This is a genomic window from Bacteroides sp. AF25-5LB (assembly GCF_003602965.1).
In the GTDB taxonomy this organism is placed as follows: Bacteria; Bacteroidota; Bacteroidia; order Bacteroidales; family Bacteroidaceae; genus Bacteroides; species Bacteroides uniformis.
Window position 1 is genome coordinate 115,344 of record NZ_QTMC01000009.1, and the last position, 57,671, is coordinate 173,014.

The 57,671-nt window shown below is 48.6% G+C and carries 45 protein-coding genes (2 of these 45 cut by a window edge); 18 read left to right on the forward strand and 27 right to left on the reverse strand.

The genetic code is table 11. The features are described 5' to 3' along the window. Positions 1-291, reverse strand: partial view of a DMT family transporter gene (locus DWY57_RS11665; protein WP_119961793.1) — the 5' portion only. It extends 621 nt beyond the left edge of the window; 291 of the gene's 912 nt are visible here — the first part of the coding sequence; its start codon is at positions 289-291; its stop codon lies off the left edge, out of view. Between the two features lie 139 nt (positions 292-430). On the opposite strand from DWY57_RS11665, the gene DWY57_RS11670 reads away from it, so the two are divergent. The 4 genes from DWY57_RS11670 to DWY57_RS11690 all read left to right on the forward strand — a co-directional run bounded on the left by DWY57_RS11670 (position 431) and on the right by DWY57_RS11690 (position 4,352). Beyond that, positions 431-1,261, forward strand: coding sequence for an AAA family ATPase (locus tag DWY57_RS11670; protein WP_119961794.1), 831 nt, complete (start codon positions 431-433; stop codon positions 1,259-1,261). An 11-nt stretch (positions 1,262-1,272) separates the two neighbouring features. Beyond that, the gene (locus tag DWY57_RS11675) at positions 1,273-2,286 is read left to right on the forward strand and encodes a DUF4435 domain-containing protein (protein ID WP_119961795.1); all 1,014 of its coding nucleotides are present in this window, start codon (positions 1,273-1,275) and stop codon (positions 2,284-2,286) included. Between the two features lie 27 nt (positions 2,287-2,313). Beyond that, complete coding sequence (locus tag DWY57_RS11680; protein WP_165853602.1) at positions 2,314-3,591, forward strand: mechanosensitive ion channel domain-containing protein; 1,278 nt, start codon at positions 2,314-2,316, stop codon at positions 3,589-3,591. A 335-nt stretch (positions 3,592-3,926) separates the two neighbouring features. Continuing rightward, positions 3,927-4,352: a DNA-binding protein gene (locus DWY57_RS11690; protein ID WP_087332919.1), complete on the forward strand. Its 426-nt coding sequence runs from the start codon at positions 3,927-3,929 to the stop codon at positions 4,350-4,352. 120 nt (positions 4,353-4,472) lie between these two features. Here DWY57_RS11690 and DWY57_RS11695 read toward each other — a convergent pair whose 3' ends face one another. Continuing rightward, the gene (locus tag DWY57_RS11695) at positions 4,473-5,645 is read right to left on the reverse strand and encodes a hypothetical protein (protein ID WP_119961796.1); all 1,173 of its coding nucleotides are present in this window, start codon (positions 5,643-5,645) and stop codon (positions 4,473-4,475) included. A gap of 120 nt (positions 5,646-5,765) precedes the next feature. Beyond that, positions 5,766-8,471: a TonB-dependent receptor gene (locus DWY57_RS11700; RefSeq protein ID WP_119961797.1), complete on the reverse strand. Its 2,706-nt coding sequence runs from the start codon at positions 8,469-8,471 to the stop codon at positions 5,766-5,768. Positions 8,472-8,706: 235 nt separating this feature from the next. Here DWY57_RS11700 and DWY57_RS11705 point away from each other — a divergent pair, with 235 nt between their 5' ends. Next, positions 8,707-11,490, forward strand: coding sequence for an ATP-binding protein (locus DWY57_RS11705; RefSeq protein WP_117599322.1), 2,784 nt, complete (start codon positions 8,707-8,709; stop codon positions 11,488-11,490). Between the two features lie 135 nt (positions 11,491-11,625). On the opposite strand, the gene DWY57_RS11710 is transcribed toward DWY57_RS11705, so the two are convergent. The 14 genes from DWY57_RS11710 to dxs all read right to left on the reverse strand — a co-directional run bounded on the left by DWY57_RS11710 (position 11,626) and on the right by dxs (position 27,133). Next, the gene (locus tag DWY57_RS11710; RefSeq protein WP_117599323.1) at positions 11,626-13,065 is read right to left on the reverse strand and encodes an NADH-quinone oxidoreductase subunit N; all 1,440 of its coding nucleotides are present in this window, start codon (positions 13,063-13,065) and stop codon (positions 11,626-11,628) included. 39 nt (positions 13,066-13,104) lie between these two features. Then, positions 13,105-14,583 (reverse strand): NADH-quinone oxidoreductase subunit M, encoded by a 1,479-nt coding sequence (locus DWY57_RS11715; RefSeq protein WP_117964860.1) that lies wholly within the window; start codon positions 14,581-14,583, stop codon positions 13,105-13,107. A 51-nt stretch (positions 14,584-14,634) separates the two neighbouring features. Continuing rightward, positions 14,635-16,548, reverse strand: a complete 1,914-nt coding sequence (nuoL, locus tag DWY57_RS11720; RefSeq protein ID WP_119961798.1) for an NADH-quinone oxidoreductase subunit L — start codon at positions 16,546-16,548, stop codon at positions 14,635-14,637. A gap of 58 nt (positions 16,549-16,606) precedes the next feature. Then, complete coding sequence (gene nuoK, locus DWY57_RS11725; protein WP_005823972.1) at positions 16,607-16,915, reverse strand: NADH-quinone oxidoreductase subunit NuoK; 309 nt, start codon at positions 16,913-16,915, stop codon at positions 16,607-16,609. A 5-nt stretch (positions 16,916-16,920) separates the two neighbouring features. Continuing rightward, positions 16,921-17,433 (reverse strand): NADH-quinone oxidoreductase subunit J, encoded by a 513-nt coding sequence (locus DWY57_RS11730; protein WP_005823970.1) that lies wholly within the window; start codon positions 17,431-17,433, stop codon positions 16,921-16,923. A gap of 30 nt (positions 17,434-17,463) precedes the next feature. After that, positions 17,464-17,967 carry a 4Fe-4S binding protein gene (locus DWY57_RS11735; protein WP_117599326.1) on the reverse strand — a complete coding sequence of 168 codons (504 nt, stop codon included), beginning with the start codon at positions 17,965-17,967 and terminating at the stop codon, positions 17,464-17,466. A 57-nt stretch (positions 17,968-18,024) separates the two neighbouring features. Further along, on the reverse strand, positions 18,025-19,101 hold the full coding sequence (gene nuoH, locus DWY57_RS11740) for an NADH-quinone oxidoreductase subunit NuoH (RefSeq protein WP_009037156.1): 1,077 nt from the start codon (positions 19,099-19,101) through the stop codon (positions 18,025-18,027). 133 nt (positions 19,102-19,234) lie between these two features. Then, positions 19,235-20,824 (reverse strand): NADH-quinone oxidoreductase subunit D, encoded by a 1,590-nt coding sequence (locus tag DWY57_RS11745; protein WP_119961799.1) that lies wholly within the window; start codon positions 20,822-20,824, stop codon positions 19,235-19,237. Positions 20,825-20,839: 15 nt separating this feature from the next. After that, the gene (locus DWY57_RS11750; protein ID WP_005823959.1) at positions 20,840-21,421 is read right to left on the reverse strand and encodes an NADH-quinone oxidoreductase subunit B; all 582 of its coding nucleotides are present in this window, start codon (positions 21,419-21,421) and stop codon (positions 20,840-20,842) included. After that, on the reverse strand, positions 21,412-21,762 hold the full coding sequence (locus DWY57_RS11755; protein WP_005823956.1) for an NADH-quinone oxidoreductase subunit A: 351 nt from the start codon (positions 21,760-21,762) through the stop codon (positions 21,412-21,414). The genes DWY57_RS11750 and DWY57_RS11755 overlap by 10 nt, the downstream gene beginning before the upstream one ends. Positions 21,763-21,874: 112 nt before the next feature. Then, positions 21,875-22,246, reverse strand: a complete 372-nt coding sequence (locus DWY57_RS11760; protein ID WP_117599328.1) for a hypothetical protein — start codon at positions 22,244-22,246, stop codon at positions 21,875-21,877. Positions 22,247-22,348: 102 nt separating this feature from the next. After that, positions 22,349-23,800, reverse strand: a complete 1,452-nt coding sequence (locus tag DWY57_RS11765; protein WP_117599329.1) for a TrkH family potassium uptake protein — start codon at positions 23,798-23,800, stop codon at positions 22,349-22,351. Between the two features lie 21 nt (positions 23,801-23,821). Further along, positions 23,822-25,162 (reverse strand): Trk system potassium transporter TrkA, encoded by a 1,341-nt coding sequence (gene trkA / locus DWY57_RS11770; RefSeq protein WP_005823949.1) that lies wholly within the window; start codon positions 25,160-25,162, stop codon positions 23,822-23,824. A gap of 66 nt (positions 25,163-25,228) precedes the next feature. Then, positions 25,229-27,133: a 1-deoxy-D-xylulose-5-phosphate synthase gene (gene dxs, locus DWY57_RS11775; protein ID WP_165853604.1), complete on the reverse strand. Its 1,905-nt coding sequence runs from the start codon at positions 27,131-27,133 to the stop codon at positions 25,229-25,231. Between the two features lie 566 nt (positions 27,134-27,699). Between dxs and DWY57_RS11780 the strand changes: the two genes are divergently transcribed. From DWY57_RS11780 to DWY57_RS11805, 6 genes are all read left to right on the forward strand, one after another. Next, positions 27,700-28,797, forward strand: a complete 1,098-nt coding sequence (locus DWY57_RS11780; RefSeq protein WP_034525358.1) for a hypothetical protein — start codon at positions 27,700-27,702, stop codon at positions 28,795-28,797. A 162-nt stretch (positions 28,798-28,959) separates the two neighbouring features. Further along, complete coding sequence (locus DWY57_RS11785; RefSeq protein WP_117599331.1) at positions 28,960-29,949, forward strand: GSCFA domain-containing protein; 990 nt, start codon at positions 28,960-28,962, stop codon at positions 29,947-29,949. After that, complete coding sequence (locus DWY57_RS11790; RefSeq protein ID WP_117599332.1) at positions 29,925-32,450, forward strand: bifunctional UDP-N-acetylmuramoyl-tripeptide:D-alanyl-D-alanine ligase/alanine racemase; 2,526 nt, start codon at positions 29,925-29,927, stop codon at positions 32,448-32,450. Before DWY57_RS11785 ends, DWY57_RS11790 begins: the two co-directional genes overlap by 25 nt. Positions 32,451-32,561: 111 nt before the next feature. Then, complete coding sequence (tatA, locus tag DWY57_RS11795) at positions 32,562-32,777, forward strand: twin-arginine translocase TatA/TatE family subunit (RefSeq protein ID WP_119961801.1); 216 nt, start codon at positions 32,562-32,564, stop codon at positions 32,775-32,777. Positions 32,778-32,914: 137 nt separating this feature from the next. Continuing rightward, on the forward strand, positions 32,915-33,736 hold the full coding sequence (gene tatC / locus DWY57_RS11800; protein WP_005823936.1) for a twin-arginine translocase subunit TatC: 822 nt from the start codon (positions 32,915-32,917) through the stop codon (positions 33,734-33,736). Continuing rightward, positions 33,733-37,197: an AAA domain-containing protein gene (locus tag DWY57_RS11805; RefSeq protein ID WP_119961802.1), complete on the forward strand. Its 3,465-nt coding sequence runs from the start codon at positions 33,733-33,735 to the stop codon at positions 37,195-37,197. The genes tatC and DWY57_RS11805 overlap by 4 nt, the downstream gene beginning before the upstream one ends. A 320-nt stretch (positions 37,198-37,517) precedes the next feature. Here DWY57_RS11805 and DWY57_RS11810 read toward each other — a convergent pair whose 3' ends face one another. The 4 genes from DWY57_RS11810 to DWY57_RS11825 all read right to left on the reverse strand — a co-directional run bounded on the left by DWY57_RS11810 (position 37,518) and on the right by DWY57_RS11825 (position 42,892). Beyond that, a complete protein-coding gene (locus DWY57_RS11810; protein ID WP_117964847.1) occupies positions 37,518-39,002 on the reverse strand; it encodes an MFS transporter in 1,485 nt (494 codons plus the stop codon). 140 nt (positions 39,003-39,142) lie between these two features. Further along, positions 39,143-40,099 carry a 5-dehydro-4-deoxy-D-glucuronate isomerase gene (gene kduI, locus DWY57_RS11815; protein ID WP_117964845.1) on the reverse strand — a complete coding sequence of 319 codons (957 nt, stop codon included), beginning with the start codon at positions 40,097-40,099 and terminating at the stop codon, positions 39,143-39,145. A 20-nt stretch (positions 40,100-40,119) separates the two neighbouring features. Beyond that, positions 40,120-41,511, reverse strand: coding sequence for a PTS transporter subunit IIC (locus DWY57_RS11820; protein WP_117964843.1), 1,392 nt, complete (start codon positions 41,509-41,511; stop codon positions 40,120-40,122). Between the two features lie 727 nt (positions 41,512-42,238). Further along, positions 42,239-42,892: an HAD family hydrolase gene (locus DWY57_RS11825; RefSeq protein ID WP_119961803.1), complete on the reverse strand. Its 654-nt coding sequence runs from the start codon at positions 42,890-42,892 to the stop codon at positions 42,239-42,241. A 383-nt stretch (positions 42,893-43,275) separates the two neighbouring features. Here DWY57_RS11825 and DWY57_RS11835 point away from each other — a divergent pair, with 383 nt between their 5' ends. Both DWY57_RS11835 and DWY57_RS11840 read left to right on the forward strand, forming a co-directional pair. Next, positions 43,276-44,133 (forward strand): enoyl-ACP reductase, encoded by an 858-nt coding sequence (locus tag DWY57_RS11835; RefSeq protein WP_025835705.1) that lies wholly within the window; start codon positions 43,276-43,278, stop codon positions 44,131-44,133. Continuing rightward, positions 44,133-44,837: an SAM-dependent methyltransferase gene (locus DWY57_RS11840; RefSeq protein WP_117599337.1), complete on the forward strand. Its 705-nt coding sequence runs from the start codon at positions 44,133-44,135 to the stop codon at positions 44,835-44,837. The genes DWY57_RS11835 and DWY57_RS11840 overlap by 1 nt, the downstream gene beginning before the upstream one ends. On the opposite strand, the gene DWY57_RS11845 is transcribed toward DWY57_RS11840, so the two are convergent. From DWY57_RS11845 to DWY57_RS11870, 6 genes are all read right to left on the reverse strand, one after another. Beyond that, positions 44,803-45,921 carry a hypothetical protein gene (locus DWY57_RS11845; RefSeq protein ID WP_117599450.1) on the reverse strand — a complete coding sequence of 373 codons (1,119 nt, stop codon included), beginning with the start codon at positions 45,919-45,921 and terminating at the stop codon, positions 44,803-44,805. The two genes, DWY57_RS11840 and DWY57_RS11845, sit on opposite strands and share 35 nt — an antisense overlap. Positions 45,922-45,967: 46 nt before the next feature. Further along, positions 45,968-46,849 carry a lipoyl synthase gene (gene lipA / locus DWY57_RS11850; protein WP_117599338.1) on the reverse strand — a complete coding sequence of 294 codons (882 nt, stop codon included), beginning with the start codon at positions 46,847-46,849 and terminating at the stop codon, positions 45,968-45,970. Next, the gene (locus tag DWY57_RS11855; RefSeq protein WP_117599339.1) at positions 46,849-49,062 is read right to left on the reverse strand and encodes a S9 family peptidase; all 2,214 of its coding nucleotides are present in this window, start codon (positions 49,060-49,062) and stop codon (positions 46,849-46,851) included. Before DWY57_RS11855 ends, lipA begins: the two co-directional genes overlap by 1 nt. A 201-nt stretch (positions 49,063-49,263) precedes the next feature. After that, the gene (locus DWY57_RS11860; RefSeq protein ID WP_005823892.1) at positions 49,264-50,025 is read right to left on the reverse strand and encodes a sugar isomerase domain-containing protein; all 762 of its coding nucleotides are present in this window, start codon (positions 50,023-50,025) and stop codon (positions 49,264-49,266) included. Between the two features lie 31 nt (positions 50,026-50,056). After that, on the reverse strand, positions 50,057-51,208 hold the full coding sequence (locus tag DWY57_RS11865) for an MFS transporter (RefSeq protein ID WP_117588650.1): 1,152 nt from the start codon (positions 51,206-51,208) through the stop codon (positions 50,057-50,059). Then, positions 51,201-52,160 (reverse strand): ROK family protein, encoded by a 960-nt coding sequence (locus DWY57_RS11870; RefSeq protein ID WP_117599342.1) that lies wholly within the window; start codon positions 52,158-52,160, stop codon positions 51,201-51,203. Before DWY57_RS11870 ends, DWY57_RS11865 begins: the two co-directional genes overlap by 8 nt. 315 nt (positions 52,161-52,475) lie before the next feature. On the opposite strand from DWY57_RS11870, the gene DWY57_RS11875 reads away from it, so the two are divergent. The 5 genes from DWY57_RS11875 to DWY57_RS11895 all read left to right on the forward strand — a co-directional run. Continuing rightward, positions 52,476-53,405: a TIGR01212 family radical SAM protein gene (locus tag DWY57_RS11875; protein ID WP_119961804.1), complete on the forward strand. Its 930-nt coding sequence runs from the start codon at positions 52,476-52,478 to the stop codon at positions 53,403-53,405. A gap of 61 nt (positions 53,406-53,466) precedes the next feature. Next, a complete protein-coding gene (locus tag DWY57_RS11880; protein ID WP_119961805.1) occupies positions 53,467-54,666 on the forward strand; it encodes an FprA family A-type flavoprotein in 1,200 nt (399 codons plus the stop codon). Positions 54,667-54,744: 78 nt separating this feature from the next. Next, positions 54,745-55,557 (forward strand): glucosamine-6-phosphate deaminase, encoded by an 813-nt coding sequence (gene nagB, locus DWY57_RS11885; RefSeq protein WP_005835260.1) that lies wholly within the window; start codon positions 54,745-54,747, stop codon positions 55,555-55,557. A 465-nt stretch (positions 55,558-56,022) separates the two neighbouring features. Continuing rightward, positions 56,023-57,588 (forward strand): ATP-binding protein, encoded by a 1,566-nt coding sequence (locus tag DWY57_RS11890; protein WP_119961806.1) that lies wholly within the window; start codon positions 56,023-56,025, stop codon positions 57,586-57,588. Between the two features lie 32 nt (positions 57,589-57,620). Next, on the forward strand, positions 57,621-57,671 hold the 5' end (the start) of the coding sequence (locus DWY57_RS11895; RefSeq protein WP_119961807.1) for a BF3164 family lipoprotein. It continues 1,020 nt past the right edge of the window; only the first 51 of its 1,071 coding nucleotides appear in the window; the start codon lies at positions 57,621-57,623; its stop codon lies off the right edge, out of view.

A 57,671-nucleotide genomic window follows, 5' to 3' on the forward strand; every position in this document is an offset into this window, starting at 1 on the left:
GGAGGCGTCTATGGGCGAAGTCATGGAGAGGCCGAAGATATAGACACCCTGATTGAATACCAGGGCGAAGAGTGCGGCGAAGAATATCTTCAGCATGTCCCGGTGGTCCACCTGTTCGCGTTTGCAGAACAAGGAAAGGAGCCAGAAGCAGGCGGCTGCGCCTACCATGCGGAATGTGGTTACTGACAACGCGGAAAACTCCACCAGAGCCGACTTGCCTATAGGTGCCATCAAGCCCCATAAGATATTTGCGGTAAGGGCGAACAGATGCCCTTGAATGTTCTTGTTCATACTCTTTTGTTTTTTGCGGGTGCAAAAGAACAACTATTTTCTGAAAAGAGAAAATCTTTCATTATATGATTTTTCTGGTTCGTGGGCGTAGAAATAAGAGATTATCGTGTATATTTGCTTTTAATTAAAGCAAGAAACCATGGAAGTACAAGCCAATTACATCAAGCGTATCGAAATACACGAATTGTGGCATCGGTACGATATTGCCTGGGACCTGCGTCCTGACGTCAATATACTTTCCGGCATCAACGGAGTGGGGAAGACCACTATCCTGAACCGTTCGGTCAACTATCTGGAACAGACATCGGGTGAAGTGAAGAGTGACGAGAAGAACGGCGTACACGTCTACTTCGACAACCCCGCAGCCACCTTTATCCCTTATGATGTAATCCGTAGTTACGACCGCCCCCTTATCATGGGCGACTTTACGGCACGCATGGCCGATGCCAACGTGAAGTCGGAACTGGACTGGCAGCTCTATCTGCTCCAGCGCCGTTATCTGGACTACCAAGTGAACATCGGCAATAAGATGATAGAGCTGCTCAGTGGTGATGAAGAGCAGCGCAGCCTAGCTCCCTCCCTTTCCCTCCCGAAGCGGAAGTTCCAGGATATGATTGACGAGCTTTTTAGCTATACCCATAAGACGATAGACCGCAAAAGCAACGACATCGTTTTCTATCAGAACGGCGAGCGCCTATTGCCTTACAAATTGTCTTCGGGCGAGAAGCAGATGCTCGTCATCCTGCTGACCGTGTTGGTGCGTGACGATGACCACTGCGTACTCTTCATGGATGAGCCGGAAGCCTCCCTGCACATCGAATGGCAGCAGAAGCTCATCGGCATGATACGCAACCTGAATCCCAATGTGCAGCTTATTCTCACCACCCATTCGCCTGCCGTCATCATGGAAGGCTGGCTGGATGCCGTGACCGAAGTGAGCGAGATTTCATCCCTAATCCCTAATCCTTAATCCCTGGATGCGTGGCTACTTCCCTAAGACATAACCTTACTTCCTCCTATCTGGATGCCGCCCGCAAGTTGTCTCCCAAGAGGGCACGCAGGCGCATAGTGGCGTATGTGGAAAGCTATGATGACATCGCTTTCTGGCGGACGCTGTTGTCCGAGTTCGAGAACGAGGAACGTTATTTTCAAGTGATGCTTCCCTCGGCCACCTCTCTGGCAAAGGGCAAGAAAATGGTACTGATGAACACGCTGAATACGGCAGAGCTGGGCCGCAGCTTGATAGCTTGTGTAGACAGCGACTACGACTTCCTGCTGCAAGGTGCCACCAAGGTGTCGCATAAGATAAACAAGAATCCCTATATCTTTCAGACTTATGGCTATGCCATCGAGAACTTCCACTGCTTTGCCGACAGTCTGCATGAAGTCTGTGTGCAGGCCACGCTGAACGACCGGCATATCCTGGACTTCCCTGCTTTTCTGAAGCGTTATTCTCAGATTGCCTATCCGCTGTTTCTGTGGAATGTCTGGTTCTACCGCCAGCACGACACACACACTTTCCCGATGTACGACTTCAACGCCTGCGTGCGTTTGCAGGAGATAAGCCTGCGTCATCCTTACCGTAGTCTGGACGAGATGCAAAAGACGGTGTCGGCAAAGCTGTCCGAACTGCAAGCCCGTTTCCCCCACTACATCGACCGGGTGGAACAGCTGGGCACGGAGTTGGAACGTTTGGGACTGACTCCGGACAATACCTATCTTTATATCCAGGGACACCATATCATGGATTGTGTAGTGCTGAAAATCCTTATCCCGGTATGTACCGTCTTGCGTCGCGAGCGCGAGCAGGAGATAAAGCGCCTGGCAGAGCATAACGAACAGTTCCGCAACGAACTGACGGGGTATGAGAACAGTCAGGTCAATGTATCCGTGATGCTGAAAAAAAACAGCGGCTACAAGAACCTTTATCTTTATCAGTGGTTGAAAGAAGATATCATGGAGTTCCTTGAGCGGGAGGAGCAGTCGCGTAGATAAGATTGCCGTTATGATAAACATATGATTATGGAGATATTGAAGAAGATAGACGACCTTTTAATCGGGTGGGGCATATCCCCTTCCCGTGCCGACATGTTCGACCAGTTCATAGCCTTCGCACTGATACTTGCCGTTGCTTTTCTGGCGGATGCCCTATGCCGGAAAATTCTGCTGAAAGTAGTGGCACAACTGGTGAAGAAGACCAAAGCTACATGGGACGACATCGTATTCGACCGCAAAGTGATGGTGCACCTCAGCCGCATGGTGGCTCCCGTCATCATCTATCTGTTTGTCCCATTGGCATTTGTCGAAGTCGGTTCATCGGCAATGGATTTTATCCGGCGTATCTGCCTTATTTACATTATCATTACTTTCCTGAGCTTCGTCAACTCCTTCCTGAAAGCCGTTTATAGCGTATACAGCGAGAGGGAGCAGTTCCGCGACCGCCCTTTAAAGGGGATGTTGCAGACCATGCAGGTCATTCTGTGGCTGGTGGGTGGCATTGTGGTTGTGGGTGAGCTGATAGGCCGCGACCCGCTTTCGCTGCTTGCCGGATTGGGTGCTTCGGCAGCCATCCTGATGCTGGTGTTCAAGGATTCCATTATGGGCTTTGTCTCCGGGGTGCAGCTTTCGGCGAACGACATGCTGAAGGTGGGCGATTGGATTGCCATGCCCAAGTATGGCGCCGACGGCACGGTGATAGAAGTGACACTGAACACCGTAAAAGTGCGCAACTGGGACAATACCATTACCACCATCCCTCCTTACCTGCTTGTCAGCGACTCCTTCCAGAACTGGCGCGGCATGCGCGAGAGCGGTGGGCGGCGAGTGAAGCGCAGCATCAATATCGACATGACCAGCGTCCGTTTCTGCACCCCGGAGATGCTGGCAAAATATCGCAAGATACAACTGCTGAAAGATTATGTGGAGCAGACGGAGGAAGTGATTGAAAAGTACAATGCAGAAAACGGCATCGATAACTCCATCCTCGTCAACGGACGCCGCCAGACCAATCTGGGTGTGTTCCGGGCGTATCTGACGGCTTATTTGAAAAGTCTTCCCGATGTAAATCAGGAACTGACCTGCATGGTGCGCCAACTCCAGCCTACCGACCGCGGTATCCCGATAGAGCTTTATTTCTTCTGTGCGCTGAAGGATTGGGTGCCCTATGAAGGGGTGCAGGCGGATGTGTTCGACCATGTGCTGGCAATTATCCCCGAATTCGATTTGCAGGTATTCCAGTCTCCGTCCGGCAGAGATTTCCAGCGGATACTGCCTGTTGCTTCCGAAGAAAAAGGAGCTTGATTCCGACCATCAAAAAGACCTATATCTATTGTATTTCTCATAGGGAGTCATTACCTTTGAACCCTATACTGAAAGGTCAGAACATCCCTATCTTTTCTCCCAAAACATCCCCATGTTTTGGGGTATTACATCCGGGTGTTTTGGGTGAAAACATCCCCATGTTTTGGGGCAATACATCCGGGTGTTTTAGGTATTCAGTTATATAGTGAAAGGTATTCGGTCACGGAGTCTTTACCGTAAGGTATAGGCTTTGTGTGCGTAGGCTGTAGATGTGTTTCACGCCGGGTGGGAATATCTTTCGTTTTTTTGCTAACCTAATTAAAAGAAAGATTGGTATGTCAATGAATTATGTGGTCCGCAAGAAGGTGGACAAGAGTGGAGACAAGGAAGTGGTGCGCTACTATGCGGCATCAAAAGTGCTTCAGCCTGAACCGGTGAGCAACGATGAACTTGCCAAGAGACTGGCTTTTGTCAGCTCCCTGCAGGTGGGCGATGCCCAGTCCGTGCTGGTGCAACTGCCGGATATTATAGCGGACTATCTGGCCAGTGGACGCACGGTGAACATCAAGGGACTTGGAAATTTTTTCCCCTCCATCACCAGCGAACCGGTGGAACGGATAGAGGACTGCACGGCAGATAAAGTGCGCATTTCGCGTATCTGCTTCAGGGCGGCAGGCAGTTTCATGCAGCGCGTTTGCCGTCGTCTGGACTTGTTCAGCTTTCAGGTTCAAGAATTGAAGAAGGAGCTGAAGAAGAAGTAAACGGTATTTTTAGTTTCTTTCTTGAAACAGCACGTACCCCTTGAAGCAGGAAAGGCATTCGAGGGGCACGCTGTTGAAGAAGTTGTGTGTTTTTTTATAGTCTTGCGAGTGCTTCTTTTTTTACTTCACCCAGCTTCCGTTCATCCAGCTGCATTCTTTCCTGATGTCCTCGAAAGAGCTGTAGCTCAGGTTGGCGTTCACCTTGTTGCTTGTCACGGCGATGAAGTCGGCATGGGTGTAGATGCCTTCTTTGCTGCTCAGCTCGGCGGTGAGGGTGATGTTGGTCAGCTTGGAAGTGCCGTTCTTTAGGGCGTTTTCGGTAAGGGCGGTTTCCACGGTCAGGGGTTGGCCTTTGCCGCAGATCTTGGCGTTGTCTATTTCCACTTCCGTGCCGGCACGCAGACGGATGCCTTGCTTGCTGCCGCCGTTGCCGACGAGGATGAGGTTCTTCAATACGGGGTGGGCAACGGGAGTGGCGGCGTTGTTGCTGCCGTTGTTGTCGCACTCCATCAGGCAGTCGCAGTCGTAGCCCAGTGTGGATTCGGCTTCTTGGTAAGCCACGAGGTTGGTGCCTTTGCCGTTCCAGCCTTCGGTCCAGTCGAAGGAGTCGTCGCTACAGCTTACGGCTACGAGGTTGCTCACGTTTACCGAGCCGCCGAAGAACTCAAAGCCGTCGTCGGAACCTTTGTAGGCTTGGCAGTGGTCCACGATGGTACCGTTGCCTACGCCGTAGAAAGAGATACCGTTGGCTTCATGCTCTTCATCGAAGGCAAAGCCGGTGTATTCCAGACGAATGTATTGCAGCGTGCCCGAGTTGTCGGCATCATCGTTGCCGCCGTAAACGGCGCCACCTATTTCAGAACTTCCCTTGCCGCCTTCGGCATTGGTGTGGGCGCGTCCGCAGATGTGGATGCCTCCCCATGCGCCCGGTTCTTCTTTTTCGCTGGTCATTACGATGGGTTTGTCCGGCGTGCCTACGGCGTTGATTTTACCGCCCTGTTTCACGAGGATGTAGTCTGCGATGTCATCGTAGACGGCGATAATCTTCACGCCTTCCTCTATGTGGAGCGTGGCGCCTTCTTCTACGATGTATTCGCCGCTCAGCTTGTAGGTGTTTCCGGCAGCCAGGGTCACGTCGGAGGTGATGGTACCTTTCAGTATCGTACCGTTTTCGATTTCATTGCCGTTTCCGTTGCCGTCATTGTCGTTGTTGTCGTCGCTGCTGCAAGCGGTGAGGATAGACATTCCGGCTACAAAGGCCAGAGAGTAGAATTTCCATTTCATTGTTTTCATAATTCAATTGTTTTAGTTGTTATATCCAATTTATCTATCTGTCATTCAGATTGATTCTCTTAAATCAGCTTGTTTGTCAAAGAGTGTTCTCCGTTCTCTTCAGGGGGAGGGTGGGAGACTTTATAGGTTGTAGCTTATTCCCACCTCAAAGTTCGTTCCCTTGTGGTAGCGTTCCACTTCCATTTCCTGCCCCGTGGTGGGCACATCTTGCTTGAAGATGACATCGCGGTTCAGCAGGTCGTTCACTTGCAGCTTCAGGTTGAAGTGTTTGTTTAGGCTATATCCGGCGCTGAAGTTCAACGTGTGCAGCGTCTGTTGCCTGACATCGCCCAGACCCGACACGCCTACTGCATGGATGCGGCTGCCTTGCAGATTGTAGAGCAGGGCGAGGTTGAGTTGCCTGTCTTCACCGAAGCGTGTCGAGTAGGTGAGGTCGGCATTGGCAAGGATGGGCGATGCACCTTGCAGCGAACGTTCCTTGTTGGTGTAGGCACCGCCTTGGGGCAGCTTCACGTTGGTGTACATGTAGCTGATGTTGGCACCCAGGTGCAGGTCTTTGACGAGCCGTTTGCGCATCTCCAGCTCCACGCCGGCAGCCATGCCGTTGTCGGCATTCTTGAAACTGTGCAGCGTGGCGCCGCCTTGCAGGTCTTGGATGCGTTCGATGGGGCTGTCGAGGTATTTGAAGTAGCCTGTCACGGAGAGCATGTCGCCGTCCTTGCCGAAGCGTTCGTAACGTAGGTCGAAGTTGTAGTTGTAACCGTTCTGCAACTCTTCGTTACCGCGGATTTGTGCCGAACCGTAGGACTCTTGGTAGAGGAAGGGTGCCATCTCGATGAACGAGGGGCGGGTGACGGTGCGCGAGGCAGAGAAGCGGATGCTGTTGGCGGGGTTCACCGCATATTTCAGGTTCAGGGCGGGGAAGAGGTCGTTCTTGTCTAAATTGCGTCGACGGGAGTACCAGTCGCCGCCGTCGCTGGCGTAGCGCACCCATTGCTTGCTCATTTCGTAGCGCAGGCCGAGGTTCACCAAGAGGGCTTCGGTGGGATAGAAATCGGTCAGCAGGTAGGTGGAGTAGATTTCGTTTCCGGCACGGTAGCTGTCTTTGGGCTGCATCACACGCTGTACCACGATTTGTCCGTCGGCAATGTTCTGCTGGTTGAGGAAGCCGTCGGTGTTGTAGATGTCGGTGATGACGGGGTTCAGTTTGTTCAGGTTGTAGTAGAAGCGGGTAGCGCTATAGTCGCGGTTCTTGTCCTTGTAGTTGAAGCCGAGCTTGAGGTGGCTGGTGTCGTTCCACTTCCAGCGCATGGCGAGGTTGGCGTTCCACTCTTCTTCGTCCAGGCTGCCGAAGTAGCGCATGGTCTCTTGGCGGTTCAGCTTGAAGAGCCTGAGGCTGCCGTCGTTGTCCCTGACGTACATCACTTGGCGGCGGTCGGGCTCTTCACTGCCGGTCTTGCTGTACGAGCCTCCCCAAGTCAGTTGCCACCTGTCGCTCTCGCCGAAGTTATGGATTCCGTTCAGTTGATGGTTTTGCAGGGTGTATATGTGCATGATGTTGTTGCTGCCGGTCAGCTCGTGTCCTTCGGCATCAGTACCTTCGCGGCGCTGATAGGTGTCGATGGCGTTGCGGGCGTAGAAGAAAGTGTAGCCTATGCGGTCGCTCCGGCGCAGGGTATAGCCCAGGTAGCCGAGGGCGGCGAGCTTCAGTTCCTGCGCAAAGCTGTCGTAGGAGAAGTCGTCCTGCACGGTGCCGGTGGCTTCGAGTGTCTTGTAGAAGGCATCTTCCATGTTCTGGTAGCCGTTGCTGGCGCTGAAGGAGGCAAGCAGGCTGAGTGTCTGGTTGCCTATACCGAAGTTCTTGCCGAAACCGAGGTTTCCGCCCAGTTCGGGCAACGAACTCTTCTTGCTGGCGGCAAAGGAGGTATCGAAGATATTGTGGGTCTTCACGTATTTGTCAAACTCCATCAAGGGCATGTCGAGGGCGGCCGCGTCTACGCCGGGTGTCTTCAGGAGCGAGCCGCTGCGGTCCATCTGATAGCGGTCTTTGCCTAAGGTGTTGAACTTCCCACCCGTGTTGAGGCTCAGTTGGAAGAAATCTTCCGGTATGTTTTCTTTGGTGCTGATGTTGATGTGCGCACCGCTGTAGTCGGCAAAGGCGGCTGCGTCATACACTTTACTGACAGTGATGTTCTGTACGGTGGACGAGGGGAACAGGTCGAGTGGCACCAGCTTGTTGTCCGGGTTGGGCGAGGCGATGGGCAGTCCGTTCAGCGTGGTGGTGCTGTAGCGGTCACCCAGTCCGCGGACGATAAGCTGTCCGGCGCTGGCGATGGAGATACCCGTTATTTTCTTTACTCCTTCTTCCACATTGCCGATACCTTTGAGGGACATCTCTTTGGAACCGAGGTTTTCGATGGCGAGGGTCGCTTTTTGCCGTTCCATTTGCAAGGCGCGTTCGCCTTCGAGGTTCTTCTTGGCGGTAACCTGCACTTCGCCCAGGGTTTGCGTGTCCGGCTCCATGTCGAAGTTAAGCACGGTTTCACCCTTTATCTCTACGGCTTTTATCGTCATGTCTTTGTAGCCGATGTAACGGACGGTGAGGGTATAGGTCCCGTTTTTCAGCTCCAGTGTATAGTTACCATCCAAATCGGCGACGGCGCCTTGTACCGTTCCGCTCACTTGCACGGTGGCTCCCGTCAGCGGTTCTTTGGTTTGTCGGTCGGTGATTGTCCCTTTGATGGTTCCCGCCGTGGCAGCCATGACGGAAAGTGTGAGGAATAAAATAAGGAAGAAAATCTTTCCCAAGTCTAATTTCATGCTCATCTCTTTTTTTTGTACGTTTTTTTAATCCGCTGCAAAGATGAGGCAATGACGTTACACCGGTGATACATGGAACATACGTTTCATTTTCAAATCTATTACGATTCGGTTACCGCACATTTTTCCGGATTGTTTGTTATCCTTATATATAGGCTGCTTGGGACGAAAAAAGTTTCTAATGGTTGCTTATTAGAGTTTTATGGCTATTTTTGTATCTCAAACCAATATTGATAAATATATGGCTGTTCATCGTGACGATAGTGAACGTTTCCGGCGTCTTTCCATCCTTGGCCGGATAGGTTGGTGGGAGGCTGATTTTTCTTCAAGGCAGTATCTCTGTTCCGAATATGTCTGTAAGTTGTTAGGCTTGGAAGGGGAATACCTGAGCTTTGAGGATTTCGGTAAAATGATACGCGAAGACTATCGGGCGCGTATCAGCCGGGAGTTCCTTGCCATTCAGAATATGGAGGTCTATGAACAGACGTTTCCCATCTATTCTACCGAAGGAGTGGTCTGGGTCTATTCGCGCGTGGGATACAAGGAGTATTTGCCGGATGGTACGTTGAAGGCTTTCGGAGTGTTGCAGCGCGTAGAGATGCCGAAGGAGGAGGCTGCGAAGCAGGCTTTGCAAAGAGTGAACGATTTGCTTTATCGGCAGACCTCAATATCCCATTCCCTATTCCGCTTCCTGAAAGACGAGGATATAAGCGCGGGCATTTACGACATATTGAAAGATATTCTTGATTTCTTTCGCGGCGGACGTGTCTATATATTCCAATACGATGAGATGTGCCGGTACCAGAGCTGCACATACGAGGTGGTGGCTCCAGGAGTGGCTCCTGAGAAAGAAATGCTTCAGGGAGTCCAAGCCGACAGCCTGCCGTGGTGGACGTCACAGATTATGGCACAAAAGCCCGTTCTGCTGGAAACACTGGGGCAACTGCCGGAGCACGCCTATGCCGAATATGAAATTCTGGCGAAACAGAATATAAAGTCCTTGATGGTAACTCCGCTGGTTGCCAATGACCAGGTATGGGGATATATGGGCATTGATTTGGTAGACCGTATCCGAATGTGGACTAACGAGGATTACCAATGGTTTAGTTCGTTGGCAAATGTCATCAGCATTTGCATAGAGTTGCGCAAAACGAAGGATGAGGCTGTGCGCGAACGTACTTTCCTCAGCAACTTGTTCCGCTATATGCCTTTGGGGTATGTGCGGATGTCCATTGTCTGTGATGAAAAGGACAACCCCTACGGGTATTATGTGACAGATGCGAATTCTATCTTTGCCGATTTTCTGGGAAAACCCGCGTCGGCGTTTATCGGCAAGACTGCCTCGTCTTTTTCAAGGGAGGCGGCCCCCAGACTGGAATATCTGCTTGAGATAGTGAACACCGGGACACATAAGGAAATGGACATGTGTTTTGAGCTCACCAACAAGCACTGCCATGTGGTGATATACTCTCCGGAAAAGAATGAAGTGGTGGCGTTATTCCTCGATACGACAGACTCGGTACAGACTCATCTGGCTTTGGACCATAGCGAAAAACTGTTCAAGAATATCTTTGCCAATATACCAGCCGGAGTGGAAATCTATGACAAAGACGGATTCCTGGTAGACATCAACAATAAGGATATGGAGATATTCGGGGTCCGTGACAAACAGGATGTCATTGGAGTGAACTTATTCGAGAACCCGAATGTGTCCGCCCAATTGGCAGAACGTATACAGACCGAGGATATGGTCGACTTCCGCCTGAATTATGCTTTCGACCGGACTGAAGGGTATTACTCCACTTCCAAACAGCCGAAGGATGTGATACATCTTTATACGAAAGTGAGCAAGGTGTATGACAGTAAAGGTAACTTTACCGGCTATGCCATGATTAACATTGACAATACGGAACGGATTGATGCCATGAGCCGTATCTGTGATTTCGAGAATTTCTTCTTGCTTATATCGGATTATGCGAAGGTAGGTTATGCCAAGCTGAACTTGCTTGACCGGAAAGGCTATGCCATCAAGCAATGGTATAAGAATATGGGAGAGGACGAGAATACCCAGTTGGCGGATATTGTGGGGATATATAGCAAGATGTACCCCAGCGACCGCAGAAGGATGCTCGATTTCTTCTGTAAGGCCCGTGTGGGTGAAGCCAAACATTTTCAGGGAGAGATGCGTATTGAGCGTCCGGGCGAGAAGGGGAAATGGAATTGGGTACGTACCAATGTGGTCGTCAATCTGTTTGAACCGGAGAACGGACAAATAGAACTGATAGGAGTCAACTATGATATTACGGAATTGAAGGAGACGGAAGCTATGTTGATTGAAGCCAAAGAGAAGGCAGAAACCGCCGATCGTTTGAAGAGTGCCTTCCTTGCCAATATGAGTCATGAGATACGTACGCCTCTGAATGCGATTGTCGGTTTCTCCAGTCTGATGGGAGAGACCGGGGACATGGAGGAAAAAAGGCGGTATATGGCGATTATCGAAGAAAACAATGACTTGTTGTTGCAGCTGATTTCCGATATACTGGATTTGTCCAAGATAGAGGCCGGGACATTTGACTTTGTGAAAAAAGAGCTGGACGTGAACGTGCTGTGTGAGGACATCGTGCGCTTCATGAAGATGAAGGCTAAACCGGGGGTGGAAGTTCTTTTCGACCGTCATCTGCCGGAATGCCGGATTGTCAGTGACCGTAACCGTTTGAATCAGGTCATAGCCAACTTTGTCAACAATGCCATCAAGTTCACCACTGCGGGAAGTATCTGTGTAGGATATGACAAGGTAGATGAAACTCGTTTACGTTTTTATGTGGCCGATACGGGCATTGGCATCGAGCCGGAAATGCAGGATCAGATATTCGGTCGTTTTATAAAGCTGAATACGTTTGTACATGGTACGGGTCTGGGGCTTTCTATCAGCAAGAGTATTATAGAACAGTTGGGTGGCACAATCGGTGTGGACAGTGAGCCGGGGAAAGGCTCATGCTTTTGGTTTATGCTGCCGGTTGTATAGTATGAAAATATGCCCAAATACACACTCACCACAGATTATGCAGATTAATATAACTCAAAGCTCTTGATTATCAGAACTTCTAAAGATAATTTGTGTCAATCTGCGTAATCTGTGGTGAGTGATGATACCCTCCGGTTATAATCCGAATGAGAACTTATCGATGGATTGATATACCACACTTGCAATGCTCAGTACCACAATACCCAGCGTGCAAATGGCCAGGCTGGCACGTGTATAGTTGTCGCTGCGGAATGCTGCAATCGGTTCGTCGCTCTTGTTGATGTACATTGCCTTTACAATCTTCAGATAGTAATAAAGCGAGATGATTGTATTGATAAGGGCAATGAATACCAGCAGATGGAAGCCGCCTTCGAAAGCTGCCGCAAAGATGAAGAACTTCGAGAAGAAGCCCGCAAACGGCGGGATGCCTGCCAGAGAGAACAGTGCCAGCGTCATCAGGAACGCCAACTTCGGATTAGTGGTATACAGCCCGTTATAGTCTTCAAGTGTGAACTTGCCTGCCCGCAGTGCCACAATCGTGATAACGGTAAATACGGCAAGATTGGCGAACATATATATCAGCACGTAGTATACCAGCGACGTCATACCTTGTGCGCTTCCGCTGATGACACCCAGCATGATGTAACCTGCTTGCGAGATACTGGAGAAAGCCATCAACCGCTTCAGGTTCTGCTGGCGCAGGGCGAAGAGGTTGGCGATTGTGATGGAGGCGATGATAACCCAGTACAGCACTTCCTGCCATTGCTCCACCATCGGAGCGAATACCTTGATGAGGATAGTCATCAGTACGAAAGCGGCAGAGCCTTTAGAGATGACACTCAGATAGGCTGTCACCGTGCTTGGAGCACCTTCGTAAACGTCTGCTGTCCAAAGATGGAAAGGCACCAGTGATATTTTGAATCCCATGCCAGAGAAGAAGAATACGAATGCCATAATCTGCAACGGGTCACCGGTGAGGCGTGCCGGTATGTCGGCAAAGTAGAGAGTGCCTACCGTACCGTAAATCAAAGATAATCCGTATAGCAGCAATCCGCTGGAGAACAGTGCCGTGAGAATATATTTGGCACCTGCCTCGGCAGAGTGATGGCGGTATTTGTCGAAGGCAACCAATGCTGCCATTGGGATACTTGCCGTTTCCAGGCCGATAAAGAACATCAGGAAGTGGCCGGCGGAAATCATGAAGTACATACCCAGCAGGGTGGAAAGTGTCAGAATGTAGAACTCACCTTGTTTGATGGCAGTGTCCGGACGGCGCATCCATTCGTGGGCCATCAGGAATACAATCAGTGTACCTATACTGAGGATGGATTTCACGATGCTTTGTATAGGCTGGTTGTGGTACATGCCGCCAAAGGCATCGGCCATAGGACCGGGAACGATGGTGATAAGTGTATGTATGGTCAGCAGAACAACTGGCAGCATTGTGTTCAGCACCGGTTTGCCGTCATTCTTGTGTGCATCCGGACTCATGAAGAGGTCGGCGACAAAAAGGATGACGATGACCAATATCAGCGAAAGCTCTTCTTTGAGCAGGAGGAATTGAGAATAATCCATGACTATGTATTTATTGTTTTACAATTTTCTATTTACAATTTACAGTGCATTAACTATCGGCAATACGCTGTCTCCAATCATGCCGCTAATCCACCATGGTGCCATACCAAGGGCGGCAACGCATGCTATGAGGATAATGACCGCTGTGCGTTCATCCCAGGTAGCGTCGCTCAAAGTGAGGTGATGTTTGTTAGTGCAGGTGCCATAGAGAATCTTTCCTACCAGTCGCAGGATATAGACTGCTGTAATCACGATGGAACTGCATGCAATGACTGTCCACACGCGGTGGAACGTATCGGGATGCTGGAACGAACCGGTGAAGATGGTCATTTCGGCAATGAAACCGCTGAGTCCGGGTAATCCCAGATTGGCAAGACCGGCGATTACATAGCAGACAGCCAGGAAAGGCATAATCTTCATCAGACCGGAGAGTTCGCGGACGTCACGCGTATGGGTACGTCCGTATATCATACCGATAAGGGCGAAGAACAAGGCTGTCATCAGTCCGTGAGAGAGCATCTGCAGAACAGCACCCGTGCAAGCTGTTTGGTTCATCATCAGAATGGCGAACAACACCAGACCGCAATGGCTGACGGAAGAGTAGGCGTTGATATACTTCAAGTCGGTTTGTACACAAGCGGAGAATGCGCCGTATACTACGGAGATTCCGGTAAGAATCAGGAATATCCATCCCAGTTCCTGTGCAGCTTCGGGCATCAGGTACATGGCTATGCGGAAACAACCGTAACCTCCCAGCTTCATCAATACACCGGCATGGAGCATGGATACGGCAGTCGGTGCGGAGGCGTGACCGTCGGGGCTCCATGTGTGGAACGGGAACAGAGCGCCCAGCACACCGAAACCGAGGAAAGTGAGCGGGAACCAGATACGTTGCTGTTCGATGGGAATATTGTGCATCTGTGCTATTTCCAATAGATTCATAGAGGTGGCTCCGGCACCGTAGTAGATACCCAGGATACCGATAAGCAGGAAGGCGGAGCCGCCCATCAGCATCAGTGTCAGCTTCATGGCAGAGTACTCCTTGCGTCCCGACCCCCATACACCGATAAGCAGATACATGGGAATGAGGGCTACCTCGTAGAACATGAACATGGTGAACAAGTCTATTGAGATGAAGAACCCGAACACACCGATGGAAAGGAAGGTGAACCAAAGGAAATATTCTTTAGTCAGCGGTTGCAGCCTCCAGGAGGCGAATGTTCCGGTAAAGACAATGATGGCCGAAAGCAGCAGCATGGCTACCGAAATACCGTCTACTCCTACCGAATAGTGGATGTTGAGTGCAGGATACCAGGCCATGTCGGCACGGAACAGCATTTCATCCGTGGCACCGGCGTGGCGTGCATTGAGGTACATTACGGTCAATGCTGCAGAAAGAACCAGCAGAGCCGATGCACCGGTCACCATCACCGCACGTATTTGTGCGATGTTGCGGCTGAGCCAAAGACCCAGCAACATCAGCAAGGGGATGAGTACAAATAATGATAAAAAGTTCATCTTTATATTTACGATTTAACGATTTACGATTTACGATTGAAAGATCTCGGGTTATAGCAATAGTAGCAGTATCAATGCCAGCGTGCCCAGCAGGAATACAAATGTATATTGCTGGATGCGTCCGCTCTGCAGACCGCGTATCTCGTCACTGGTAGCCTCGGCACTCCAGGCAAGGAAGTTGAAGAAGCCGTCGACCACGTGGCGGTCCCACCAGGCGATGGGGCGGCAGATGCAGCCGAAGATGATGCGGTGGGTGATGAACTGGTAAACTTCATCCAGGTAGAAGCGGTGGTAAGCTGCTGTCCATAGGCCTTTGAAACGGCGTGCCAGTGCGTTGGCAACGGGCTGCCGGCTACCTGCATAGATGTAGGTGGCAATGGCTATGGCAACCACTGCTACGACGATACTTGTACCTGCCACACTCCAATCAAGATGGATGCTATATGCTTCACCGTTGGAACTGATGAAGTGTCCGAAAGGAATGAAACCGGCAACTATCGTAACAACAGCCAGGAGCATCAGGGGCAGGGTCATCGCCAGTGGACTCTCGTGGGGGTGAGGCACGTGGCTGTCGCCCCCATCACTTGCCGACTTTTGTCCCGGCTCTGAGCCGGCCCAAAAGATACCATAATAAAGACGGAACATATAGAATGCTGTCATACCTGCAATCACTGTCATAATCCATCCCATAGTGGGGCTGAACTGGAAGCATGCCGTCAGGATTTCATCTTTGGAGAAGAATCCGGAGAACGGCGGGATACCTGCAATGGCAAGGCAGGCGATGAGGAACGTGATATGCGTAATGGGCATATACTTCCGCAGTCCGCCCATGGCAGACATCTCGTTACTGTGTACGGTATGGATGATGCTACCCGCTCCGAGGAACAGCAATGCCTTGAACATGGCATGTGTGAACAAGTGGAACATGCCTGCCATGTAGCCCAGTCCCCCTTCGTGCGGGTCGGCTGATGTACATACACCCAGCGCCACCATCATGAAACCGATTTGGGAGATGGTGGAGAATGCCAGTACACGTTTGATATCACTCTGCACACATGCCACACTGGCGGCATAGAATGCCGTGAAAGCTCCTACGTATGCCACGATGTGCAGCACGCTGGGAGCATACTCTATGAACAACGGGAACATGCGTGCCACCAGATAGACCCCTGCAACCACCATCGTGGCGGCATGAATCAGTGCACTGACTGGCGTAGGACCTTCCATGGCATCGGGCAGCCAGATGTGCAACGGGAACATGGCACTCTTTCCGGCGCCACCGATGAACATCAGTCCCAAGGCAAGCGGAATCATGGCCGCACCGCCCTTTGCCAGCGCCATCTCATTGGGGCTGAAGGTGTATGTGCCGGCATAATATCCATAGACAAGGATACCTATAAGGAAACCTAGGTCAGCAAAACGGGTAACGATAAATGCTTTCTTCGAAGCAGCAATAGCTGCGGGTTTCGTATAGTAGAAACCAATCAGCAGGTAGGAGGACACGCCCACCAACTCCCAGAAAAGATACATCTGGAAGATATTCGTAGCCACTACCAGTCCGAGCATGGACATGGTGAAGAGCGACAAGAAGGCGTAGTAGCGCTGGAAACCGCGTTCGCCCTTCATGTAACCGAAAGAGTATATGTGTACTAGCAGCGAAACGGTGCTGATGACTACGAGCATCATGACCGAAATCGGGTCAAGCAGAATGCCCATGTCGATACTGAGGCTTTCTGTGAAGGGCAGCCATTTGAAGTTATAGGGCATCAGCGTCTCGTACGTACCGTCAGCAAGGCGGGGAGCGCTGAAGTACATTCCTGCGGTGAGATAGGAAAGCACTGCGACCAGGCCCAGTACTGCAGTTCCGATAAGGCCGGCAATGCGGTGCGACATCCATTTACCTCCAAGTCCCAGGGCGAGGAAAGAGAGGAAAGGGAGCAGAAGGATTAATATTGTATATTCCATATATACTATGTTTATCAATTATTACTATTCAAGAAACATCGTTTGGCGATTTTGGCTCTTACCATTTCATCTCATCCAGTTTGTTCACCTGGATGCTGCGGATGTTACGGTAGATGTTGATCATGATGGCAATGGCTACAGCCGTTTCGGCCGCCGAGATGGCAATGGAGAATAAAGAGAAGAAATATCCTTCCAGTCCTCCAGGGAATAAGAAACGGTTGAACACCGCAAAGTTGATGTCCGTGGCATTCAGAATCAGCTCGATGCTGATAAGTATCGCCAGTGTGTTGCGGCGGGTAAAGAACCCATAGATGCCTGCGAAGAACATGATAGCCGAAACTATCAGATAATATTCCATGTGTATCATAATTCTTATCTTTTACGTGCTATTAATAATCCGCCTACGATACATGCCAATAATAAAATGCTGACAGCTTCGAAGGGAAGCAGATAACCATACTTGTCACCGCTCAGCATGTGGTGACCGATGGTCTTGATGTTGACTTCCAAAGGCTCCACGTCGGTAGTGGCAATGAACTTATGCTTTAAAGTGATGAATACTACGATGATGGCACCGCCCACGGTGGCACCCAGTCCGGCAAGGAATCTGCTACGCTTTAACTTCTCGATGACATCGCCTTCGCCACTGGTAAGCAGTATGGAGAAGACGTAGAGTACCACGATACCGCCGGCATAGACCATAATCTGCACGGAACCGAGGAAGGTGTAACCCAGCAGAAAGTAGATGCCTGCCGTACCGAAAAGCACGAACAGCAGGTAGGTGGCCGAGCGCACCATGCGGTGGGTCGTTACCGTCAAGATGGAAAATACGGTGATAAAGGCCGCAAGGAAGTAGAATACTACTGTTTCAAGAGTTATTTCCATGTTGTTTAATTACAAGTTACTATTAACGAATTACTTTGTTGTCTCTTCTTTGGGAGCAGCGGGTTTCTTTTTTTCTTCTACATGGCTGCCCGGACGGTTCAGCGTCATGACCAGTTTCGTGCGGTCGAACACAGCATGCTCAAAATCCTGGTCGAACGTGATGGCATCGTGAGGGCAGGCATTCACACAGAGTTGGCAGAACATGCACGAACCGAGGTCGTACTCGTACTTAGCCAATATCTTCTTTTTCTTGCCGTCTTCCGTTTCAATCATCTCGCCGGTCACCTTGATGGTGTCGTTGGGACAAGCCATCTGGCACAAGCCGCAAGCCACGCACCGATGTTCATTTTTGTCATTATGGGGCATGGTCAGCGTGCCACGGAAACGGTCGGAGAGTTTCAATGTCGAGCGGTTTTCCGGATATTGTTCGGTAGTCTTTCGTCGGCAGAATACGGTCATGGTTGTCTTCATACCCGTCAGCAGAGAAGTGACGCCGTGTATGAGTCCGCCGATATAAGAGTTCTTTTCTTTCATTACTTTTGCCTTTATTAAAATTATCCGCAAGGAAATCTTGCTCCGGCGCTACGCCGGTTAGAAATGCAATTTAAATACTACAATTAATACCATCAAAATCAAGTTCACCATAGAGATGGGTACCAGGTACTTCCACTCCAGATTCAGAATCTGGTCAATACGCAGGCGGGGGAAAGTCCACTTTATCCACATCAGCAGGAAGACTACGAAGAAGGCCTTTCCGAAGAACCATACAAAGCCCGGAATGTAATCCATCACTGCGTTGAAGCCGTCCAGACCTACGATGTGTAGCGGCATCCAGCCTCCCAGGAAGATGGTGGCTGCCACGGAGGCTACGATAAACAGATTCAAATATTCCGCCAGATAGAAGAATCCGAAGCCCATACCGCTGTACTCCGTATGGTATCCGGCAGTCAACTCGCTTTCGGCTTCGGGCAAGTCGAAGGGACCACGGTTGGTTTCCGCATTTCCGGCAATGAGGTAGATGATGAAGGCTATCAATGCAGGGATATGTCCCTTGAAGATGAACCAGCCGTCAGCTTGTCCTTCTACTATTTCGGAGAACTGCATGGTTCCCATCAACACTACCATTGTCAGTATGCTCAATCCGCAGGACAACTCGTAGCTGATAATCTGCGCACCGCTTCGCATGGCTCCAATCAGCGAGAATTTATTGTTGGAGCTCCAGCCTGCCAGCAGGATACCCACTACGCCGATACTCGATGCAGCCAGCAGGAAGAACACTCCTACATTGAAGTCCAATACCTCCAATCCCTTGTTGATGGGCAGGCAGGCAAATGTCAGGAAAGAAGCGATGATTACCATGAACGGTGCCAGATTGTAGAGGAACCGGTCAGAAAATTTCAAATCAATGATTTCCTTCGTCAACATCTTGATGACGTCGCAGGGCACTTGGAGCAATCCCCATTTCCCCACGCGCATCGGACCGAGGCGGCATTGGAAGAAGGCGCATATTTTACGCTCCATGTAAATCAGGATGATGGCAAGCACGGCATACATCAAGATGATGCATACGCCAATCACCACGCATTCGAGGAATATTGCCAGACCTTCCGGCATCAGGGAAGTCAGCATCTGGTGTATCCAGTTGGTTACTATACTAAAGTCAAACACGTTGTTCATTTACTATTTACTATTTACAATGTACAATTTACGAGGCGCTTTTTGATTTACAATGTACAATTTACAATTTGGCTGCGCTGTAATTCCGCATGGTAAATTGTGAATTGTCAAATCGTAAATTCTTTTATCTATCAATATCTGGTACTACATAATCTAATGTTCCGCCAATGGCTATAAGGTCGGCGATTTTAGCTCCGCGGCAAATCGTGTTTACGGTCGATACCAATGGCAAACCCGTACTGCGGAAGTGCAGGCGGTAAGGCGTTTTGTCACCGTGGCTTTCGAGGAAGACGCCGAATTCACCGCGGCTACCTTCTACGGCTGCATAATAAGTGCCTTCCGGTACGCGGATAATAGGTTTCATCTTTTCCTGGTAGGCTCCTTCCGGGATGTTGTCTATCAGTTGCTCGATAATCTTCAGGCTCTCCAAAATTTCATCCATACGGATAAGGTAGCGTGCCCATGAATCACCTTCGGTGCGGATGACTTCTTTAAAGTCCACCTTGTCATATACGGCATACGGCATACGCTTACGCACGTCGCAGGCCCATCCGCTGGCGCGTCCGGTGCCTCCGGTAGCTCCAAAGGCGATGGTATCTTCCCGTGAGAGTATACCCACACCTTTCAGACGTTGCTGGGCAATGATGTTTCCGGTGAATACGTCGTGATATTCGTGTAGGATACCGCGGAGGTAGGGGATGAACTCCTTCACTTTCTTTACGAAGCCGGGAGCAATGTCCGCCTGCACGCCACCGATGGTGTTGTAGTTCATGATGAGGCGTCCGCCACAAGTTTCCTCAAAGATGTCGAGTATCTTTTCGCGGTCGCGGAAACCGTAGAAGAAGGCCGTTAATGCACCCAAGTCCATAGCAAGACAAGAGTAGAACAGCAGATGAGAGTCTATTCGCTGCAACTCGTCCATAATGGTACGTATGTACTGCACGCGTTCACTAACTTCCACGCCCATTGCCTTTTCGATACACATGCACAAGGCATGGCGGTTCTGGTGTGCACCCAGATAGTCCAGACGGTCGGTCAGAGCCAAAGTCTGCGGATAGGTCAGGCTTTCGCACATCTTCTCGATACCCCGGTGGATGTAGCCGCAGTTGGCATCAATCTTGTCGATGACTTCACCCTCCAATGATACACGGAAGCGCATTACGCCGTGGGTGGCCGGATGTTGGGGACCGATGTTCACCACATATTCTTCATCACCAAAAAGTTGCATCTCCTTATTTTTGATGCTACCGTCGGGATTCAGCTCCAACTCCATGGTGGTGTCTACCGTTTCTTCGTTGTCCATACGTAACGGATTATCTTTTTCCGGTTCATTGTCCTTACGCATGGGATAGCCTACCCAGTCATTGCGCAGATAGAGTCGGCGCATATCCGGGTGACCGATGAAAACGATACCGTAAAAGTCGTAGACTTCGCGTTCGTTGAAATCCGCAGCTTTCCAGATATCGCTGACGGAAGGGAGTTCGGGATGTTCCCGGTTTAGAGTGGCGGTACGTACCGCTATCCGTTCGCTGGTAACGGTAGATTCCAACAGATAGACTACACCGAGTCCGCGGGGAGTGTCCGGTGTGTCTTTCTCGTCGGGTATTCCCCAATCCATACCGCTGAGGCATTCCAGAAAGTCCATCTGTTTCTCTTTCCGCAGACGCAGCATTTCGTCGTGCAGGGCTGAGGGCTCTATGTATTTTATTTCCATATATTTAAGTGCTGATTAGTGGTTTTCTTCTTTTCTGTTTACTCCACCGAAGTATTTTTCTATTTTCACTTTACGCTGCAATTGCATCATGCCGTAGTAGAATGCTTCCGGACGCGGAGGGCAACCGGGAATGTAGACATCCACCGGCAGAATCTTGTCCACACCGTTCACCACATGATAGGATTTCTTGAACGGGCCTCCGCTGACGGCACAGCCGCCTACGGCTACTACATATTTTGGATCGGCCATCTGGTCGTAAAGACGTTTCAGAACGGGAGCCATCTTGTTGGTTATTGTCCCGCAAACCATAATCATATCTGCCTGGCGCGGACTGGCACGGGCTACTTCGAACCCGAAGCGCGCCATATCATAGCGGGCTGCGCCGAGGGCCATGAATTCGATACCGCAACAGCTGGTTGCAAACGTAAGAGGCCACAGTGAGTTGCTGCGTCCCCAATTGACGAAATCGTCCAGTACGCCAAGGGCAACATTGGCGCCTCCGGCATTAAGTTCCCGAACCAGTTTCTCCAACGTTTCGTTGTCTGTAAACTCCTCATAAGGGATAGATTTAATTTTCGGCTTCTTTGTTACTTCCATTCCAAAGCTCCTTTCCTCCAGGCATAAGCAAGACCCAGAATCAATATAATCAGGAAAAATAAAACACTGAAAAGTCCTGCCACGCCAAGTTCGCGGGTGATGACTGCCCAAGGGAACAGAAATACCGTTTCCACTTCGAACATCAGGAACAAGATGGCAAACAGATAGTAACCTACCCGGAATTGCATCCACGATTTACCGCGGGTAGGGATGCCACACTCGTACGGTTCCATCTTCTGTGCATTGTACGAACGGGGTGCTATCGCATTGGAGAGCGCGATGACGATACCCACGAAAGCGATTGCCGTCAATAAGACGACCACTAACAAAGTAAAGTTCATAAACCTGATAAGATTTTAGATATATAATAATAGATACATCGTACCAGAGGACAAAAAACTGAATGTTGTCCGGGGCGAGGTCAAGGGGCAAGCATTTGCGCTTGCAGGCCTTCTAAATGATAATCTTTCTTAGTCCGAACACATAATAGTTTGCGTCGGGTACGGGATGAGGAGACAGATTTAACAAACGGTCGCATTCCGGTGCATAAGCATACTGCTGCATCTTGTAGATGTACATGCGCAGGAGTACGTTTTTATTGGTTGGTACTTGCGTATGATCCACATGCTCTATGCAGAGGGAGTTTGGTGAAAACAAGTCGTAGAACTTCTGGACTACTTGTTGGGTGGTAGGAGCTTGTGACAGCGTACAGCATTCTGCTTGTCGGGTGGCAGGAACACACAAAATGTCCGCAACTCCTATTGCACTGTCGTGCAATAGGGCTGCAAAGATAATGATTAAACAGTATTTGATGCATTGCTTCATACCACAAATCTCTCTTTCAAGGGCGCAAAGATATAATAAGTCTTGCTCATTTTGCTATCCCCGCATAACAAAAATGGTTATTTTTACACTTTTTATCCTAAATCAATTTCGTTTCCAGAAATCAGGTGTGAAAAGCAGTAGTACGGTGAATAACTCAAGACGTCCCAGAAGCATTAAAAGGGATAATAGCCATTTAGCTGCATCGGGCAGGGCATTCCACGAATAGGCAGGTCCGGTTTCACCCAATCCGGGTCCCATATTACCGATGCTGGAAATAACGCAGCCTATTGACTCTTCAGCTCCGACTCCCATAGTCATCATAAGCAGTGTGCTGATAACTATAATGGTGATATAAATAAAGCAAAAAGCCAGTACGGTGGAGACAATGGAGGAAGATATGACTTGCTTGTTTATTCGTACCGGAAGTATGGCATTGGGGTGTAGGATGTGTTTGAATTCGTTCCGTGATACTTTGGTAAGAATTACCATACGTATGCATTTCAAGCCTCCGGTGGTACTGCCTGCACACGCTCCCATCAGCATGATGATGGTAAGCAGGCCCCATAGGACGGGCGACCATTGCATGTAGTCATCCGTTGCAAAGCCGGTGGACGTATGAAGGGAAATTACCTGGAACAAGGATTTGCGGAAGGATTCTTCCATCCCCATGGGACTGGTATAATAGAGCGCGATGGCTATGACTGCAGTGAAAAATACGACTGAGCTGAAATAGAATTTCAGCTCGGCGTTGCTGATGAATTTCTTGAATTTCCGGTTGACGAACAATAATACTAAAGTGAAGTTGATACCGGAGATAAACATGAAGATGGAGATGACATATTCTATATAAGGAGAATTATAGTAGGCAACGCTGGCCTGCTTGGTAGAGAATCCACCGGTGCCGGTAGTGGCAAATGCATGGCAGATGCTGTCGAACCAGTCCATGCCTCCAAGCATCAGCAGGCAGACAAGTAAAGTGGTTATGCCGGTATAGATGCTCCAAATCCACTTGGCGGTGATACCGATACGCGGATGAACCTTGTCATGTGTGGGGCCGCTTGCTTCGGCTGCGAATACCTGCAGACCACTGACTCCGAAGATAGGAAGCACTGCAATGGTGAACATGATGATTCCCAAGCCGCCAATCCACTGTGTCATGCTGCGCCAGAACAGTATTCCATGAGGAAGTGACTCGATGTCGTCCAAAATAGTGGCACCCGTACTGCTGAAACCGGACATGGTCTCGAAGAATGCATCGGCAATGTCGGGTATGTATCCGCCTATATAGAAAGGCAGCATTCCGAAAAGAGAGAATGCCACCCAGGCAAAGCTGACCAGTACATATCCGTCACGGCGCGTCAGTTGCCGTTCACCTCCTTTACCGAGAGCTGCCAGCAATAAGCCTATCCCTGCTGTGATACCTCCTGCTTTCCAGAAATCGAGCATATCGCTTTCTCTGTAGTAGAAAGACACGCTCGAACAGACCAGAAACATGACTGTTTCCAGCAATAGCAGAATACCGATAATCCGTATGATTGTCTTGAAGTTAATCATTTACCAACGACTCATTCTCTATTAGTTAAAGTATTTTTCGATTTTCTTAATCATCATGTTTAGACAGAATACCACCACATGGTCACCCGGTTGTATCAAGGTATTACCCATAACCACGACGCCTTCCCCCTGACGGATAAGTCCGCCGATGGTGGTTCCTTTCGGGAGGCCGAGGTCTTTTACCGGATGTTTGGTAATCTTTGAGCCGGCCTTAACGGTAAATTCCGCTACATCGGCATTGGCAAAGGTCAGGCATTTCACATTGCTGACGTCCGCATCCAGCATCATCTGATAAATGTGGCTGGCGGCAATCATCTTTTTGTTGATGACAGTGCCGATGTCAAGGCTTTCAGCCATGCCTATGTAGTCTATATTCTCCACTTCTGCTACGGTTTTGCTGACTCCCATGCGTTTGGCGGCAAGGCAGGCTAGAATATTGGTCTCCGAATTGCCGGTCAAGGCAACGAAGGCTTCCGTGTTTTTCAGTCCCTCTTCCACAAGTAAGTCCATATCCCGCCCGTCGCCATTGATAATCATGGTGCGGTCGTCAAGCAACTCGGTCAGACGGTTGCAGCGGTTCAAGTCGTTGTCCACGATTTTCACCTGCATGTAGTCCGGGACGTATTGGGCGGTGCGTACGGCAATTCGGCTTCCACCCATAATCATTACGTTGCGCACATCAGCATAATCTTCCTTGCCAGCTATTTTGCGGATGTAGGGGACGTATTTCCTGATGGTGGTAAAGTATACGATGTCATGTAGCTTGATGGTATCGTCACCGCGGGGAATCAGTGTCTCGCTTCCCCGTTTGATGGCTACCACGTGATAGGGCAGCTCCGGTCCGCCCAGTTTGTGGAGAGGGATGTCCAGTATCTCGGCTTTTTCGCGTATTTTGGTGCCTATCAGTATCAAGGCGCCTCCGCAGAATTCCCACCATTGGCGTACCCAGCTCATGCGGATGGAGGATACGATCTCTTTGGCGGCAAGCATTTCCGGGTAGATGAGTGAATCGACACCCAGCTTCTGGAAAAATTCCTTGTTTTTGGGCAGCAGGTATTCGTAGTTGTCAATGCGGGCTACGGTCTTCTGTGCTCCCAGATTGTTTGCCAGCATGCATGCGGTCATGTTCCGGCTTTCATCAGGGGTGACGGCTATGAACAAGTCGGCTTCTCTCACTCCCACTTCTTTCAAGCCTTTTATGGATGTAGGGGAGGCCGTAGCCGTCATTAAGTCAAAGTTGGAGTTTAGGGTGCTCAACTTTTCTTCGTTGTCGTCCATCAGAATGATGTCCTGCTTCTCGCGGGACAGCAATTTAGCCAAGTGTGTGCCTACTGCGCCGGCACCTGCAATAATTATTTTCACTTTTAATTAGTTGATAGTTGATAATTAATAGTTGACATATGGGGTAGATACTTAAACGGTCAATTTTCAACTATCAATTATCAATTGATTATAGATTCCTTCTTCGTCCATTCCGCAAAGATGATGCAACTCTTGTATGGTGCCGTGCTCTATGAAGGCATCGGGTACACCGATACGTCTGATATGGGGGATATAGTCATTGTCTGCCATGAACTCCAGTATGGCACTGCCCATTCCTCCTTTTTTGACACCGTCTTCTATGGTGACGACATGCTGGAAGTTGAGTCCTACCTCGTGCAGCAAGGCTTCGTCGAGCGGTTTGAGAAAACGCAGGTCGTAATGGGCTATGGAGATCCCTTTGTCTTTCTCTGCGCGCTCTATGGCACGTGCGGCTACGTTGCCTATGGGCCCGAGGGTGATGACTGCCAGGTCTTTACCTTCCTTCAGTTTACGCCCTTTACCTACGGGGATTTCTTCCAGCGGACATTTCCAGTCCAGTAATACGCCGCGTCCGCGGGGATAGCGGATGACGAACGGACCTTTGTCCGACAATTGTGCCGTGTACATCAGGCGGCGCAATTCATGTTCGTCCATCGGTGAAGATATGGTCAGGTTGGGAATCGGACGGAAATAGGCCAGGTCGAAAACTCCGTGGTGGGTCGGTCCGTCTTCTCCCACCAGTCCGGCGCGGTCCAGACAAAGTACGACGGGGAGGCGGAGCAGGGCGATGTCATGGATGACATTATCGTATGCCCGCTGCATGAAGGAGGAGTAGATGTTGCAGAAAGGCTGCATTCCTTCTTTTGCCATACCGCCCGAGAAAGTGGCTGCATGTCCTTCGGCAATACCCACATCGAAGGCACGGTCGGGCATGGTGTCCATCAGCTTGTTCATGGAGCAGCCAGTGGGCATGGCGGGGGTTACTCCGACGATTCTCGGATTTTCCTTTGCCAGTTCTACCAGTGTTTCCCCAAACACGTCTTGATAAAGCGGAGGCAGGTTGCTGGTATCTGCCTTGAGGCGTTCTCCGGTTTTCGGATCGAACTTGCCCGGTGCATGCCAGATATCGGGATTCTTCTCGGCAGGTTCGAATCCTTTTCCTTTTACAGTGTGCAGATGCAGTATTTTCGGTCCCTGCATATCTTTGATGTCCCGCAGGACACGGGCTATGTTTTTCACATCGTGTCCATTGATAGGACCGAAGTAGCGTATGTTCATCCCTTCAAAGATATTCTGCTGCTGGGCGGCCATTGATTTCAGACTGTTGGCGAAGCGAATCAGCGCTTTGCGGCGGTCCTCGTTCAAAAGTCCCATTTTGAACAGCAGTCTGGATGTCTTGAAGCGCAGCTGGTTATAGCGGTTGCTGGTAGTCAGGTTGAAAAGGTACTGCTTCATGCCACCTACACTTCTGTCTATCGACATGTCATTGTCGTTGAGAATGATAAGAAGGTTGTTGGGGGTGGACGAAGCGTTGTTCAGTCCTTCAAAAGCTAAGCCGCCGCTCATGCTTCCGTCGCCGATGATGGCCACTACATGGCGGTCCTTCTCGCCTTTTTCGGCAGCGGCAACAGCCATGCCAAGGGCGGCGGAGATTGAATTTGACGCATGTCCGCAGGTGAATGTGTCATAATCGCTTTCCTCTGGTGAGGGAAAAGGACGAACTCCCTTGAATTTACGGTTGGTGGAGAATGCTTCACGGCGTCCGGTCAGTATCTTGTGCCCGTATGCTTGATGGCCTACATCCCAGACTATGCGGTCGTACGGAGTATTGAATACGTAGTGCAAGGCAACGGTCAGCTCTACCGTGCCCAGACTGGCTGCGAAATGTCCGGGGTTACACGAAACCTCCTTTATAATGTCTTGCCTCAATTCTTTACAGACTTCAGGAAGCTCTTCTACGCTGAGTTGGCGTAAATCCTCGGGAAATGTAATGGTGCTAAGCAAGTTATATGTTGTTGGTTCTGTTCTCATTTCTAATCTGAAGATTACAAAATGCAAAAATAGCAAAAGAAAACGGATGACGGGAAGTTTTAGAAGGAAAAAAAGCCTCTTTTGTTCACTTCTGTTTTTACTTTCTCTGTATAAATTGCATTTCTTGTTCTGCCTATAATTAAGGAAAAAGATGCCTGATGGTAAATCGTTCCTCCATGGAGAAAATATTGTTCCATCCTGGTAGAAAAATCGTTCCACCATGGTGGAACGATTTTTTCTCCATATAGGAATGATTTAGTTTTGGCAAGCAAAGATATTAATCCTTTCAAAGATTGACTTGTACTCTCGTATGTGTGCATCTATGATAAGAGATGCTTTAAACTTAACACTTGTTGAAAAATGCAACTTTGTAAACTATTTATTGCAACTTTTTTAGGAGCTTGGACTGTTGTTAATATAATATTATCTATATTTGCAAAGTAGAATATGTCCTATTTATCAATATGTTATACGATTATGAATTGTACATGATGGCATTCTTAGTTGTAATATGTGCCGGAATGGGGCGTAACCACGAATTGCTAAATGAATAAACAATGAATGATATGAAGAAAAAGTTTAACTTTGGAATTTTGGCTATTGTGAGCGTAGTGTTTTTTTCCGCTTGCGGTTCTGATAGCGATCTGTTCGACCCGGAAAAGGCGGTGGCTAAGAAAGAGGCACAGTATGCATCGGCTTTCGTGCGGAAGTATGGAAAAATTGCAGTTAATCAGGATTGGGGATTTGGGGTAACACCGACAACGCGTGTTGCTAACACTAATAGCAATCAATGGAGAGATTTTGCGGAAGTACCGGGGAGTGTTACGGCTATAGAAAAAGAAGTGGTTACGAAATGGTTTGAAACACATCAGAATCCACAATCCATTGGTGTGGATTGGACCGACTTTTTTGTTCAACATGTAAGTGGCTCACGCTCTGATATGGATTTTTTGGTTGCGGCATCAGATGATCATATCAATAATTTTAATGCTGCTGAGGGAGCTATAATGCTAATGCAGAATAGTGGGACGTCTTCTTTTGGCTATAGGGCTTCTCTGGATAGTAAAATGCACTATAATTATACTATACAATATATTGAGGGTGCTTATTATGTGGGATTTGACTTTGAAGCTACCGGCCAGAACCCAAATCAACAAGTAGCTGCAGATGGGTATTATAGTGATTGGATTGTAAAGATCTCTCCGGCCGTATATACAAATGCGTACAGAATCATAGCGGAAGACCTTGGAGACAGTGACGATTTTGATTTCAACGATGTCGTGTTTGATGTAGCGACCAATGGAGGAACAACTATCATTACCCTGCAGGCTGCGGGTGGTACTTTGCCTTTGTATATTGAGGTAGGCGGTGATAGTCGTGAAGTTCATGAGATCTTTAGTGTTTCTAGTACTACAATGATAAATACGGGTGCTGGAGCAACTAAGGCTCCGGTGATGTATAGAGTTAACGGTACTGGTGCCGTAAATATCAAAGTGGAAGGTCAAAATGCTGAAGTATATACACTGAAAGCGGAGGTAGGCAAAGCTCCGCAGAAGATACGTGTAGAGACAAGATATGACTGGACTTCTGAGCGTCAGGCTATTAATAATAAATATCCAGATTTTGCAAATTGGGTGGCTGATCCTACGGTTAATTGGTATTAATGGAATATATAGTATTTAAGGTAGGTGATATAATGGAAGGTTATATTACCTGCCTTTTTTATGTTTCGACCGTTATATATTGAAATTTCGTATCTTTGTGGCGTAGCAAGTAGGTTGGTACATCCTTTTTCCCGAATGTGAATGTTTTTTTATTCCGAGCTTATGAATCTTTATACGCCTGTAGAAGTAGTTTCCGGTATGCCCCTTCTTTCGCAAGAGAATAATCTGTTGCTGATGGGTTCTTGTTTTGCATCCGAGATGGGACAAAGGCTGGCGGATGCCAAGTTCTGTTGTGACGTCAATCCTTATGGTGTGCTTTATAATCCTTTTTCCATTTCTGTGGCATTGCGTGAAATCATTGCGGGCAAATGCTACAATGAAAACGACATTTTCCTCTTTCATGGACTTTGGCACAGTGCCATGCATCATGGTAGCTTCTCCTCAGTCTCTGCAGAGGAAACATTGGCAGGTATTAACGGACGTTTGAAAAGCGCCCATGAAAGATTGGATCGGTTGGATTGTCTGCTACTGACTTTCGGCTCTGCTTGGGTATATGAAAATAAAAAGACGGGAACTATAGTTGCCAACTGCCATAAGCAACCTGAGTCTTGCTTTACTCGTCACATGCTTTCCGTCAGTGAAATAGTGTCTGACTACACCTCTTTGCTTTCCGGTTTGCTGGCGCGGATTCCCCGGCTGAAAATATTGTTTACCGTCAGCCCCATCCGCCACGTGCGTGACGGAATGCATGCCAACCAGCTCAGTAAAGCTACCTTGCTGCTTGCCGTGAATCAGTTGCAAGCCACTTTCCCAAAACATGTTTTCTATTTTCCGGCATACGAGTTGTTGCTCGACGAGCTTCGTGACTATCGCTTCTATGCAGAAGACATGGTGCATCCTTCTGAAATAGCCATTCGCTATATCTGGGAAAGGTTTATTCGGTCGTGCATCTCTGCCGATGCGTTACGGATTATGGAAGAAAGTGAAAATATCCGTAAGATGTTGTCGCATAAGCCATTTTATCCTGCTTCAGAAGAGTATAAGCGTTTTTTAGGACAAATTGTGTTAAAAATAGACCAACTTAACGGAAAATACCCGTACTTAGATTTCCAAAAAGAGAGAGAAATATGTCGTATTCGATTGAAAGCATAACCGAAAGTATTGGCGCACGGCGTGTGGGAAACGTGCCGGCTACCATAGACTGGCTGCTCACAGACAGCCGTTCCCTGAATTTTCCTGAGGAAACATTATTCTTTGCCTTGACCACCAAGAGGAATGACGGTGCGCGCTATATCGCAGATTTATATGCCCGTGGAGTACGTAATTTTGTGCTTAGCGAAGAAAGCTTTAGATTAATTGAGCATGGAGAATTGAAAATTGATAATGATGCGCAGCAACCCGCTATCCATTTTCAATCTTCCACTGTCAACTACCTTATTGTTTCCAATCCGCTGAAAGCCCTGCAAAAACTGGCAGAACAGCATAGGAACCGGTTCCAGATACCAGTCATCGGTATTACGGGAAGCAACGGAAAGACAGTTGTGAAGGAATGGCTGCACCAGTTGCTCAGTCCGGAACGTGCCATTATCCGTTCTCCCCGTAGTTATAACTCCCAGATTGGAGTACCTTTGTCTGTGTGGCAGATGAACGAACAGTCTGAACTTGCTATTTTTGAAGCCGGTATTTCCGAACCGGGGGAAATGCGCGCTTTGCAGAACATCATTAAGCCTACCATAGGCATCCTGACCAATATAGGAGGGGCTCACCAGGAAAATTTCTTCTCGTTACAGGAGAAGTGTATGGAGAAGTTGATGCTTTTCAAGAATTGTGATGTAGTGATTTATAATGGTGACGATGAGTTCGTCAGCAACTGTGTGGCGAAGTCCATGCTTTCTGCACGTGAGATTGCGTGGAGCCGGAAGGATATGGAACGTCCTTTATATATAAGTAAAGTGGAGAAACAGGATGACTGTACTGTCATTTCCTATCGTTATCTGGATATGGACAATACGTTTACCTTGCCGTTCATAGATGATGCTTCCATCGAGAACTCGCTGAACTGTCTGGCCGCATGCCTCTATCTGATGCTTCCTGCCGAACGGATTACGGAACGTATGGCAAAGCTGGAACCCATCGCCATGCGTTTGGAAGTCAAGGAGGGAAAAAACAACTGTCTGTTGATTAACGACAGTTATAATTCTGACCTTGGCTCATTGGATATTGCACTCGATTTTCTTTACCGCCGTTCGCAAAGTAAGGGATTGAGGCGGACCTTGATTCTTTCGGATATATTGGAGACCGGTCAGAATACGCCGACACTTTACCGACAAGTGGCACAGCTGGTAAACAGCCGCGGCATTGAACGCATCATAGGTGTAGGAAATGAAATCTCTTCCTGCGCTGCACGCTTTAATATAGAGAAGACCTTTTATCCGGATACGGCAGCTTTGATACGCACTATCCAGCGTGGGGAACTGCGCCTTGAAAACGAAATTATTCTGATTAAGGGTGCACGTAAGTTCGGTTTTGACTCCTTGACGGAAGTATTGGAGAAGAAGGTGCACGAAACTATCCTGGAGGTTAATCTTGGAGCGATGATTGCCAATCTGAACTATTATCGTGGCAAGTTGAAGCCGGAAACAAAGATGGTCTGCATGGTGAAAGCCTCCGCTTACGGTGCAGGTTCTTATGAGATAGCCAAGACTTTGCAGGAACATCATGTCGATTATCTTGCTGTGGCAGTTGCCGACGAAGGCTCCGAACTCCGCAAAGCGGGTATCACAGCGAACATCATTATCATGAATCCTGAGATGACTGCTTTCAAGACCATGTTCGATTACAAGCTGGAGCCCGAAGTATATAGCTTCCATCTGCTGGACGCTTTGATTAAAGAAGCGGAAAAGGAAGGTATCACAAACTTCCCCATCCACATAAAGCTGGATACCGGTATGCACCGCCTGGGGTTTGCTCCGGAGGATATGCCCCGGCTGATAGAACGGCTGAAGGGACAGAATGCCGTGATTGCCCGTTCCGTCTTCTCACATTTGGTAGGGAGCGATTCGCAGCAATTCGACAGTTTTACACGCCGGCAGATAGAAATGTTCGAAAAAGCGTCCATGGAATTGCAGGGAGCTTTTCCGCATAAGATACTTCGCCATATCTGCAATTCTGCAGGTATCGAGCGTTTCCCGGGGGCGCAATTCGATATGGTGCGTCTGGGTATCGGTCTTTATGGTGTCAATCCCATAGACAATTCCATTATGAATAATGTGAGCACGTTAAAGACTACCATCCTCCAAATACGTGATGTTCCTGAAGAGGATACGGTTGGGTATAGCCGGAAAGGGCATCTCACCCGTCCGTCACGTATAGCGGCTCTTCCCATTGGTTATGCCGACGGTCTGAATCGCCATCTTGGAAACGGACATGCCTATTGTCTTGTAAACGGCCAACGGGCTGTCTATGTAGGGAATATCTGCATGGATGTCTGTATGATTGATGTAACGGACATCGATTGCAAGGAGGGTGACAGTGTGGAAATTTTTGGTAATCATCTGCCTATAACCGTTCTTTCCGATGCGCTTGCAACTATTCCTTATGAGGTGTTGACAAGCGTTTCTACGCGGGTAAAACGTGTTTATTATCAAGACTGAAGATAGGGGGCAGGGATTAGGGGATGGAGATTACAATAAAATTAATCCTTAATCCTTAATCCCTAATCCTTAATTTTTCTATCTTTGCATTATAATTAATCAGATATAACTATGATAAACTTACTTTTATTAGGCTTTCTGCCCAGCGGCTCCGAATGGATAATTATTGCATTGGTCATCTTACTATTGTTTGGCGGTAAGAAAATTCCCGAATTGATGCGTGGTTTGGGCAAAGGAGTGAAGAGCTTCAAGGATGGTGTGAATGAAGCCAAAGAAGAGATAAACAAGGCTCAGGAAGATTTGGATAAACCAGCTGAAAAGAAATAAAAGGATTTACTATTTGACTATTTACGATTTACTATTTGATACTCTGCAAATTGCAGAAGTATGGGTAGACTTGTTATCTTTCATTCCACTGCGTAGCCCAAATAGTAAATCGTAAAATAGTAAATGCATTGGTGTTTATGGCAGAAAAAGAGCTAACCTTTTGGGATCACTTGGACGAGTTGCGCCGGGTACTGTTTCGTGTGCTTGGTGTGTGGTTTGTATTGGCTATCGGTTATTTTATTGCCATGCCTTATCTGTTTGACAACGTGATACTGGCTCCTTGCCATAACGACTTTGTTTTCTATGACCTGCTCCGTTGGATAGGGCAGAAATTGGATTTGAAGGATGAATTCTTTACTCAAGAGTTTCATGTGAAACTCATCAATATCAATCTTGCCGCACCGTTCTTTGTCCACATGTCTACCGCTTTCTGGATGTCGGTGGTTACGGCTGCTCCTTATATATTCTATGAAATCTGGCGCTTTGTAAGCCCTGCCCTTTATCCAAACGAGCGTAAAGGGGTGAGGAAAGCGCTGGGTATAGGTACGGTGATGTTTTTCATCGGTGTGTCGCTGGGGTATTTTATGGTCTATCCACTGACTTTGCGTTTCCTTTCTACTTATCAATTGAGTGCAGCCATCGAGAATCAAATTTCCCTGAACTCGTACATTGACAATTTCATGATGCTGGTGCTTTGCATGGGGCTGGCATTCGAACTGCCGCTGGTGACATGGCTGCTTTCCCTGCTGGGACTGGTGCACAAGACCTTTTTGCGGAAATACCGCCGTCATGCTGTTGTCATCATTGTTATTGCCTCGGCCATCATTACTCCGACCGGTGACCCGTTTACCTTGACAGTAGTGGCGGTGCCGCTTTATCTGCTCTATGAGTTGAGTATCCTGATGATAAAGGATAAAAAAACTGATGATGAAGCGGAAGAAGTGGAGACAGAGGAATGACGGATTGTGAAGTAAAAGAATATTTTAGTATATTGCAGGAAGCCTGCCACGTTGAGGAAAGCTCCCTGGATGTGGCCTATCGGCAATTGCGCGAATTGCTGGAGCGTTTGTGCCGTACACAGATGCCCGACGGAAGCTTGCAGATGACGGACCTTTCTGCACGTATCAGTTTCGTGGCTTCGAAGGCCGGACTTTCCACCGTGGAACAGAACCGTCTGCATACCTTCCGGCTGACCTCCAATGCTATTCTGAACCGCCAGACGGAACCGCAACGTGAACAGTTGTTGCGTGATGCCAAGACACTGGCATTCTTTGTCAAGCGCTTGACAGGGGAGGAGATACCTGCCGGGCTTTATCGCCTGCTGCCCCGTGCGGATGCCACCTATATAGTGGCGCCGCCCGCCAAAGAGCAGATAAAGCGCATGCGCGTCTGTTTTCAGTATGCCGATGATACTTACTTATATGTACTGCCAGTAGACACTGTGGCCGATGAGCCGTTACGTGTCCGTTACAATGTACCTCAGATTAATGAAGAGTTTGCAGAAACCTGCCGGATTCTGTGGCGGCATGCCCAGGTCAATCTGCTGGATGTTACGGTGGACGAAGCCGGCATACTTACTCCTTCCTTTATTGTACTTGAGCCCGATTACTTGATAGACATCAGTTCGCTTGCCGAATGCTTTAAGGATTACGGACATCATCCTGCCAACTATATCCTGGCACGGCTCCAGTCGCCGGACAATACCCGTCCGTTACTGTTGGGTAATATTGCCAACCTCTTTCTGGACGAGTGGATTCATGCCAAGGAGGCACCCGATTATTTGGCATGCATGAAGAAGGCCTTCCGTTCTTATCCCATTGAGCTGGCAGCATGTGCCGACCTGCGCGACCGGGAGAAGGAAGCCGAATTCTTTTCCGATTGCAAGCGCCATTTCGACAATATCCGCCGGACGGTGACAGAAACATTCCGTGCATCCGGCTATGAACTCGATAGGACTGATGCCGTGCTGGAACCCTCTTACATCTGTGAAGCATTGGGTTTGCAAGGGCGTCTGGACTACATGCAGCGGGATATGACCTCGTTCATTGAAATGAAGTCCGGTAAGGCGGACGAGTATTCCATCCGTGGTAAGGTGGAGCCTAAAGAAAACAATAAGGTACAGATGTTGCTCTATCAGGCTGTGTTGGAGTATTCTATGGGAATGGACCATCGACGTGTAAAGGCCTACCTGCTCTATACCCGTTATCCGTTGCTTTATCCGGCACGTCCTTCGTGGGCAATGGTGCGCCGTGTGATGGATGTGCGTAACCGGATTGTAGCCAATGAATATGGCATCCAGTTACGGAACAGCCCGCAGTATACGGCAGAGCGCCTGAAAGACATTCATCCGGACACCTTGAACGAGCGCGGTTTGGACAATACCTTGTGGAAACGTTTCCTTTACCCTTCCATCGATGCCGTAGCGCAACGCATCCGTTCGCTTTCGTCGTTGGAACAAAGCTATTTTTATACGCTCTATAATTTTATAACCAAGGAACTCTATACCTCCAAATCTGGAGATGTGGATTATGAAGGACGTACCGGCGCTGCCGCCCTCTGGCTTTCCACACTGGCTGAGAAATGTGAGGCAGGTGAAATTCTGTACGATTTGGCTATTTGCGAGAATCATGCGGCAGATGCGCATAAACCGTATTTAAGCCTCTCCCCCCGTACCCCCTCCCCGGTAGGGAGGGGGAGGGAATACTCCGCGGAGCCGGGAGTAGGGGGGAGTTTGCCCAATTTCCGTCAGGGTGATGCGGTGGTTCTTTACGAACGGAATACGGATACCGACAACGTTACCAACAAGATGGTATTCAAAGGTAATATAGAGCGCATATCCGATGACGAAGTCTGCATCCGTCTTCGTGCCACTCAGCAGAATGCGGGTGTATTGCCTGCTGCTAGCCTTTATGCCATAGAGCACGACTATATGGACACCTCCTTTCGTAGCATGTATCTGGGACTTTCCGCTTTTCTTTCTGCCACCCAAAGACGACGTGACTTGTTGTTGGGGCAGCGCCCTCCCGAGTTCGATGCTTCTTTGGATACCGGTATTGCGACCGCTCCGGATGATTTTTCGCGAATTACTCTGAAAGCGCAGGCTGCCCGCGACTATTTCCTTTTAATCGGTCCTCCGGGTACCGGCAAGACCTCCCGAGCGCTACGGGGCATGGTAGAAGCCTTTTACCGGGAGGGGAAACAGATTTTGCTGCTTTCGTATACCAATCGTGCCGTAGATGAAATCAGTAAGGCGCTGACCTCCATTGAGCCTGAAATAGACTTTATCCGTTTAGGCAGTGAGTTGTCTTGTGATGAGTCATTCCGCCCGTATCTGATTGAGAATGTGTTGGAACCTTGTGCCACTCGGCGGCAGGTGCAGGAGCGCATTGCCCGTTGCCGTGTTTTTGTCGGTACGGTTGCCACGCTTTCTTCCAAGACCGAGCTTTTCCGGTTGAAGACTTTTGATGTAGCGATTGTGGATGAGGCTACTCAAATCTTGGAACCACAACTGCTGGGACTACTCTGTACCCGTAATCCTGCAGGCGCGGATGCCATCGGCAAATTTATTTTGATAGGTGACCATAAGCAGCTGCCCGCAGTGGTCTTGCAATCGTCCGAGCAGTCGGAAGTGTGTGACGAAGCTTTGCAGGCCATCGGATTGTATAATTTGAAAGATTCCCTTTTCGAACGCCTTTATAGAAACCTCTCCAGGGAGAGCGCCAATCGCCAGACATCAACCTCTCATCCTTCATCCCTTATTCCTCATCCCTCCTATGACATGCTCTGTCGTCAGGGACGCATGAATATCGAGGTAGCTTTGTTTCCTAACCGGGCTTTTTACGGTGGTCTGCTGGAGCCGGTTGGCTTGCCGCACCAGCAGGGTGAGCTGACCCTTGCTCCTGAATTGTGTGATTGTGAGTTTGCCGGCTTGCTGACTCGTCGTGTCGCTTTTCTGCCTTCCGCAGTCGAACCGTCGGCACAGTCGGCCAAGATGAACCTTTCGGAGGCGCGGATTGTGGCACGGTTGGCAGCGGCTATCTATCGGCAGTATGCGGCTGTTTCCGGTTTCAACCCGGCTGTCACTTTAGGTGTCATCACTCCTTATCGCAGTCAGATAGCCTTGATTAAGAAAGAGATTGCCGCTTTGGATATTGCTCCTTTGGAGGATATATTGGTAGACACCGTGGAGCGCTTCCAAGGTAGCGAACGGGATGTCATTATCTACTCTTTCTGTGTGAACCGGGCTTATCAGTTGAAGTTTCTGGCAAATATGACGGAGGAAAACGGTACTCGGATTGACCGGAAATTGAATGTTGCCCTTACTCGTGCCCGCAAGCAGATGTTTATGACAGGAGTGCCGCAACTATTGAAACTTAACCCTATTTATGCCGAGCTCTTGTCTGTAGTTTGCCATTCGTAACCGTCTTATTAGTAAATCTTAAATATTCTCTGCTTCTTTATAGAGTTTATTAATAACGCTGTGTGGGATAAACCATTATCTTTGCATTACGTTTTTTTCATAGAGATTTAGATTTAAGGTTAGAAGAATTGTGGAAGTCGTGAGACTTCCCTTTTTTTCATCTTAAATTGTGTTCCATTTACAGTTTTTTGTTTTTGACTGTAATTGAACAAAGAAAAGCCATTTCGTGAGAAAGGGCTTTTTTTGTGCGGAGTTTGCAAGGCATGTAATGCAGTTTGCAAACTCCGCATGATTTTGAATATCTATAAAGAGACTTCTGATTAGTCCACTATAATCGGTTTGTACTTCGGAACCAGTGCCTTCATGATGCACCAGCCTATCAGGTAGGACACTGCACATATACAGAAGATGATGAAATATCCGGCAGGCTTGCCCTGAAATCCGAGAAATACCATTTGTGTCTTGTCGGCATAGTCGAACAGCAAACCGGAACTCATGTTGATGAGGAATGAGCTGATACCGCCCGCCATACCTCCGATTCCCACAATGGTGGCAATGGTGCTCTTGGGAAACATATCACCTACCACAGAATAGATGTTGGCCGACCAGGACTGATGGGCAGCGCCTGCAATACCTATGATGATAATCGGGAACCAATAGGCTTGTTCGCCAAATACTTCCTTGTTGCCCAATGGCTGTGCAAACAATGCCAATAGCGGGAACAGTGCGAAGATGAACATGGCCTGCATGCGTGCGGCGTAGGGGTTCTTGCCGGTCTTGTTGATAATGATGGTGGGCAATTTTCCGCCATAGACGGACAACATCGTGATGGCATAGAGCACAAAAATAAGCATCTGTGCCGTGGGAGTATCTGAAGAGAATCCGTAAACGTCTGAAATGTATGCGGGTGCCCAGAAGAGGAAGAACCACCATACACCGTCAGTCATGAATTTGCCGAAAAATACAGCCCAAGTCTGCGGATATTTGAAACATTGTAGGAAAGAAATGCTCTTTTCGTCCTTGGCTGCCGGAGTAGTCGCCTTTTTATCCTCCTCTTTGTCTTGTTCTATATATGCCAGCTCAGCTGCGTTTACGTGTGGATTTTCATCAGGTTTCTTGTACATGAACATCCATAGTCCCATCCAGATGAAACCCAATCCGCCGATAACGATAAAAGCCATTTCCCAGCCGTTGCCCACGCCCATGCGTTGGAAGTAGCGGGCCAGGGTAGGGATACACAATGGGGCTATCAGTGCTCCGATGGTAGAGCCGGCATTGAAGATGGAAGTGGAGAAGGCACGGTCTTTCTTGGGAAAATATTCGGCGGTAACCTTGATGGCGGCAGGAAAGTTTCCTGCTTCACCGATGCCCAGTATGATACGGGCGGCAATGAAGTAGTAAACACTGGTGATGGCTATGGTAGAGGCCAATGCACCGGTAGCGCTAATCATGTTGGCGGCATCTTCAATGCCGAGGGTCACTTCTGTGGCAAGTCCGCAAAGGGCGTGTATACAGGCGCCGGTGGACCATACGGCGATGGCCCATAAATATCCTTTCTTCGTTCCCATCCAGTCGATGAAACGTCCGGCAAACAGATTGCCTAAGGCATAGACGATGGAAAAGATTGCCGTGATGTAGCCGTAGTGTGTATCGGTCCAGTGGAATTCGGGGGAGATAAAATCTTTCCAGGTCAATGAAAGAACCTGGCGGTCGAGGTAGTTGACGGTTGTCGCGAAGAATAGCATGGCGCAGATAATCCAACGGTAATTGGTCATCCGCCCTGCGGTGTTTTGAAATGTACTCATGATAATAGATTTATATTTTGATACAAATGTAGGTTTGTGTGTTGTTCGAGGTGTAATATTGGGTAAATTAGGATGCTGAAAATGACAAAAATAGGCATGGATTATTTAAGTCCATGCCTATTGGGCGCTACAGGGCAACTTTATTTCATATCGATGTATTTGATTTCGTCTTTGTCGCTGTATTTCAGGTTTTCACCGCCCATACCCCAAATGAAAGTATAGTTGCTGGTTCCGGCAGCAGCGTGGATAGACCATTCGGGAGAAGTGATGGCTTGTTCGTTGTGCAGCCATATCAGACGTTCTTCCTGCGGTTCGCCCATCAAGTGACAGATAGCGTTGCCGGGTTTCAGGTTGAAGTAGTAGTAAGCTTCCATGCGGCGAGTGTGTGTGTGGGCAGGCATGGTATTCCATACAGAACCGGGAGCCAGTTCCGTGAGTCCCATCTGCAACTGGTTGGTACCACCGTCTTTCACTCTTTCCAGTACATCTTTCACAATCAGCTGGTTTACGATGCGGTCGTTACTGTCCTCCATTTTTCCATAATGGTCGGAGATGCCCAGTGCATATTTCTTGGGGTTGGCTTTCTGAAGCTTGGCATCGGTGGTAATCAGCTGAGTAATATAGGGCTTGTAGGCCGGAGCCGAGTTGATGTAGAACTTGGCGGGATTGGTAGCGTCGTTGCTCTTGAAGGTTACTTCCTTATTTCCGCAGCCTACGTAAAGGGCTTCCTTATACTTCATGGGGTATTCCTTGCCGTCTACAGTAACCACTCCGTCACCGCCGGTATTGATGACACCCAGTTCGCGGCGTTCGAGGAAGTAAGTGATTTCCGGACCCAGTTCACGGAACACTTCCAATTTCAATGTCTTGTTCACCGGCATGGCGCCACCGTAAATCAACCGGTCGTAGAGGGTGTAGGTTACGTTGATTTCATCCGGAGCCATGACTTTGTCCATCATGAATCTGCTGCGTAGAAGTTCCGTGTCATAATGCTTCACGTCCTGCGGATGGCAGGCGGTCTGCACTTTGTAATTCACTTGGGCATTGGCTGCCATGGCAGCTGCTCCCATCATAAATGCAAGTACTAACTTTTTCATAATCCGTTACTATTTAACTTTTAATTTTTGATTGATTTCTGGTATTTGATAATGGCACGACGGTTCATAATCATCAGGAACAATGTGCATAATACAAGGATACCGGAGCCTATCCATTTCAACGAGTAGGTCAGGTGGAAAATGACCCAAGCGAAGGGGCTGGATGCAAAGTCCAGTGCGCCGCCTTCAAAGCCGGCAGGGATATTCACGGCAGCGTCTTGTGTCTTCTCGTATACATCGTGAGCTGCTTGTGTGAAATAGGGGGCAAGGTCTGTTACGAAATAAAGACCGATGGTCAGTACAACGAGTCCGATGATGAATGTCTTTACTACATTTCCTTTCGTGATGGGCAGTACCAGCGGGAAGAGGTAGAACATTCCGGCCAGCGACGCCAAAGGCAGGAACTGGTTACCCGGCAGGATGACAGCCAGTAGTATGGTTACGGGAATCAGCAGCAGGGAAACCACCAGCGTTGCAGGATGGCCGATAACCAATGCGGGGCTCATACCGATGTTTAAGCCGACAGCACCTTTGAATTTTTGGGCAATCAGCTCGCGGGTAGCATCGGAAATAGGTTTCAAGCCTTCGATGAACAAAGCGGTGATACGCGGAATCAGCTCCATTACGGCGCCCATCTTGATACCCAAACCTAATATATAAGGTATCTTGTCTACCAGTTCCTGACCGTTCTTGCAAGACAAGGCACCGATACCGCAACCGACCAGAATACCCAGGAACAGAGGCTCACCCAGCAAACCGAATTTCTTTTTCATGCCTTCCGCATCGATGTTCAATTTGTCAAAACCGGGGATTTTGTCCAATGCTTTATTGATGACTACGGCAAATGGTACGAAACCTGCGCAGAAAGGCTGGGGAATGGAGATACCCTCCATTTTGTCGTAGAATCCCTGGAATTTGTCGGCGGTATAGTCGGCCATAATCAGGGTAATGATGTAGCAGATGATAGCGGCGAAGAAGCCCCACCAGATATTGTCGCTGGCAAAATAAACGACTGCGCCGATAAATGCGAAATGCCAGTAGTTCCAAAGGTCGATATTGACCGTACGGGTCGTTTTCGTTAATAACATCAGAAGATTTACTCCCAAACATACCGGAATGATGAATGCACCTACCGATGTGTTATAGGCTACAGCAGCAGCTGCTGGCCATCCCATGTCGAATACTTTCAGCTGAAGACCATAAATTTCAACGACTTGGCTCAGAGCAGGACCGAGGCTGCTGGTCAACAATGCAGTGACAACTGACAGACCTACGAACCCGACACCTACCAGCAGACCGCTCTTTAATGCCTTACTGAATTTAATACCGATGCATACTCCCAAAATTGTAAAGATTATAGGCATCATCACTGCTGCTCCTAAGCCGATGATATAGCCGAAAACTTGTTCCATTCTCTTGTGATTTAATTAGGTAATTGAGCTTGTTTTTGCAATAGTATGAATTAAAAACCGGGTCAAAAATAAGACCTTTTCTCAATTAATCAAACTTGAAAAGCATAATTATTAGTAAATGGAACAATTTTGGACGAAATTGGTCGTTATCGTGCACAAAATTGCTCGTTTTCGTACACGAAAACCAAATAATACATCTTCTACGTTGAAAACTACATATCCGTTTGGAAAGAAAGCATTACTTTTGTTTTGGGAAATAAAACTGTTCTAATACAAAAAATGAATGATTGCATGAAGAAAGATTCGATTTGTAAATTTATTGTATCTGCATGTATTTCGATTAAGAGAGTCGGGGGAGGAAACTAATCCTCGTGTACGTGCCTTTTTCTCCAAATTCGGGTGGAGTGAACTTTCATACCGTTCGCAGTGTTATTATAAAACATTGAAACAAACCGGACTATAATGATATATTTGATTTTTTTATTGGCAATAGGACTATTGGTCGGATGGAGCTTATGGAAAGCTCCATCTGATATTGATTTATGGGGAAAAGATGTGGAGGATTGATAGTTATATTGGTTATATTCTGAAAATTTACGGGCATGCCTATCTTGTGATGGGGGGAGATAAAGGTGTGATGTGGGAATTGTTCTGACCCTACATATCTTGGGTGATAGTTGTTGTCATCACTTCCTGTTCCTTATCACCTCGGGGAGGGAGTGCCCTCTCAAAGAGCGGAGATAACGGCAATGTCCGTAGCATTGTCTACGATATGTGCCGGATGAAACTCTTCCAGTTCTGTACGGGGACGGAATCCCCAAGTGACTCCGCAGGCGGTGACTCCGGCATTGGCGGCCGTCTGCATATCCACTCCGGAGTCTCCTACATATAGTACGTCTTCACGGGATATCCGGGTGATGTCCAGAATGTCATGCACCACTGTTGGGTCGGGCTTCACGTTGACCCCTTCCCGCTGTCCGAAGACGGCGGTAAAATGTATATTGGGGAAATAATGTGAAATCAATTTTACGGTAGCCGATTGATATTTGTTGGAAGCCACTGCCAATACCATACCTTTCTTTTGTAACTGTTCCAGCAGTTCGGGGATGCCGGGGTAAGGGCGGCTTTTATCTGCATTGTGCACGTCATAATAAGGCACAAACTCCTTGCGGACACGCAGGACGTTTTCTTCGCTCTTTTCCCCTTCCGGGAGGGCGCGCTCGAACAGTTTGTTGATTCCGTTGCCAACCATGAAGTTATAGGCCGATTCCGGGTGGGTGGGATAGCCGAGCGCTTGCAGGGCATGGTTTGTACTTTGTGCCAAATCGGCTATTGTATTCAGTAAAGTGCCGTCCAGGTCAAATATAATCAACTTCTTCATTGCTTTCTCTATTTTTTAGTTTGCTGCAAATATAGGGCTTTTTGCGCTCATGTTCAAATGCTGTCTCGGGTTTCATCAGGTATTTGCAGAATAGGAAGCCCTGGGCTGATAATCAGTGCATTATTACTGCATTCCTGTTGCATGCGTTTTGCAGTAGTACTGCAGATGGGGTGCAGCGTTACTGCAAATATGTTTGCAGTGATACTGCAACTGTTTTGCAGTGTGACTGCAACAGTATTGCAGTGGCACTGCACAAGCGTTGCAGTAGTTTTGCAGTGGGTGATCGGTGTATTTTTTGCCGTTCTTCCCTTTTCTTTGCACACTTTCGGGCTTTTTATGCAAAAACTTCCTATCTTTGCAGCCGAATTTTACTAAAAATAGGTATGAGTTACAATTTGTTGAAAGGAAAAAGAGGCATTATTTTCGGTGCTCTGAATGAGCAGTCCATTGCCTGGAAAGTAGCAGAAAAAGCAGTAGAAGAAGGTGCGACCATCACTTTGTCGAATACGCCGGTTGCTGTACGTATGGGCGAAGTGTCCGCTCTTTCGGAGAAACTGAACTGCGAGGTGATTCCTGCAGATGCTACAAGTGTAGAAGATTTGGAAAATGTATTCAAACGCTCTATGGAAGTATTGGGTGGCCCGGTCGACTTCGTGCTGCACTCCATTGGTATGTCTCCCAATGTGCGTAAGAAACGTACATATGATGATTTGGATTACGATATGTTGGAAAAGACGCTGGATATTTCCGCTGTCTCTTTCCACAAGATGATACAAGCTGCCAAGAAGCTCAACGCCATTGCTGACTACGGCTCAATCCTGGCTCTGAGTTATGTGGCTGCGCAACGTACGTTCTACGGTTACAACGATATGGCAGATGCCAAGGCACTGCTGGAATCCATTGCCCGCAGCTTCGGTTACATCTACGGACGCGAACACCATGTACGTGTCAACACCATTTCCCAATCTCCTACGATGACCACTGCCGGTTCCGGCGTGAAGGGTATGGACAAGCTGTTCGACTTCGCCAACCGCATGTCTCCGCTTGGTAATGCTTCTGCCGATGAATGTGCCGATTACTGTATCGTCATGTTCTCCGACCTCACTCGCAAGGTTACTATGCAGAACTTGTTCCACGATGGAGGTTTCTCCAGCGTAGGTATGAGTCTTCGCGCCATGGCTACCTATGAGAAGGGTTTGGATGAGTATAAGGACGAAAACGGAAATATCATCTACGGCTAATGGAAATCGCACTTTATCTTTTGCCTGTCACCTTGGGCGATACGCCTATTGAAGCAGTGTTGCCTCCTTATAATAAGGAGATAATACTGGGAATCCGTCATTTCATCGTGGAGGATGTGCGCTCGGCACGTCGGTTTCTGAAGAAGGTGGACAAGGGAATAGATATTGATGCGCTGACATTCTATACGTTGAACAAGCATACGTCGCCTGAAGACATCTCCGGCTATCTGAAGCCGCTGGTGGAGGGGCAGCCGATGGGCGTAATCTCCGAAGCCGGTTGTCCGGCTGTGGCCGATCCGGGAGCGGACGTAGTGGCTATTGCACAACGGAAAAACTTGAGAGTGGTCCCCTTGGTGGGACCTTCTTCTATTATCCTCTCTGTTATGGGTTCCGGTTTCAACGGTCAGAGCTTTGCCTTCCACGGTTATCTTCCCATTGAACCGGCAGAGCGTGCCAAAAAGCTGAAAATGCTGGAACAACGCGTCTATAATGAACATCAGACCCAGCTTTTCATTGAAACGCCTTACCGCAATAATAAGATGATAGAGGATATTCTTCATAACTGCCGTCCGCAGACCAAGCTCTGCATTGCGGCGAACATTACTTGTGAAGGGGAGTATATCAAAACCAAGACAGTGAGGGAGTGGCAGGGAAAGACTCCCGACCTTTCTAAGATTCCTTGTATTTTTCTCTTGTATAAATAATAGCTTCCAGGTGCTCGAATTCATATTCCAGGCAACTGCTGAAGAAGTTCCGTCCCAGGTTGTGTTCCATTTGCTGGAACGTCCATAGCTTTCCACCCTTGAAATTCTTATTGCATAAGATGGAGTCATCGTCCAGGTCTAGCGTGAAGAGATAGACCAGGCGGTCGGTGGCTTCATTCTCAAAATGATACATGAAGTTGAAGTGCAAATGGTCTAATGGGGCGGTGGGAAGCGTTTGCCGTAAAATTCTGTGTGCGCCTTGTTCCAATGTTTCTCCATATATCAGGTAACCCTCCATCAGTAAGTCGATTTTGTCTTTCTCGAAAACGTTGCATTTGGGGCGGGGGAGGAGAAACAGCATGCCGTGTGAGGCAACGGCAATCCGGATGACCGGATTGATATAGTCGTTTTTCCGGTTGATGGCTTCTGAAGCGATGGCTTTCCCCATGACATCTCCTTTGGTGTTGACTATCGGTACGAAAACCGTGTGGTTCATCACTATATTGAAATAGAAGATACCGAATTGGTTGAACAGAATGCCTAATATAAAGACGAGGGGAGGCGCCACATAAAACAGAATGTGGCGGGTAGTATCTCCCAAAGGGTAACTGACCAGAATCGCCAAGGAGATAATCAGAAAATGCAGCAGGCTTATGATAAGGATTACGCGTGAGGATACGATGGCGGCTTCTGCCCCTTGTGCAAAAAGCTGCTTGCAGCATTTCTGTGTCTGAGACATGTGGTAGTCCAGAAATTTTCTCCTATTGAGGTAGATGACGAATGGGGGAATGATAGCGCTGATTTCCAGTGTGAACGGAAGCATAAAACGTGGACAGTAGTTTACGAGGAATAGGGTTGTTACCGATAATAGCAGTAACATTCCGGTAGTGCAGTAAAGTATGATTTGTGGAACATGAGTCCCTCTATGCCTCACCGAATAGATGCTAAAGAAGAGTCCTACACCTGTACCGATGTAGATGGACATGTCCTGCGTTATAAACTCGCATAATATGATGGATATTATAACGGGGATGAATCCCAGCGACATATTGAATCTTGATGATAGAATTCTTTGATGATTCATTATCCGTATTATGATTTTGTCGTTTACATCATAACAACTGGGAGATTTAAATGTTTCCTGTTTTACTTCTTTTTTGTATAAAATGAATCTGTTTTTCTGCATGATAGGAGGAGCGTACCAATGGGGCGCTTTCCACTTGCTGAAACCCTTTTTCCAATCCTTTCTCTTTGTAGAGTGCAAATTGTTCGGGAGTAATATATGCCGCTACCGGATAATGTTTGTGTGTGGGTTGAAGGTATTGCCCTATGGTCAGTATGTGACAGCCCACTTGGCGAAGGTCGTCCATCAGTTCTTCCACTTCTTCCGGAGTCTCGCCCAATCCCACCATAATGCCGGACTTGGTGGTGGTATTGCTTTCTGCAATCTGCCGCAACACTTCCAGGCTTGTCTCATACTTGGCGGCACTGCGCACGAGGGGGCTGATGCGGCGGACAGTCTCCATGTTGTGCGAAATGATTTCCGGTTGTGCATCGATAACTTGTGCCACGAGCTCCTTTCTTCCCTGGAAGTCGGGAATCAGCACTTCGACGGTGGTGTCCGGATTGAGCCGCTTGATTTCCCGGATGGTACGTACCCAGTGCGATGCGCCTAAGTCGGGCAGGTCGTCACGGTCTACAGAGGTGACAACTGCATGGGAGAGTTTCATCAAGGCGATGGATTCTGCCACATGTGTAGGCTCATCGGCATCCAGCGGCAAGGGCTTCCCGCTTGCTGTGTTGCAGAACTTACAGCACCGGGTGCAGATATTTCCCCCAATCATGAAGGTTGCGGTGCCTTTCCCCCAACATTCCCCCATATTGGGGCAACGGCCGCTGCTGCAGATGGTATGGAGGCAATGCGACTCGACAATGCGTTTGGTCTCGGTATAGCGCTCGTTGGCACCGATGCTTATTTTGAGCCATTCAGGCTTACGTACTCTTTCAGGCATTATTTCAATTCTTTGTTGAAGAAGTTGGTCAACCGCGTATATAGGTGTAACCGGGTATTTCCTCCGTAGATACTGTGGTTGCGGTTGGTGTAAACCTGCATATCGAACTGTTTGCCGAGCTGTACCAGTTGTTCGGCATATTCGGCACAGTTCTGGAAGTGTACATTGTCGTCTGCCATGCCGTGTACTAGAAGCAGGTTGCCGTGCAACTTGTCGGCACGGGTAAAGGCGGAACTGGCCTTATAGCCTTCGGCGTTTTCTTTCGGTGTGCGCATAAAGCGTTCGCCGTAAACGGTGTCGTAGTAGTTCCAGTCGGTAACGGCAGCTACGGCTACTCCGGCCTTGAATACCGGTGTTCCTTCACTCATACTCATAATGGTCATGTATCCACCGTAACTCCATCCCCAGATTCCGATGCGGTTTTTGTCCACATAAGGCTGGTTGCCCATGTAGAGGGCGGTTTCCACCTGGTCTTTGGCTTCCTTGATACCCAGGTTCAGATAGGTGCATTTGGCGAATTCGGCACCACGTCCTCCGGTGCCACGCCCGTCTACGCAAACCACGATATAGCCTTGCGATGCCATGTAGGTTTCCCAGCTTACACTGAACTTGTCAAGCACTTGCTGTGAACCGGGGCCGCTGTACTGGTACATCAGTACCGGGTATTTCTTGCCGGCGGAGAAGTCGGCAGGTTTCATCATCCAGCCATTCAATGTGGTTCCGTCGGAAGTCTGGAAAGTGAAGAATTCCTTTCGTGGCATGTCATAGCCACTGATTTCCTGCTTCAATGCCGCATTGTCCATCAGGGTGGCAAGAGTCTTGCCCGTATTGTCGTTCAGTGTAATGACGGTCGGAGTATCCAGATTGGAATAACGGTTCATATAGTACTTCATGTTCGTACTGAACTGCGCACTGTTTGTTCCGGCTTGTGACGATAGCCTGGTCTTTTTGCCTTTCCGGTCAATCTTGTAGATGGCACTGCGCATGGGGCTTTCCTCGTTGCTGCTGAAGTAGAAGCTTCCTTCTTCGGGGTCATAACCCAGGAACTCCTGCACTTCATATGGTCCGGCTGTCACTTGTTTCAGCAGATTGCCACCTATGCTATACCAGTACAGATGGTTGTATCCGCTCTTTTCGCTGACAAAGCTGAAATTTTCCGGATAGAAGACGATGTTGTCGAATACATTCTCGCGGATATAGGTATCGCTTTCATCACGCAGAGCCAGTTTGGCTACCGTGCTGCGAGGGTCGGCAAAGTATAGGTCGAACCGGTTCTGATGGCGGTTCAGTGTCATGACGGCAAGCTTGTTGGGGTCTTGGGTAAAGCGGATGCGGGGAATATAGCCGTCTGCATCTACCGGCACGTTTATCTTGCGGGTCACTTTCGACTTGATATCGAAGGTGTGTACGGACACTTTGGAATTTACTTCTCCCGTTTTAGGATATTTGTAAGTATACTCTCCCGGATACTTCTCGAAAGGGGTGAAGTGGGGGGCTTGTCCGGCAAAAAGAGGGAAAGAGTAGGAGGGAACATCTTTCTCGTCGAAGCGGATGAAAGCCAGCATCTGGCTGTCGGCACTGAATTCCAGCGCACGGTTGAAGGAGAACTCCTCTTCGTAAACCCAATCGGGAATGCCGTTCAGCACCTCGTTCTGTTTTCCGTCTTCCGTCACCTGGCTTTCGCTGTTGCCATAGAGCAGTTTCACAAGGAAGATATTGTTGTCGCGTACAAAAGCCACCTGGTTGCCGTCCGGTGAAAATACGGGCACCTGCTGCGGGCCGCCGTCCGAAAGTTTTTCCACAATATTGTTGATTTTACCGTCCAGATTGCGCTTCAGGCTGTAGATGTAATGCACAGCCGTATAGGAATGGCGGTAGATGGGAGTTGTTTCGGTGGCAATGAGCAGTTTGCTGCCGTCCGGAGCAAAGCTGTAGCTGTCAAATGTCTTGAACGTGCATTCGCGTGCGGTAGCGGCATCAAACAGCACTTCCACGGGTTTTCCCGTTTTGAAGGAGTATTTGATGATTTGTGTCCTGTCCGCATTCATTTGCGAATAATGTTCTCCGTCTCCCGGGATGGGGATAACGCCGGAAATGTTCTTCGGAGTGAACTTGCCCGATATGATTTCTTTCAAATCGAGCGCCTTGCCACCTTGGGCGAAACCTGCCAGCGTACAGAGGCAGAGGAGAAGTGCGATGCTTATCTGTTTCATATCTATCTTTTATGCTTATCTGTTTCCATCTTTTTTCTGGGGAACAAATATACAACAAAGGGAAGATTTATCGAAGCAGTGGGCCGATTTTATTCTTTTTGAACAGAAAAAGCCCGTCCTGCTCCTTGGGGGCGAAGCAGGGACGGACGTCCGTCACTCATAGATGATGATTGGATGAGATGATGATTGGAATATCTTTCGTTACAAGCACTTGACTTTTCTTTGATATTCTGCAATGGCTGCATCCAGTCGTTCGTGGGCGGTTGTGTCACCCGGAACGTTGTGCGACGGATGGATGTACAAGTGTACGCCACGGTCGGCAAGGATTTCGGCAACGGTAGTGATGGTCATCCATACCATGGTGACGAAACTCAATGTAGACAACGGACCTACCTTGTCGAAGTGGTTCTTCAAAGGTACGGAGGCGTCTACCAGGGGAACGCAGGAATCCACTACGATATCTGCCAACTGGAAGAGGTTCTTTCCGCTGGAGTGGCGGCTGGCCTTGTCGCCCGTTTCGCTGGCCGAACCGTATACAATAACTTTCATGCCGCGCTTCTTGGCTTCCAATGCCATGTCTATATTGACGGCATTGATACCGGTATGTGAGAAAATCCACATACAGTCTTTGGAATCAAAATCATAGTTCTTCATAATTTCCTGGCCGTAGCCTTCTGCCCGTTCCAGGAAGAGGAACTGATGAATACCCATCTGGCCGATAATCTGCGTGAAGAATGTCAGAGGCAATTCGCAAAGCGGGTGGAATCCTACAAAGCTGCCGATACGCGGATACATTTCCTCTACGGGAATCGTTGCGTGGCCGCAACCAAACGTGTGGACCCAACGACCGGCTTCGATGGAATCTGCCATAACAGTGGCTGCTTTTTTGATGTTTTCCAACTGGGTAGCCTCCAGTTTTTCCATAATGCCATGGGCATTCTTTAACCATTCGAGTGCTAACATAACTTTTTTGTTTTTTAAGAAGTTAATAAATTTATTTGAGTGAGCGTTTATACAAAAGGAGCATGACGGCAAGTGAGGCAATCATCAGATAAGGATAAAGCCCGATGCCATTGGTGTATTGGGAAACCATTCCCATCAGGCCGTTCATTGCAGTCTGGCCAATGAGGGCTATGGCAAGCGCCACGCTGAATGCTGTTCCCGATAAGGACGGGTACCGGCTTCCAAGAATGCTGAGTATCACGGGATACGTGGCCGACAGCCCCATACCTACCAGCACCATGCCGACTGCCGCGCGTGCAAAACTCGGCGAGAACATAAGGAAACAGAATCCTATGGCAGTGATCGTAAGGCTGTAGGGCAGCACGGTTTCCGGTTTTATCTTCTTGAATATCGCAACTTGCATCATACGTGCTACGGTCAGTCCCGCTACCATGCAGGTCAGTGCAATCAATGCCTGATTGGCCGGAATATCCGTCATCTGCCCAAAGTAACTCGTGGACCAGTTGTTGCAGACACCCTCGATGCCGCTTTGGAAAAAAAGAATGAAGCTGAGTAGCAGTAAGCTGCTTTCTTTCAGCAGTCCCAATCCCTCTTTTACCGGGAAACCTTGCGCCTGCTTAGGGGCGGGGAAGCGTACGGGGATACAGAATATAATGCCCGCAAGCATCACTACGCCAATTCCCAGTAAGATGGTTTCGAATGAATAATGCCTGGAAAGGGAGCCCAGCAACATCGGTATGCCCAATGCGCCCAGTCCGTAGAACATGCCCAGAAAACTGAGGCGTGAGCCTTTTTCGGATTCTCCTGAGATGTCGGATACCAATGCATTGGTTTCTCCGTTGAGGATGCCTCCGCCCAGGCCGATGCCGACGATGGAAGCTTGCAGCAGTGGTACGCTTTCAAAGAAGGCAAGTCCTTCCATCCCCAGCAGTACGATGATGCAGCTGGGCACCAGCAGGGCTTTATGTCCGAACCGGTCTACGATGGGACCGAAAATCAGGGAACCGGCCAGCATGCCCAGAGGCAGGAAAGTGACCAGTGAGGTTGTCTGCAACCCGCTCAGATTCAGCTTGGCTATGAGGGATGGCAACACTGCTCCCAATGTAATCATGGAGACTCCGAAGAAACACATCCCGATGCACGCTGCCGTGAATACGAGATTCTTGTGATAACTGTTACTCATACAAGTGATTTTTGATGGCAAGAAACGCTGCTCCTATCAGTCCGGCATTACCGGACAACTGAGAAGGTACAAATTCCACCTGCTTGATGCTGAGCGGTTGCGCCCATTTGCAGGCTTCCTTGTAAATGTCATCTATAAAGATACCGGCAGGGCCGAATACGCCTCCGCCCCAAATTATCTTCTGCGGGTTGAGCAGGCTGACCAGATTTGCGGAAGCCATGCCCCACATCTCGACGGCTTTGTGCAATACGGAGATGGCGATAGGGTCTTTTTCATTATAGGCACTGAACACATCATAGGCCGATATGCGGCAGATGGGTTTCTGGCGCAGTTTCCCTTTGTATGCCTTGTTGGCGCGTACGGCATCGCGTACCCGTGCCCCGATACCATTGCCGGAAGCGTAATATTCGAAACATCCGCATGCGTCATACTCTTCCCGATAGGGAGGTTGCAGGGCCATCCAGCCGGTGGCGCCGATAATGTCGTTGGCTCCGTGCAACACGTGCCCGTCGATGATGATGCCGGCACCGATACCGGTTCCCACAGCAATGAATATGGCACTGTGACATTCTTTGGCGGCACCTTGCCACATCTCTCCATACATATAGCAGGTACGGTCGCTGTCGATGTATATTTCGATGCCCGGAGGCGTTACACTGCGCAGCTCCTCATAGAGGGGGTAGTTATCCCAGCCCGGTATGTTGGGGGCCCATACCCGGTTGGTTTGGGAGTAAACGATACCGGGGATGCAGACACCTATTCCGTCGATGTGTATACGGCTTCTGCGTGCTACGGTAAGAAGTTTGGCGAGGATATCCGCGGCGAGCTTGCCCACTTCGTGACCGGTTCTTCCTTTCAGGAGCCGTTTGCGGTTAAACATCATGCTTCCGTCCGGAAAGAAAATGGCGCTGGCTATTTTTGTGCCGCCTATGTCCAATGCGATTGTTGCCATGGTGTTATAGTATTTATAGGTTGATTCATTAAGGTTGTATGCAAAGCTATGAATTTATTTCATTCTTGAGGAGTATAAACTGAGGAAATTGTGTGTAAAAAGAGTGTCTAATCACTAAATTGTGTTTAATGTAATTGAGCTTGGATGTACTCTTTCTCAATTAATTAGTTATATATCAGTAGATGAAACATTTTTTAGTGCAGGCGGAAATTCTTTGTTTTATGTTCGTTAACAAATTAAGTGGAAAGTATTCTTGTTTTTGCAGGTTCATCCCACGGAAAAATCCTATATTTGCCACTTACATAAGGAATATGTATGGAAACCAAATCTACGCTCTATAATGAGTTCCCTCTTTTTCTGAAGCGATATTTTCCCTATAAGGTACAGAAAATATCGCTGAATGCCGGTTTTACGTGCCCCAACCGGGATGGAAACAAAGGAGTCGGCGGTTGCACCTATTGCAACAACCAGACCTTCAACCCCGATTATTGCCGTACGGAGAAATCCATTACCCGCCAGCTGGAAGAGGGCAAGCAGTTCTTTGCACACAAATATCCGGAGATGAAGTATCTCGCCTATTTCCAGGCCTATACCAATACGTATGGCGAATTGGAAGACCTGAAGCGGAAATACGAGGAGGCCTTGTCGGCAGACGGAGTGGTGGGCCTGGTTATCGGCACCCGTCCGGACTGTATGCCCGACAGCTTGCTGGACTATCTGGAGGAGATGAACCGGCATACATTCCTCTTAGTGGAGTACGGCATAGAGAGTACCGACGACAAGACACTTTGCCGCATCAACCGCGGGCATACTTTCCATGCCGCCGCCGATGCGGTGGAAAGAACCGCTTCACGCGGAATCCTGACCGGTGGGCATGTCATCCTCGGACTGCCGGGCGAGACGCACGAAAGTATCGTAGCACAAGCCGGTGTATTGTCCCGCCTGCCACTCACTACCTTGAAGATGCACCAGTTGCAACTGATAAGGGGTACCCGCATGGCTCTGGAGTACCGGCAGCATCCTGAAGATTTTCATCTGTTTGATGTGGAGGAATATATCGACTTCGTGATAGACTATATCGAGCATCTGCGGCCGGACTTGGTGCTGGAGCGTTTCGTCTCCCAGTCTCCTAAGGAACTGCTCATTGCACCCGACTGGGGACTGAAAAATTATGAATTTAATCATCGGGTTCAAAAAAGAATGAAAGAACTCGGTGCATATCAGGGAAAGAAGTATGAAATGTGAGAAAAAAGAATTATTTTTGCCGCAACTTTAAATATGGAATCAATCTAAATAAAGAATAATTATGAACCCAAAAACAGTGATAAAAGGAAAAATCCACTACGTGGGAGTGAATGACCGCAATAAGCATTTGTTTGAAGGTATGTGGCCGTTGCCGTATGGGGTTTCCTACAACTCTTACCTGATAGACGACGAAATGGTCGCTTTGGTCGATACGGTAGACATCTGCTACTTCGAGGTGTATCTGCGCAAGATAAAGAGTATCATCGGCGAGCGCCCCATCCAATATCTCATCATCAACCACATGGAACCGGACCATTCGGGTTCTATCCGTCTGATAAAGCAGCATTACCCCGACATCATCATCGTGGGCAACAAGCAGACTTTCGGCATGATAGAGGGCTTTTATGGCGTGACGGGCGAACAGTACATGGTGAAGGACGAGGATTTTCTGGCTTTGGGACATCATAAACTCCGTTTCTATATGACCCCGATGGTGCACTGGCCCGAGACGATGATGACTTTTGACGAAACGGAAGGAGTTCTTTTCGCCGGTGACGGTTTCGGCTGTTTCGGCACGTTGGACGGAGGGTTCCTGGATACCCGCATCAATCTGGACAGATACTGGGATGAGATGGTTCGCTACTATTCTAACATCGTAGGCAAGTACGGCTCTCCGGTGCAGAAGGCGTTGGCTAAGCTGGGCGGTCTGCCCGTTTCCACTATCTGCTCCACGCACGGACCGGTGTGGACGGAAAACATAGCCAAGGTTATCGGCATCTACGACAAGTTGAGCCGTTACGCTGCTGACGAAGGTGTGGTCATTGCTTACGGTTCCATGTACGGCAACACGGAGCAGATGGCGGAAGCCATTGCGGCGGAACTTTCTGCACAGGGCATCAGGAACATCGTGATGCACAATGTGAGCAAGAGCAATCCTTCTTATATCATTGCCGACATATTCAAGTATCGCGGACTTATCATCGGCAGCCCCACCTACAGCAACCAGATTTATCCTGAGATAGAATCCTTGCTCTCCAAGATTCTGGTACGCGAAGTGAAGGGACGCTATCTGGGATACTTCGGCTCCTTCTGCTGGGCGGGTGCCGCCGTGAAGCGCATGGGCGAGTTTGCCGAAAAGAGCAAGTTCGAGATTGTGGGCGACCCGGTAGAGATGAAGCAGGCCATGAAGGACATTACTTACGAACAATGCGAAAACCTGGCACGTGCCATGGCAGAGCGTTTGAAGAAGGATAGGAAGTAGTTGAAAATTAAGAATTAAAAAATTAAGAATTGAAGTTGAAAATTACCCCTAATTTATTAACCTAATAAAACAATCACAATGAGACTAATCATTCAACCGGATTATCAATCCGTGTCAAAGTGGGCTGCACATTATGTGGCTGCCAAAATCAAGGCCGCTAATCCGACACCTGAAAAACCTTTTGTATTGGGATGCCCCACCGGTTCTTCTCCGTTGGGCATGTACAAGGAACTTATCGACCTGAACAAGAAAGGCATCGTGTCTTTTCAGAACGTAGTGACTTTCAATATGGACGAGTATGTAGGTTTGCCCAAGGAACATCCCGAAAGCTACTATTCCTTTATGTGGAACAACTTCTTCAGCCATATAGACATCAAGCCGGAGAACACCAATATCCTGAACGGCAACGCTGCCGACCTGGATGCCGAGTGTGCACGCTATGAAGAAAAAATCAAGTCCTACGGCGGCATCGACCTCTTCATGGGCGGTATCGGTCCCGACGGACATATCGCTTTCAACGAGCCGGGTTCTTCCCTTTCGTCACGCACCCGCCAGAAGACATTGACTACCGATACCATCATTGCCAACTCCCGTTTCTTTGACAACGACGTGAACAAGGTGCCCAAGACTGCCCTGACCGTCGGTGTCGGTACTGTGCTTAGCGCCCGCGAGGTAATGATTATCGTAAACGGACACAACAAGGCACGTGCCCTCTATCATGCAGTCGAGGGTCCCGTGATGCAGATGTGGACTATCAGCGCCTTGCAGATGCACGAAAAGGGTATCATCGTTTGTGACGATGCGGCCACCGAAGAATTGAAGGTGGGTACTTACCGCTACTTCAAGGATATTGAGGCAGAGCACCTGGATGCGGAAAGCTTGCTGAAATAAGCAAACTAATAAAAGTTTTGCAATTCCACCCTCACCACCCTCACCGCTTGTCTGCATCTGCTTGTTCATCGGTGTTTCAGGGGTGAGTGAGAGCAATTTAAAAGGGTGAGGGCAAATTTTGCCCTCACCCTTTTTGTTCTCCTGATTTTGGTTGACTGTTTTCAGGACAGGGCGTTATGTGATGAAAACGGGCTCTGCTCCGCTGTAAGGCTTTGGGTGCCAATGTTAAAGATACCAAATACTCACTGCAAAACCAGTGCATCGTTTTTGCAGTGCCGCTGCAACATAGATGCAGTGCCACTGCAACTGTTTTGCAGTGCTACTGCAACGCCTTTGCAGTGTTACTGCAAAAGATGTGCAGTAGGTTTGCAGTGAGGGCTTGTGATGAAAAAGCCATGGGCGTGCTTTCTTTTTTGCGGAATATGTGCTATCTTTGTCATACTTGTAATTTAAACAGTAGCAGCTATGGAATTGAGTGGCAGACGCTATCCGATAGGGATACAGAATTTTGAGCAACTGCGTACGCGGAATTGTGTGTATGTGGATAAGACGGAGCTGGTGTACAAATTGGTGAATACAGACCAAATTTATTTCTTCAGCCGCCCCCGTCGGTTTGGCAAAAGCTTGCTCGTGTCTACGCTGGAGGCCTATTTCCAGGGGAAAAAGGAACTTTTCGAAGGGCTGGCTATGGAACGTCTGGAGCAGGAATGGGAGGTTTGCCCGGTGCTGCACGTTGATTTCAGCTTGACGAAATATACTGAGCTGCGTGACTTGACGGGGCAATTGAATTTGTTTTTATCTCGTTGGGAAGAAATTTACGGAAAAAAGGAAGAGGAAGAGGGGGCGGCAGAGCGTCTGCAAGGCATCATCCTGCGTGCCTACGCCAAGACCGGAAAGCCGGTTGTAGTGCTGATTGACGAGTACGATGCTCCTCTGCTTGACAGTAATTCCGATGCCCTTTTGCAACAACAGCTTCGCAACGAGATGCGCAAGTTCTTCAGTCCTCTCAAGGGGCTGGGGCAATATCTCCGTTTTCTTTTTATCACGGGTATCAGCAAGTTCAGCCAGCTGAGCATCTTCAGCGAACTGAACAATTTGCAAAATATCAGTATGCGCGATGACTTCAGTGCCCTCTGCGGCATCACCGAGGAGGAACTGCTGACGCAGTTGAAACCCGATATTGAGCGGATGGCCGAGGCTAATGATGAGACTTACGAGGAGGCATGCTTGCATTTGAAGCGGCAATATGACGGTTATCATTTCAGTAAGGCTTGTGCGGATATTTACAACCCGTTCAGCCTGTTCAATGCTTTCAATTCCAAAGAATACAAGAACTATTGGTTCTCCACGGGCACGCCTACTTTCCTGATAGATATTCTGCGCCATGCAGACTTCGATGTGCGCGCTCTGGAAGGTGTTGAGGCTACCGACGAGCAGTTTGATGCGCCTACGGAACAGATAACGAGTCCCATCCCGGTGCTCTACCAGAGCGGTTATCTTACCATTAAGGGCTATGACCGTAATTTCCAAATCTATCGTTTGGCCTATCCCAACGGCGAGGTCCGTAAAGGTTTCATTGAATCCCTGCTTCCCTCTTACGTGCACTTGCCTGCCCAGAACAACACCTTCTACGTCGTCTCTTTCCTTCGCGACCTGATGAAGGGTGATGTGGATAGCTGCCTGGAGCGTACCCGTTCCTTCTTTGCCTCCATTCCCAATGATTTGGAGAACAAGACCGAGAAGCATTATCAGACCATTTTCTATTTGCTGTTCCGGTTGATGGGGCAATATGTGGAGTCGGAAGTGAAGAGTTCCGTAGGCCGTGCGGATGTGGTGGTGAAGTTGCAGGATGCCGTTTATGTCTTCGAATTCAAATACGACGGTACCCCGGAAGAGGCGTTGGCTCAGATTGACAGCAAGCAGTATGCCATCCCTTACCGGGCGGACGGCAGGCGTGTGGTCAAGATCGGTGTGAATTTTGACAGTGCCACGCGGACGATTGGCGGGTGGAAAATAGCTAAAGCGGATTAGAAGAAGAAACTTTATTAATAAATTAGGGAAACATGAAATTAATTAGGTTAAACAGCTTTTTATATTTGTTCTGCATATTGAGT

Excerpts from the sequence above, each read along its gene's own strand:
- DWY57_RS11670 (WP_119961794.1), top strand. The coding sequence starts at position 431 with ATGGAAGTACAAGCCAATTACATCAAGCGTATCGAAATACACGAATTG.
- DWY57_RS11680 (WP_165853602.1), top strand. The coding sequence starts at position 2,314 with ATGGAGATATTGAAGAAGATAGACGACCTTTTAATCGGGTGGGGCATA.
- DWY57_RS11690 (WP_087332919.1), top strand. The coding sequence starts at position 3,927 with ATGTCAATGAATTATGTGGTCCGCAAGAAGGTGGACAAGAGTGGAGAC.
- DWY57_RS11695 (WP_119961796.1), bottom strand. The coding sequence starts at position 5,645 with ATGAAAACAATGAAATGGAAATTCTACTCTCTGGCCTTTGTAGCCGGA.
- DWY57_RS11700 (WP_119961797.1), bottom strand. The coding sequence starts at position 8,471 with ATGAGCATGAAATTAGACTTGGGAAAGATTTTCTTCCTTATTTTATTC.
- DWY57_RS11705 (WP_117599322.1), top strand. The coding sequence starts at position 8,707 with ATGGCTGTTCATCGTGACGATAGTGAACGTTTCCGGCGTCTTTCCATC.
- DWY57_RS11710 (WP_117599323.1), bottom strand. The coding sequence starts at position 13,065 with ATGGATTATTCTCAATTCCTCCTGCTCAAAGAAGAGCTTTCGCTGATA.
- DWY57_RS11715 (WP_117964860.1), bottom strand. The coding sequence starts at position 14,583 with ATGAACTTTTTATCATTATTTGTACTCATCCCCTTGCTGATGTTGCTG.
- nuoL (WP_119961798.1), bottom strand. The coding sequence starts at position 16,548 with ATGGAATATACAATATTAATCCTTCTGCTCCCTTTCCTCTCTTTCCTC.
- nuoK (WP_005823972.1), bottom strand. The coding sequence starts at position 16,915 with ATGATACACATGGAATATTATCTGATAGTTTCGGCTATCATGTTCTTC.
- DWY57_RS11730 (WP_005823970.1), bottom strand. The coding sequence starts at position 17,433 with ATGGAAATAACTCTTGAAACAGTAGTATTCTACTTCCTTGCGGCCTTT.
- DWY57_RS11735 (WP_117599326.1), bottom strand. The coding sequence starts at position 17,967 with ATGAAAGAAAAGAACTCTTATATCGGCGGACTCATACACGGCGTCACT.
- DWY57_RS11745 (WP_119961799.1), bottom strand. The coding sequence starts at position 20,824 with ATGGAAATAAAATACATAGAGCCCTCAGCCCTGCACGACGAAATGCTG.
- DWY57_RS11750 (WP_005823959.1), bottom strand. The coding sequence starts at position 21,421 with ATGGAAGTAACAAAGAAGCCGAAAATTAAATCTATCCCTTATGAGGAG.
- DWY57_RS11755 (WP_005823956.1), bottom strand. The coding sequence starts at position 21,762 with ATGAACTTTACTTTGTTAGTGGTCGTCTTATTGACGGCAATCGCTTTC.
- DWY57_RS11760 (WP_117599328.1), bottom strand. The coding sequence starts at position 22,246 with ATGAAGCAATGCATCAAATACTGTTTAATCATTATCTTTGCAGCCCTA.
- DWY57_RS11765 (WP_117599329.1), bottom strand. The coding sequence starts at position 23,800 with ATGATTAACTTCAAGACAATCATACGGATTATCGGTATTCTGCTATTG.
- dxs (WP_165853604.1), bottom strand. The coding sequence starts at position 27,133 with ATGAGAACAGAACCAACAACATATAACTTGCTTAGCACCATTACATTT.
- DWY57_RS11780 (WP_034525358.1), top strand. The coding sequence starts at position 27,700 with ATGAAGAAAAAGTTTAACTTTGGAATTTTGGCTATTGTGAGCGTAGTG.
- DWY57_RS11785 (WP_117599331.1), top strand. The coding sequence starts at position 28,960 with ATGAATCTTTATACGCCTGTAGAAGTAGTTTCCGGTATGCCCCTTCTT.
- DWY57_RS11790 (WP_117599332.1), top strand. The coding sequence starts at position 29,925 with ATGTCGTATTCGATTGAAAGCATAACCGAAAGTATTGGCGCACGGCGT.
- tatA (WP_119961801.1), top strand. The coding sequence starts at position 32,562 with ATGATAAACTTACTTTTATTAGGCTTTCTGCCCAGCGGCTCCGAATGG.
- tatC (WP_005823936.1), top strand. The coding sequence starts at position 32,915 with ATGGCAGAAAAAGAGCTAACCTTTTGGGATCACTTGGACGAGTTGCGC.
- DWY57_RS11805 (WP_119961802.1), top strand. The coding sequence starts at position 33,733 with ATGACGGATTGTGAAGTAAAAGAATATTTTAGTATATTGCAGGAAGCC.
- DWY57_RS11810 (WP_117964847.1), bottom strand. The coding sequence starts at position 39,002 with ATGAGTACATTTCAAAACACCGCAGGGCGGATGACCAATTACCGTTGG.
- kduI (WP_117964845.1), bottom strand. The coding sequence starts at position 40,099 with ATGAAAAAGTTAGTACTTGCATTTATGATGGGAGCAGCTGCCATGGCA.
- DWY57_RS11820 (WP_117964843.1), bottom strand. The coding sequence starts at position 41,511 with ATGGAACAAGTTTTCGGCTATATCATCGGCTTAGGAGCAGCAGTGATG.
- DWY57_RS11825 (WP_119961803.1), bottom strand. The coding sequence starts at position 42,892 with ATGAAGAAGTTGATTATATTTGACCTGGACGGCACTTTACTGAATACA.
- DWY57_RS11835 (WP_025835705.1), top strand. The coding sequence starts at position 43,276 with ATGAGTTACAATTTGTTGAAAGGAAAAAGAGGCATTATTTTCGGTGCT.
- DWY57_RS11840 (WP_117599337.1), top strand. The coding sequence starts at position 44,133 with ATGGAAATCGCACTTTATCTTTTGCCTGTCACCTTGGGCGATACGCCT.
- DWY57_RS11845 (WP_117599450.1), bottom strand. The coding sequence starts at position 45,921 with ATGAATCATCAAAGAATTCTATCATCAAGATTCAATATGTCGCTGGGA.
- lipA (WP_117599338.1), bottom strand. The coding sequence starts at position 46,849 with ATGCCTGAAAGAGTACGTAAGCCTGAATGGCTCAAAATAAGCATCGGT.
- DWY57_RS11855 (WP_117599339.1), bottom strand. The coding sequence starts at position 49,062 with ATGAAACAGATAAGCATCGCACTTCTCCTCTGCCTCTGTACGCTGGCA.
- DWY57_RS11860 (WP_005823892.1), bottom strand. The coding sequence starts at position 50,025 with ATGTTAGCACTCGAATGGTTAAAGAATGCCCATGGCATTATGGAAAAA.
- DWY57_RS11865 (WP_117588650.1), bottom strand. The coding sequence starts at position 51,208 with ATGAGTAACAGTTATCACAAGAATCTCGTATTCACGGCAGCGTGCATC.
- DWY57_RS11870 (WP_117599342.1), bottom strand. The coding sequence starts at position 52,160 with ATGGCAACAATCGCATTGGACATAGGCGGCACAAAAATAGCCAGCGCC.
- DWY57_RS11875 (WP_119961804.1), top strand. The coding sequence starts at position 52,476 with ATGGAAACCAAATCTACGCTCTATAATGAGTTCCCTCTTTTTCTGAAG.
- DWY57_RS11880 (WP_119961805.1), top strand. The coding sequence starts at position 53,467 with ATGAACCCAAAAACAGTGATAAAAGGAAAAATCCACTACGTGGGAGTG.
- nagB (WP_005835260.1), top strand. The coding sequence starts at position 54,745 with ATGAGACTAATCATTCAACCGGATTATCAATCCGTGTCAAAGTGGGCT.
- DWY57_RS11890 (WP_119961806.1), top strand. The coding sequence starts at position 56,023 with ATGGAATTGAGTGGCAGACGCTATCCGATAGGGATACAGAATTTTGAG.